The organism is Sphaerotilus sp. (assembly GCF_031429695.1).
In the GTDB taxonomy this organism is placed as follows: Bacteria; Pseudomonadota; Gammaproteobacteria; order Burkholderiales; family Burkholderiaceae_C; genus Sphaerotilus.
The window spans coordinates 1-48527 of record NZ_JANPAB010000031.1 but is presented as its reverse complement, the minus strand read 5'-3'; the positions used below and the strand labels follow the sequence as shown (position 1 = coordinate 48527).

At 69.5% G+C, this 48527-nt stretch carries 33 protein-coding genes; 15 read left to right on the top strand and 18 right to left on the bottom strand.

Annotated features, from left to right (window positions below):
* Window positions 1-320 precede the first annotated feature (320 nt).
* Window positions 321-632 (top strand): hypothetical protein, encoded by a 312-nt coding sequence (locus RMP06_RS06265; RefSeq protein ID WP_310460920.1) that lies wholly within the window; start codon window positions 321-323, stop codon window positions 630-632.
* Between the two features lie 3 nt (window positions 633-635).
* On the opposite strand, the gene RMP06_RS06260 is transcribed toward RMP06_RS06265, so the two are convergent.
* The 4 genes from RMP06_RS06260 to RMP06_RS06245 form a co-directional block, all read right to left on the bottom strand.
* The gene (locus tag RMP06_RS06260; protein WP_310460919.1) at window positions 636-1991 is read right to left on the bottom strand and encodes a GGDEF domain-containing protein; all 1356 of its coding nucleotides are present in this window, start codon (window positions 1989-1991) and stop codon (window positions 636-638) included.
* Between the two features lie 120 nt (window positions 1992-2111).
* On the bottom strand, window positions 2112-3188 hold the full coding sequence (locus tag RMP06_RS06255; protein ID WP_310460918.1) for an OmpA family protein: 1077 nt from the start codon (window positions 3186-3188) through the stop codon (window positions 2112-2114).
* The gene (locus RMP06_RS06250; RefSeq protein ID WP_310460917.1) at window positions 3185-6466 is read right to left on the bottom strand and encodes a hypothetical protein; all 3282 of its coding nucleotides are present in this window, start codon (window positions 6464-6466) and stop codon (window positions 3185-3187) included. Before RMP06_RS06250 ends, RMP06_RS06255 begins: the two co-directional genes overlap by 4 nt.
* Window positions 6463-13578, bottom strand: a complete 7116-nt coding sequence (locus RMP06_RS06245; protein ID WP_310460916.1) for an SdrD B-like domain-containing protein — start codon at window positions 13576-13578, stop codon at window positions 6463-6465. The genes RMP06_RS06250 and RMP06_RS06245 overlap by 4 nt, the downstream gene beginning before the upstream one ends.
* Before the next feature lie 452 nt (window positions 13579-14030).
* On the opposite strand from RMP06_RS06245, the gene RMP06_RS06240 reads away from it, so the two are divergent.
* Window positions 14031-16406 (top strand): UvrD-helicase domain-containing protein, encoded by a 2376-nt coding sequence (locus RMP06_RS06240; protein ID WP_310460915.1) that lies wholly within the window; start codon window positions 14031-14033, stop codon window positions 16404-16406.
* A gap of 18 nt (window positions 16407-16424) precedes the next feature.
* Here RMP06_RS06240 and RMP06_RS06235 read toward each other — a convergent pair whose 3' ends face one another.
* Complete coding sequence (locus RMP06_RS06235; protein WP_310460914.1) at window positions 16425-16667, bottom strand: hypothetical protein; 243 nt, start codon at window positions 16665-16667, stop codon at window positions 16425-16427.
* Window positions 16668-16822: 155 nt separating this feature from the next.
* On the opposite strand from RMP06_RS06235, the gene RMP06_RS06230 reads away from it, so the two are divergent.
* The 7 genes from RMP06_RS06230 (at window position 16823) to RMP06_RS06200 (ending at window position 29818) form a co-directional block, all read left to right on the top strand.
* Window positions 16823-19018, top strand: a complete 2196-nt coding sequence (locus RMP06_RS06230; RefSeq protein WP_310460913.1) for a PhoX family protein — start codon at window positions 16823-16825, stop codon at window positions 19016-19018.
* A gap of 150 nt (window positions 19019-19168) precedes the next feature.
* On the top strand, window positions 19169-20614 hold the full coding sequence (locus tag RMP06_RS06225) for an efflux RND transporter periplasmic adaptor subunit (RefSeq protein WP_310460912.1): 1446 nt from the start codon (window positions 19169-19171) through the stop codon (window positions 20612-20614).
* Between the two features lie 14 nt (window positions 20615-20628).
* Window positions 20629-22803, top strand: a complete 2175-nt coding sequence (locus RMP06_RS06220) for a PqqD family peptide modification chaperone (protein WP_310460911.1) — start codon at window positions 20629-20631, stop codon at window positions 22801-22803.
* Window positions 22803-24524, top strand: coding sequence for a preprotein translocase subunit SecA (locus RMP06_RS06215; protein ID WP_310460910.1), 1722 nt, complete (start codon window positions 22803-22805; stop codon window positions 24522-24524). Before RMP06_RS06220 ends, RMP06_RS06215 begins: the two co-directional genes overlap by 1 nt.
* A 37-nt stretch (window positions 24525-24561) precedes the next feature.
* Window positions 24562-25407, top strand: coding sequence for an efflux RND transporter periplasmic adaptor subunit (locus RMP06_RS06210; protein WP_310460909.1), 846 nt, complete (start codon window positions 24562-24564; stop codon window positions 25405-25407).
* On the top strand, window positions 25404-28280 hold the full coding sequence (locus RMP06_RS06205) for a cadherin-like domain-containing protein (protein WP_310460908.1): 2877 nt from the start codon (window positions 25404-25406) through the stop codon (window positions 28278-28280). Before RMP06_RS06210 ends, RMP06_RS06205 begins: the two co-directional genes overlap by 4 nt.
* A complete protein-coding gene (locus RMP06_RS06200; protein WP_310460907.1) occupies window positions 28277-29818 on the top strand; it encodes a GGDEF domain-containing protein in 1542 nt (513 codons plus the stop codon). The genes RMP06_RS06205 and RMP06_RS06200 overlap by 4 nt, the downstream gene beginning before the upstream one ends.
* On the opposite strand, the gene RMP06_RS06195 is transcribed toward RMP06_RS06200, so the two are convergent.
* Together RMP06_RS06195 and RMP06_RS06190 are read right to left on the bottom strand one after the other, a co-directional pair.
* Window positions 29798-30412 (bottom strand): glutaredoxin family protein, encoded by a 615-nt coding sequence (locus tag RMP06_RS06195; RefSeq protein WP_310460906.1) that lies wholly within the window; start codon window positions 30410-30412, stop codon window positions 29798-29800. The genes RMP06_RS06200 and RMP06_RS06195 overlap by 21 nt on opposite strands.
* Before the next feature lie 50 nt (window positions 30413-30462).
* Window positions 30463-31155, bottom strand: coding sequence for a retropepsin-like aspartic protease family protein (locus RMP06_RS06190; protein ID WP_310460905.1), 693 nt, complete (start codon window positions 31153-31155; stop codon window positions 30463-30465).
* 113 nt (window positions 31156-31268) lie between these two features.
* Here RMP06_RS06190 and RMP06_RS06185 point away from each other — a divergent pair, with 113 nt between their 5' ends.
* Entirely contained in the window at window positions 31269-32246 is a 978-nt protein-coding gene (locus tag RMP06_RS06185) for an MBL fold metallo-hydrolase (RefSeq protein WP_310460904.1), read from the top strand.
* Window positions 32247-32343: 97 nt separating this feature from the next.
* A complete protein-coding gene (locus tag RMP06_RS06180) occupies window positions 32344-32712 on the top strand; it encodes a tetratricopeptide repeat protein (protein WP_310460903.1) in 369 nt (122 codons plus the stop codon).
* 6 nt (window positions 32713-32718) lie between these two features.
* Here RMP06_RS06180 and RMP06_RS06175 read toward each other — a convergent pair whose 3' ends face one another.
* The 11 genes from RMP06_RS06175 to RMP06_RS06125 all read right to left on the bottom strand — a co-directional run bounded on the left by RMP06_RS06175 (window position 32719) and on the right by RMP06_RS06125 (window position 45647).
* Window positions 32719-33933 carry a toxic anion resistance protein gene (locus RMP06_RS06175; protein WP_310460902.1) on the bottom strand — a complete coding sequence of 405 codons (1215 nt, stop codon included), beginning with the start codon at window positions 33931-33933 and terminating at the stop codon, window positions 32719-32721.
* Window positions 33930-34631, bottom strand: a complete 702-nt coding sequence (locus RMP06_RS06170) for a hypothetical protein (RefSeq protein ID WP_310460901.1) — start codon at window positions 34629-34631, stop codon at window positions 33930-33932. The genes RMP06_RS06175 and RMP06_RS06170 overlap by 4 nt, the downstream gene beginning before the upstream one ends.
* Window positions 34628-36301 carry a VWA domain-containing protein gene (locus RMP06_RS06165; protein WP_310460900.1) on the bottom strand — a complete coding sequence of 558 codons (1674 nt, stop codon included), beginning with the start codon at window positions 36299-36301 and terminating at the stop codon, window positions 34628-34630. Before RMP06_RS06165 ends, RMP06_RS06170 begins: the two co-directional genes overlap by 4 nt.
* Window positions 36298-37437, bottom strand: a complete 1140-nt coding sequence (locus RMP06_RS06160) for a hypothetical protein (RefSeq protein WP_310460899.1) — start codon at window positions 37435-37437, stop codon at window positions 36298-36300. The genes RMP06_RS06165 and RMP06_RS06160 overlap by 4 nt, the downstream gene beginning before the upstream one ends.
* A 90-nt stretch (window positions 37438-37527) precedes the next feature.
* Window positions 37528-38322 carry a LamB/YcsF family protein gene (locus RMP06_RS06155; protein WP_310460898.1) on the bottom strand — a complete coding sequence of 265 codons (795 nt, stop codon included), beginning with the start codon at window positions 38320-38322 and terminating at the stop codon, window positions 37528-37530.
* 16 nt (window positions 38323-38338) lie between these two features.
* Complete coding sequence (locus RMP06_RS06150) at window positions 38339-39379, bottom strand: 5-oxoprolinase subunit C family protein (protein WP_310460897.1); 1041 nt, start codon at window positions 39377-39379, stop codon at window positions 38339-38341.
* On the bottom strand, window positions 39364-40122 hold the full coding sequence (gene pxpB, locus RMP06_RS06145) for a 5-oxoprolinase subunit PxpB (protein WP_310460896.1): 759 nt from the start codon (window positions 40120-40122) through the stop codon (window positions 39364-39366). The genes RMP06_RS06150 and pxpB overlap by 16 nt, the downstream gene beginning before the upstream one ends.
* A 109-nt stretch (window positions 40123-40231) precedes the next feature.
* A complete protein-coding gene (gene acnB / locus RMP06_RS06140) occupies window positions 40232-42823 on the bottom strand; it encodes a bifunctional aconitate hydratase 2/2-methylisocitrate dehydratase (RefSeq protein WP_310460895.1) in 2592 nt (863 codons plus the stop codon).
* A gap of 133 nt (window positions 42824-42956) precedes the next feature.
* On the bottom strand, window positions 42957-43385 hold the full coding sequence (locus RMP06_RS06135) for a hypothetical protein (RefSeq protein ID WP_310460894.1): 429 nt from the start codon (window positions 43383-43385) through the stop codon (window positions 42957-42959).
* Window positions 43386-43554: 169 nt separating this feature from the next.
* Window positions 43555-44577 (bottom strand): HpcH/HpaI aldolase/citrate lyase family protein, encoded by a 1023-nt coding sequence (locus RMP06_RS06130; RefSeq protein WP_310460893.1) that lies wholly within the window; start codon window positions 44575-44577, stop codon window positions 43555-43557.
* 83 nt (window positions 44578-44660) lie between these two features.
* A complete protein-coding gene (locus RMP06_RS06125) occupies window positions 44661-45647 on the bottom strand; it encodes a malate dehydrogenase (protein WP_310460892.1) in 987 nt (328 codons plus the stop codon).
* 182 nt (window positions 45648-45829) lie between these two features.
* Between RMP06_RS06125 and RMP06_RS06120 the strand changes: the two genes are divergently transcribed.
* From RMP06_RS06120 to RMP06_RS06105, 4 genes are all read left to right on the top strand, one after another.
* The gene (locus RMP06_RS06120) at window positions 45830-46609 is read left to right on the top strand and encodes a GntR family transcriptional regulator (protein WP_310460891.1); all 780 of its coding nucleotides are present in this window, start codon (window positions 45830-45832) and stop codon (window positions 46607-46609) included.
* A gap of 99 nt (window positions 46610-46708) precedes the next feature.
* Window positions 46709-47131, top strand: a complete 423-nt coding sequence (gene sdhC, locus RMP06_RS06115; RefSeq protein WP_310460890.1) for a succinate dehydrogenase, cytochrome b556 subunit — start codon at window positions 46709-46711, stop codon at window positions 47129-47131.
* A gap of 33 nt (window positions 47132-47164) precedes the next feature.
* The gene (sdhD, locus tag RMP06_RS06110; RefSeq protein WP_310460889.1) at window positions 47165-47530 is read left to right on the top strand and encodes a succinate dehydrogenase, hydrophobic membrane anchor protein; all 366 of its coding nucleotides are present in this window, start codon (window positions 47165-47167) and stop codon (window positions 47528-47530) included.
* A partial coding sequence (locus RMP06_RS06105) for an FAD-dependent oxidoreductase (RefSeq protein ID WP_310460888.1) occupies window positions 47530-48527 on the top strand: 998 nt, incomplete at its 3' end. The genes sdhD and RMP06_RS06105, both read left to right, overlap by 1 nt.

The window sequence follows — 48527 nt, the reverse complement described above, 5'->3', positions numbered from 1 at the left end:
AGGATTGGAAGTCCGCCATGAACCAGTTCGCGATACTCTACGGCGAGCGGTTCACCCACGCCGCCTACGGCGGCTTTCGATAACCCGGCCAACTGGCCAGTTCAACCAACCGCCTCACACACAGAAATCCGGACACTCTCCGCTACACCTCCACCACCACGTTCCGCACCTTCCCGTTCCCACCCGGCCTGACCCCCGCCGACACCGCCCACCAGCGCACCGAGCCACTCGCCGACGGTGCGCTGATCCCGGCCGACCTGGACGCCACGACACGCGCCCATGCAGAGGCCATCGCCCGCGCCGCCAAGCGCCTGAACGAGTTGCGCGAACGCTGGCTGAACCCGCCCGAGTGGTGCGACCGCGTGCCCGAGGTGGTGCCGCTGGGCATGGACCACTCGCCCTACCCGGATCGCCTCGTTGCCAAGCCCGGCCACGAAAAGGAACTCGCCAAGCGCACGCTGACCAACCTCTACAACGAGCGCCCGACCTGGCTCGCCAAGGCCCACACGGCGCTGGATGCCACCGTCGCCGCCGCCTATGGCTGGAAGGACGACGCGGCGCTCACCGAGGAAGAGATCCTGCGGCGCCTGCTGGCGCTGAACCAGGCGCGGGCGGCCACCCGCCAGCCGTGACGCTCAGCGCGCCCGGCACACCCGGTTGCGCCCGGTCTGCTTGGCCTCATACAAGGCCGCATCGGCGCGGCGCAGCAGGCGGATCTCATCGTCTTCCCCTTGCCCGAGGAAGGCCGCCACGCCGAAACTGGCCGTCACGATCCCGGCCACCGGCGACGCCGGATGCGGCAGGGCCTCGCGCGCCAGCCGCAGCAGCAGCCGCTCGGTGAGGTTCAGCGCCCCCTCCACCCCCGTGCCCGGCAGCAGCATGGCGAACTCCTCGCCGCCGTAGCGGGCGACCACGTCCAGCTCGCGGGCAAAGATCGACTTCAGGATCAGCGCGAACTGGCGCAGGCAGTCGTCCCCGGCTGCATGGCCGCAGTGGTCGTTGTAGGCCTTGAAGGCGTCGATGTCGGCCATCACCAGCGTCAGCGGCTCGCCGGAGCGGCGGGCGCGCTGGGCCTCCAGGTGAAGCTGGTCGTCGAACTCGCGCCGGTTGGCCAGCCCGGTGAGCGCGTCGGTCGTCGCGAGGTGGCTCAGGCGTTTCTGGGCCTCGTGCAGGTCGGTGGCGTCGGTCAGGCTGATGACGACGCCATCCTTCAGCGGTCGGATCTGGATGTCCAGATAGCGCAGCTGGTTCTGGCTGGTCAGCAGCACCCGGGTCACCGCCCGGTGTCCGTGCGCCTGCATGGTCAGCAGGCACTCGGCCTCGATGTTGAGCGCCACCCAGTCCACCAGCGCGTCATGCACCAGAAATCCGATCACTTCCCGCGCCTCCACGCCGAACATCTCCGTGAATACCGGGTTGACCACCAGCACCATCCAGCCCAGGTCGGCGCCCTGCGCATCGCGCACCCGGCGCAGCGCCAGCAAGGCGTCGCTGGTGGCGTCGAGCACCGATTCGAGCAACTGGTGGCGCATCTGCAGCGGATGCCCGTAGACCAGCAGCCAGTCATCGCCATCCTGGTTGTCCAGCGGCAGGATCAGGCGCTCCCAGGTGAACACGGCCAGCGAGCGGTCCGAAACGTGCACGGTATAGAGCGGCTGGTCGTGCGCCAGTGCGTCGAGGTAACACGTCTGGAAGAACGCGGAGAGCCGGCCACCGAAATCCGAGACGCGCCGGCCGGTCATGTCGCCCTGCGAGTAGCGGGCAATTTCAGCGCCGTAGTGGCCGTAGACGAACTCGTCACCCTCGCGCCGCAGCAGCATCATCCGCGGATACAGCTCCGGCCAGCGTCCGGCATGGAACATCGCCATCGAGGCCCGCGCGCGTCCCTGGCGGGTGAGCTGCCAATGGCGCAGCAGCTCACTGACATGCGGGTTGTCCACCACGTCGTCGATGCCCTGTCGAATCACCTGATGCCAAATCTGGGTCGTCATATGCCGCTGTTTCAGCGCGTCGAAAATGGTGCTCGATCGTTTTGAAGCATAACGGCATTCACGGCGCCACCGACACCCGAATCCAGGGCGCCTTCAGGAAAACCGGATTCGGAGATCGCCTCAGCGTGGCACGCCAGTGATGGTGATCTCGACGCGGCGGTTCGGCTGCAGGCACTTCGCCAGCGCTGCCTGGGTGCGCTGCGCGCACGTGACGTGCGACAGCGGTTCGGTCGCCCCACGGCCGATCGCCACGATGTCGGCTTTCACACCCTGCTGCTGCAGGTACGCCTTGATCGTTTCGGTGCGGTCGGTGGACAGCCTGGCGTTGTAGGCGTCGGTGCCGAGGCGGTCGGTGTGACCGACCAGTTCCAGCCGGTCCACCCGGGCGTAGACGCGGTCCAGCTGCGCCGCGAGCTGGTCAAGCTCGCCGCGGCCTTCGGGCAGGAGATCCTGGAGACCGCGTCGGTCGAACGCGAACAGCACGTGGGCGCTGAGTGTGGTCTTGTGAATGACCACTGGCGGTGGAGACGGCGAAGCAACCGGGGCCACAGGCGGAGGCGCCACAGGCTTTTCGGGTGGCACCACCACGGGCATGGGCTTCGCCGGGCAGGCATCAGTGGCCAGACGGGCATCGCCGATCAGGTCTTCGGCGATCTGCACATAAGGCTTGGCGTGGCGCCAGCCCTGCTGGCGGTGCTCGTTGCCGGCGTGCACGAGTTCGACTTCACCGCAGGCGACGAGCTGTTCGACGCAGCCCCAGCCGGGATGCAGCTTGAGCGCCGCGGCCTGCGCCCACAGGTCATCGCGCAGCTTCAGCGCATCATTGACCAGCGGTGTCTGCTGCGCGGGATTCTCGGCGGCACCGGGTGCACCGCCGCGGGCAAGGTAGTCCGTGATCTGGCGCGAGGCGTCGAGCGCGCCCTGCGGGAAGGCCGAGCGGTCGTTGCGCGTGTACTCATGGAAGCCCACGTCCAGCCAGCACTGCGCCTTGGCCAGCGGATAGCTGGCCAGGCGGTGGCGGCCGGTGTCGTTGAGGGCCTGGATCGCGTCCTGCTGGACCTTGTAGCCGCGGTGGTCGGCAGCGAGTGCGCCGTCGGTCACCGCGTCAGCGTGCACCAGCGGTGCAGCCGCCAGCAGGCCAAGGGCGAGCACAAGAGGGCGCAGTGCCATGCGCTGGGGAGAGGTGTTGTGGTTCATCGCGGCAGGCTGCGGTTGATGTCGGGGTTGCTGCCGGCCCAGAGGTCGGCATCGAACTTGTAGCGCAGGCGCAAGTAGACGCCTCGGGCGGTGTAGTCGCTCGACAGGTCACGGTCGCTGAAACCGGCCCAGTTGAAGCCGGCAGACAGCCACAGGTTGGTGCTGACGAGGTAGCCGGCCTCGACGCCGATCGACTTCTGCAGCGACGCGCCATTCTGGCCATCGGCCTTGCCACGCATCACGCTGGCCTGCAGGCCCAGGTCCCAGTCCTCGGTGAGGTCGTAGATCAGCCGGCCGCCGAGCAGCCACGCTTGGTAGCGGTCGTCGCCGCCGCCCTGCGTGTTCGGGAAGCGCTCGCGCACGTCCTTGGCCGCGACGCGGGCCGAGGTCCACCAGACCCGGCTCGGGTGGAAATTCGCCTGCAGCGCGCCGACATGGACGCGCCGCGCCTCGTCGGTGGCGTTGATGTTGTCCTCGGTCTTGTATTCATACTTGCCGAGCACATCGAGCCGGTTGTGGTCCACCGGCCGGTAGGCGAAGCCGATCTGGAAGCGGTCCTGCCAGCCGTCCGGGCGGGCACCGTGGTTGTCGGTGGCGAGGTAGTAGTTGCGGGCCAGCGCGGTCCAGTCGCGGTCGAGCTTGCGCACCACGGTCAGCGTGGAGAGCCAGCTGTCCTGCGTCACGTTGGTCGACACGGCATCCAGCCGGCGCCATTCCAGCCGGCCCGAGGCCTTCCACCACTCGCTGGCGGTGTAGTCGGCGCCCAGCGCGGCGGCGGTGGCGTTCTGGCCGGTGCCATCGAGGATCTTCAGCCGCTCCAGCCCGGTGGTCAGCGCCAGGCCTTCGGCGACGTGCCAGACATTGCGCACGCCGGTGGCGACCTGCGAGGCGCGGCCGTCGCTGGCGTCGCGCAGCCGGTATTCGCTGAAGACGTTGCCGCCTTCCATGTAGCTGCCGTCGATGCCGAGCGCGATGGCGTTGCTGTGCGCGGCGCTGTCGAGCGCGTACTGCGAGGACAGGCCGGTCTGCGACTCGCCGCGCAGATAGAGCCGCGTGCGCTCGGCGAGCTGGTAGCTGGCGCCGAGTTCCACGCGGTGGCGGTCGTCGCCGGTCACGTCGGCTTCGGCAAGCGCACGCAGCGTGAGCCGGTCGGTGGCCTTGAACGCGGCGGTGACAAACGCAGTGGTGGCCTCCAGATCGGGCACGGTGCCGGGCGCGGCCCCGGTGGTCGCCAGCGCGTTGTTGACGTTGAACAGCGTGCTGCTGCCCGCGCCGCTGAAGCCGCCTTCCGCGCCGGGCGTGAAGTAGCTGCCCGCGCTCGGGTTGGCGCCGAGCGTGGCGAGTGCGCCGCTGATCCGGCCGCGCTCTTCGATGCGGCGCAGGCCGCCGCCGAGCGTCAGCGCCGGTGTCACCGCCACCTCGGCGCCGACGGTCAGGCCGGTGCGGCGGGCGTCGTTGCCGGTGTCCTCGGTGCGCTGGGCATCGGCCTTGAGCGTGACGGTGTCGGTGGTCTTGAGCGCCGCCGAAGCGCCGACCTGCTGGCTGCCGGGCTGCACACCCGCAGCGGTGTTGGCGAAGCCGGCACCCGTGCGGCTGGCGTAGACCTTGGCGGTGAGCGTGTCGCTGCGGTGGGCCAGCTCGATGCGGCCAGCGCGGCCGATCGTCGTGTCACCGCCGGGCAGCGGGGTGTTGCCGACGCCGGTCAGCGTCGGGCGCAGCGCGGCGAGGTCCGCGTCGGTGAACGCGAGTTCGGCGATCAGGCTGGTCTGCGCGCTCAGCTTGACGCCGGTGTTGACGCTGGCCAGGCGGAAGCGTGCGTTCGGGTTGCGGTCTTCCACGGCACTGCCGCCGACGGTGAGCCGCTCGCCAAGGTTGACCTGCGCATCGGCGCCAGCCAGCCAGAAGGCCGCGCCGCCCTGGTCGATCTCGTAGCTGATGCGCAGGGAGACAGGGTTGCCGTCGGCGTCCTGGCTAGGCACCGGGCGGGTCAGCAGGATGCGGCCGCTGAAGGGCTCGAAGCTGTAGTCGTTGAGCCGAACCAGCGTCGTCACCGAGAGCACGGTGTCGCGGTTGTTGCGGTCGCGCACGACGAGCTGCACCTGCTCGCTGTTCTCCAGCGCCTGCGTGCCGCTGACGGCAAAGGGGCCGCTGGTGCCGTTGGCCTGGACCTCCTCGACGACGTGGCGCAGCGTGTCGCGACTGGCGTAGGCATTGGCCACGCCGGTCGGCGTTTCCCAGTGGCCGCGCACGCCGGTCATCACCCGGTTGTAGGCGCCGAGCTGGCGCATCCGGGTACCGGCCACGACGCCGCCACCAGCCGCAGCCGTGTAGGCGTCACCGGTCGAGAAGTCGCCGTAGAGCAGGAAATGGCGGTCCTTGTCGAGCCGCACGAAGAGCTTGGACGAGCTTTTCGCCTCGAAGCCCTTGACGCTGGCGTCGCCGTAGACCGGGTAGAACTCTTCCGGCTTGATGTCGTTGAGCAGGCGGGCGCGGGTGTCCTTGTCGCTGTCGTAGGCCATGGTCAGCAGCATGTCGCCGCGGATCTTGCCCTTCAGGAACAGCGCGGCCCGCGCCGCCGCCAGACCACGGCCGTTGTCGAAGCTGCGGCTCCACTGGCGCAGTTCGGTCTCGAAGCCGTCGTCCACGCGGGCGGGCGTGATGGCGCTGTCGTAGCGGCGGCGGGTGCTGCCGATCACGCCCTCGACCAGACCGGCGGCGATCATCTCGCGCAGGTCCGGCGAGAAGCCGATCAGGCCGGACACCTCGGCCTCGCCCGCCGTGAGCCGCAGCAGCACGTCCTCGGGCTGGCTCGGGGCAATCAGGCTGAAGGTGGCGGTGCCGCCGACGACCTTCAGCTGCGTGCCAGGCACGCGGCGGTCGGCGTCCTTGCGGCTCGGGCCGAACTCGTCGGTGGCCGTGCCCTGCATCTGCAGGCGGGCGGTGCCGCTGTGCTCGATGGTGACGAGCACGGGCTCCTTGAGCAGCGCGCCATCGCGGTCGTGCACCGTCACGGTGAGGGTGACCGGCGTGACGCCGTCGGCCGTGGCACCGGCACCGCGCACCTCGACCTTGAGCTGCCCGACCCGGGCATTGGCGGCGTACTGGCCGTCGAGCACGATCGCCGGGGCGGTCGTGCTGGTGACCGGGGTGAACAGCGGCTGGTAGCGGGAGGTGGTGTCGCCCGGCTCGGCGCGTGCCGCGCCGGCACCAAGCAACACCACCACCGCCGCAACGGCGTGGAGGGCACGGGTCTGAACTGGCATCGTGGTCTGTCTCATTGCGCAGCTCCGGTGGCGGAGCCGCTGTCTGGCTGGCGCGGTCTGACCGTGCCGCCACGCTGTCGGGCGCTGTCGGTGGCCTGGGCCGGGGCGGTGACCGGCTTGCCATCGAAACGCAGCACCTGGCCGCGCTTCTCGGTGTCCGCGGCCTGCGTCTCGCCGCGGGCGCGGCGGGCCTTGACCTGCTCCAGCACACGGTTCGAGCAGCTGCCCTCGACCACATCGGCACGGTGCAGCTCGCCGTTCTTCAGGTCGAGGAACAGGCTGCCGGCGTCGCCCGCATTGCGGCTGGACGTCGTGGTCAGGCGGCTGCCGCGCGGCAGGGTCGTCTGGTCGACCACCATCACCTGCGTGCGCGGCGCCAGACCGCAGACGCTGTACTTGCCCTCCACATCGCTGATGAGGCTGGTGCCGTCGGTGAGGTACAGGCGCACCCCCGGAATGCCCAGTTCCTCGTCGTCCTGCACGTGGTTGTTGTTGCAGTCGACGAACACCTTGCCGACCACGCAGGCCTCGGCCGCGAACACGCCCCCGGTGACCCGGACGCGGAACTGGCTGACGTTGGAGCAGAGCGCGTTCGGCGTGGTGCCGCAGGTGGCGCCCGGGTTGCCGGTGGCCTGCGCGCTGTTGATGCCAGTGCCCTGCAATGCGCCAACGCCGACGCGGACACGGTAGGTCAGCGTGACCGTGCTGCCCGAGGCCATTGCGCCCAGCGAGAAGCGCAGCACAGGGCCGGGCTTGCCGATCGGGTCGGCGACGCTGACGCCATTCACCTGCGCCGTGCCATCGATGTAGCGGAAGCCGGCCGGCAGCGTGTCCACCACGTCCAGCGCCGGCAACAGCGCGCGGCCGCTGTCCGAGCGTTTGACCACCACGGTGTAACGCACCGAATCACCGAGTTCTACCTGCGCACGGTCGCCGGTCTTGATGACCAGCAGCGCCGGGACGACGGACGGGTCGAGCGGAATGTGGTTGTTCACCACGTCCGGACCAGCGGCCGGATCGAGCCGCAGCGACGTGTACCACGCCGTGGACTCGGTGCCGGTGGGTGCGGCGTTCTGCGTCTGCACGGTGCAGATGCCCCCCGCCGCACCATTGGTGCAGCCGACCGGCGGGGTCAGCGTGCCGGCTTGCGCGGTCAGCGTGCGGCTGACCACGTAGTCGCTCGTCGGCGTGATGCGCAGCTGGTAGGTCGCCGCGCCCGGGCAGCCCGTCGGCACCGGGTTGTGCAGCAGGAAGCTGTACGCCCCCGCCAGCGGGCCGGCCGCCGAGGTGACGACGCTGGTCGCGCCGCCGACCAGGCAGCTCGCCGGCACAGCCGCGCCAGCCGCGTCCAGCAACTCGACGCGCACACCGCCCACGGGCACGCGGGTGTCCGTGCCGTAGACGATCCCGCTCGGGTCCAGCGGCAGGCTCTGGTTGATGCGGGCGCGCTGGCCGGCCGGCACGGTGAGGTTGCGGATCGTGCCGCTGGTCACCACACCGGTGCCGGTGGCGGCGGTCGGGTCGTTGCCACCTGCCGGGTCGTTGGAGACCGGGCGGCCGTAGTAGGCACCGCTGACCTTGTCGAGGAAACGCACCAGGTAGCCACTGCCCGGCACCAGGCCGTCCACGCGGTAGTCGCCCAGCGCGTCCGTGACCGCCGAGCCTTGCAGCACCTCCAGGCCCCCGATGACGAGATAGACCTCGGCCTGCATGCCCGACACGCCCGACTCCCCCCCGTTCTGCGCACGGTCATGGTTCACGTCCAGCCAGACCCGGCCGGTGACGGCACCGGCCTGCTGGACCGGGGTCGGGTCGGTGCCGGTGTTGTTGTCCGCCGTACCGCCGGCGCCAGACTCGCCACCGCCGCTGACACGGACCTGGTTGACCAGCGCCGTGCCGGCCGCCACCGAGCACAGCCCGCCGGCATCCGGCGTCGCGCAGGCACCGGCGGCGACGTTCACGACCAGCGTGATCGGCGCGGCGCTGGCGCCAGCGGCGACCACCACGCCCGACGTGCAGGTGGCACTCGTCGCGCCGACCACGGTCGGGCTGCAGTCCCAGCCGATACCCGTGGGAACGGCCGCGACCGCCATGCCGGCCGGCAACGTGTCCACCACCGTGTACGGCAGGCTGGTCGCGAAACCACCCGTGTTGCGCGCGGTGATGGTGTAGGTACCGGTGTGGCGCTCGGTGAAGGTCGCCGGGCTGTGGGTCTTGCTGACCTGCAGGTCCGGCTGGCCGAGCACGTTGACCGTGACCGTGGCCGTGTCGCAGGCCACCGGGGTGGTGGCCGGGTTGACACAGATCTGGTAGGTCAGCGTGTAGGCGCCGGGCGCCGTGTTGGCCGGCACGGTGAGACGACCTTGTGCATCGACCGCGGCGCCCGTCAGGCCGCCCGGGTTCGTCAGCGTGACCGTGAGCCGGGCGGGCGTGACCGGGGCGCCACCGAGGGTGTCGTTGACGAGCAGGTCAAGGGTGCTGCCCGTGGCGGGCACGGTCGCCGGCCCGTCGTTGACGGCGTCGATCACCGGCAGTGAAGCCGAGGTGCTGTTGTTGCCACCGGGGCCGGTGCCGCCCTGGGTGTCGTTGGTGGCACCGGTCAGGCCAGTCAGGGCGACCACGCCACTGGCGGGCACCGTGGCCGTGAGAGCGCAGACGATGGCGCTGCCCGCCGGCAGGCTGGCCACCGGCAAGGTCACGGCCACGCCGCCGACCGTGCAGGCGCCGACACTGGCCCCCGTGGCGGCGCAGGTGGCCTGCGTCGCCGCGGTCGGGCCGCTGTTGCTGCAGGTCAGCGTACCGGTGACGGTGCTGCCGGGTGACGCTGCGCCAGGCAGGCCCGCGAAGGACGGGACCATGTCGGCACCCTGCACGGTGACCAGCACGGTCGCCTGGTCGCACACGGCAGACGAACTGGCCGCGCAAATCTGGTAGGTCAGCGCATAGCTGCCCGGAGCGGTGCCAGCCGGGACAACGAGTTCGCCGGTCGCGGCGTCCAGGGTCGCGCCGATCAGGCTGCTGGTGTCGACCAGCGTCGGCACGACCTGTGCCACGCCGACGGCGCTGCCGCCGAGCGTGTCATTGCCGTACAGCGGCACACGCGCGCCGGTGCTCGGCACGGTGGCCGGGCCGTCGCTGACGGCGTCGATCATCGCGGCAGTGCTGCTGACGCTGTTGTTGCCGCCAGTGGTCAGACCGCCGTTGCTGTCGTTGGTCGCGCCGGTCGTGCCGGTGAAGACCACCGACGTGGCCGTTTCACGGCTGCCACCCGGAGCGCCAGGGGCTGTGTAGCCGAAGGTGCAGACGGTGGCGGTGCCCGCAGCGACGGTGCCGCCGGTGGCCGGTGCGCACTGCAGGTTGGTGACGGTGCCGACCGAGGCGCTCGGCTGACACAGCGCACCGGTGGCAGCCGACAAGCCGACCGCATTGCGGCAGGTCAGGCTCAGGCCCGACAGCGATTGACCCGGGCGCACAACCGTCGGCAGGCCCGAGAAGGTCGGTGTCATGTCGGACGAGTTCACCGTGACGGTGAGCGTCGCGGTGTCACAGGACGCGGCGTCCGGCGCCGGTGCGCAGACCTGGTAGACGACGGTGCAGGCGCCGCTGGCGGGCATGTCGTAGGTGGCGAGGCCGGTCGGGCCCATGCTGGCGAAGGCGCAGGTGCCGCCGGTGCGGGTGAAGGTGCTGCCGGTGGGGAACTGGTCGTTGTCGGCGACGTTGGTGGTCTGGCCGGTCAGGCTGGCGGGATGGGCGTCGGCGTCGTCGACCGCATCGATCAGGGTGGCGGAGGCCAGCGTCAGGTTGTTGCCGTTGGCGCTGGTGCCACCGTTGCTGTCGTTGACTGCGCCGGTCTGGCCGCGGAAGACGACGGCAGTGGCCGGTTCATCGGCACCACCACGGCTGCCGGGCGCCGTGTACGCAAAGGTGCAGGCGATGGCCGCACCGGCCGCGAGTTCGGCGCCGGGTGCAGGCGTGCAGACCAGATCGCCGATGGTGCCGACCGAGGCGTCGGGCGCGCAGGTCGGCGAGGTCGCCACCGCGCCACCCGCCGCGTTGGTGCAGGTCAGCGTCAGGCCGGTGTAGCGCTGGCCGGGACCGACCACACGCGGCAGGCTGCCGAAGGTCGGCGACAGATCGGCTGCGCCAGCCGTGACAGTGAGGGTCGCGAAGTCGCAGGTGGTCTGGGCCGGTGCCGGGGCACAGAGCTGGTAGGTGACGGTGCAATTGCCGCTGGCCGGCACGTCGTAGGTGGCCAGACCGGCCAGGCCCACGCTGGCGTTGGCGCAGGTGCCGCCGGTGCCGGCGAAGGTGCTGCCGGTGGGGTACTGGTCGTTCGGTGCCAGCGGTGTGGTGCGGCCGGTGGTGCCCCCGGGCTGGCCGACGTTGTCGTCCACCGCGTCGATCACCGTCGCGGGCGACTGGACGACGTTGTTGGCGGCGTTGGTGTCGTTGGCGGCACCGGTCGTGCCCGTGAAGAGGACGGAAAGCACGGGTTCGTCCACCCCGCCCTGCACGCCGGGGGCCGTGTAGCTGAAGGTGCAGGCGATCGCGGCGCCGACGGCGACCGAGCCCCCCGCCGCCGGGCTGCAGACCACGGCGGAGACCGTGCCGGCGCTGACCGTCGGTGCGCAACTGGCGGCCGTGGCGGCGCCGGTGGTGGCGATGTTGGTGCAGGTCAGGCCCAGGCCGGTGAGGGCCTGACCGGGGCGGACGACGGTTGGCAGGCCGCTGAAGGTCGCGGACATGTCGGCGCCAGTGGCCGTCACGGTGAGTGTGGCGGTGTCGCAGGCGGTCGAGTTCGGTGCCGGCGCACAGACCTGGTAGGCCACGGTGCAGGAACCGCTGGCCGGCACGTCGTAGGTGGCGAGGCCGGACGCGGACACGCTGGCGTTGGCGCAGGTGCCGCCGACGCGCGGGGTGTAGACGCTGCCGAGGGGGATCTGGTCGTTGGCGTCGAGCGCGGTGGTCTGGCCGGTCGCCCCGCCGGGGCGGGTGGTCGATTCGTCCAGCGCATCGATGACAACGGCAGCGGCCGTGACGAGGTTATTGCCACCGGTGGTCACACCGCCGTTGAGGTCGTTGGCTGCACCGGTCGTGCCGGTGAAGGTCACGGCGGTGGTCGGCTCGTCGGCGCCGCCCTGGGTGCCGGGGGCCTGGTACGAGAAGCTGCAGGCCTGCACGGCCCCGCTGGCGACATCGGCACCGACCAGCGGTGCGCAGACCACGTTGCCGACGGTGCCGACGCTGGCCTGCGGCTGGCAGAGTGTGCCGCGCGCGGTGGCCGCACTGGTGCCGCCGGCGACGTTGGTGCAGTTGAGGGTCAGACCGGTGTAGAGCTGCCCCGGGTGCACGGCGCCGGGCAACGCGCCGAAGGTCGGCACCATGTCGGCGCCAGGGCCGACCACGATGGTGGCGGTGGCGGTGTCGCAGACCGCGGGCGTCAGCGCCGGACTGGCGCAGAGCTGGTAGGTCACCGTGTAGGTGCCGGGCAGCGTCGTGGCGGTGGTGCTGAACGCACCACTGGACGGGTCGATCGACGATCCGGGCGTCGGTCCGGCGAGCACGGTCAACGACACGCTGCCGAAGGTCACGGCGGCCACGCCGCGGGTGTCGTTGGCCAGCACGGCCAGCGAGACCGCGGTGCCGTACGGCGTGGTCGTGGTCTCGTCCAGGGCATCGATCAGCGGGACCGAGGCGGTGGTGGTGTTGTTCGCGGCGGTGGCGTCGTTGGTGGCACCGGTGGTGCCGGTGAACAGCACGGCCGTGTCCACCGTGTCGCTGCCACCCGCCGTGCCAGGCGCGGTGTAGCTGAAGGTGCAGGCAATGCTGGCACCCGCCACCACGGTGCTGCCGGAGGCCGGCGCGCAGTTCACGGCGCTGACGACACCCGCCGAGGCGGTCGGCACACAGGTCGCGGCCAGCGCGGCGGCACCGACGGCGGCGTTCGAACAGGTCAAGGTCAGGCCGGACGTGGTCACGCCCGGACTGAGCAGTGCAGGCAGGTTGCTGAACACCGGGCTCATGTCCGCCGTCGTCGGGACGGTCACGTTCACCGACCCGGCGCTCGGGTTGTTGCCGGCGGTCGGCACGGCGCCGCCATTGGTGTCATTGAGTGCGCCGGTGCCGCCGGTCAGGTTGAGAAGCCCGCTGACCGTGGGCGTGAAGGTGATGCTGCAGGCACGGCTGCTGCCGCTGGCGAGCAGACCGGTCAGCGTGCCGCAGCCGGCGCTGCGCACGGCGCCGACGGGCAGCGTGCCGGTGAAATCGCAGGACGGGTTGATCGCCACGTCCGGGCCGTTGTTGGTGCAGGTCAGCGCGCAGCTCGTCGGCGCTCCGGCCGCCACCGTTCCGGGCGTGCACACGATGGGTGTCGGCACCATGTCCGCATCCGGCACACCGCCGGCAATGCCGTACTGGCGGAACGCTTCACGCACCGAGCCCGGGCCCACGGCGGCCACTTCGAGACCGAAGGCGAAGTCGATGTTGCCGACCATGCCGGTGTAGACCGCCGTCGCGGCCACGTTGGGCGTGGTGCTCAGCAGCGGATAGAAGACGTAGTTGCCCGTGCCGCCATAGTTCGAATCATTGCAGCCGACCGCTGTGCCGTTTGCGCAGACCACGGGCGAATAGGCCACGCCCCCTGCGTTCAGCGCGGTGGTGCTTTCCAGTTGCGGCCCGATCACGACGTTGACCGTGGGGGTGATGATCTCGAACCGCTCCCGATAGCCGCCCGAAACGGTACTCTGCATGCCATCGGTGTCCAGGCTGGTGAAGTACACCGGCCCCGGCAGCGGGTTGTCGGTGGTGGTGCCCGGGTTGACGAACCGCAGGCGGAACCGCACCTGCGACACCGCACCCGGTGCCAGGTTCGTGCCGACCTTGCCGTCGATGTAGGACGCGCCAGCACCCACCGTACCGACGGCAGCTTCATAGACGGTCGCGCCATTGGTGGTCGAGATCACCTCCAGCAGGATGTCGCGCGGATTCGCGCCAGCCACCGCGTTGCTGAAACGGGTGATGCTGCCCACCGTGTTGCAGCTGCCACCGCCGACGCAGCTGGCCGATGCCCAGTTGAATGACGATGCCTGCGCCACCGGGGCCAGCAGACCGCCCAGCAGCAGCAGCACAGCCCATCGAGCCAGCGCCCGGAGGACGGAAACCGGAACCGTGAGAAAACGACGAGCACCTGCGGTGTACGAGGACATATCCAGCCTTGATTTTCTTGTTGGTGAGCGAGCGTACGGACCATGCGCCACAGCGGCCGGCGCACGCACCAATGCCGCTGAAATCCATTCGGGAGCCTCACAGGGCGAGCCACCCAGCCGCTTTTTCAGTGGTTCAAAGGCTAACCGGATGTGGTAACACTTCGCACCTTCGCGTGAACTTTAGCGAAGATTTCGTCTAGAAAATCACGGCGACAAACGGAGATTTGGCGACAAACTGTGACAACAGATTCGTTTTTATCACTTGCATTCAGGTAATTTGCAAAGAAATTCTTCCCGATATCGTAAAACTGAAAGTTTTTCCCGTCACAGGCGCAGGGCATGAGCCAGTACCGGGCGGCACGTAGAATTTCCCCATGCTCGATACCCCGACTCCCCACGATCCCTCCGCGCCGGTGTCGTCGCGCCTGCTGGCGAACCTCAACCCGGAGCAGCTCGCCGCGGTGACGCTGCCGCCCGAGCCGGGGCTCATCCTGGCGGGCGCTGGCTCGGGCAAGACCCGCGTGCTGACCACCCGCATCGCCTGGCTGCTGCAGACCGGGCAGGTCTCGCCGGCCGGGCTGCTGGCGGTGACCTTCACGAACAAGGCCGCCAAGGAGATGCTGACCCGCCTCGGCGCGATGCTGCCGTTCAATGTGCGCGGCATGTGGATCGGCACCTTCCACGGCCTGTGCAACCGCTTCCTGCGCGCGCACTGGAAACAGGCCGCCCTGCCGCAGTCGTTCCAGATCCTCGACAGCGGCGATTCGCTCAGTGCCGTCAAGCGGGTCATCAAGGCGATGAAGCTCGACGAGGAACGCTTTGTTCCGAAGCAAGTGGCGTGGTTCATCGCCGGCGCCAAGGAAGAAGGCAAGCGCCCGAAGGACGTGGACATCCACGACCCGCACAGCCAGAAGCTCGCCGAGGTCTACCAGGCGTATGAAGACCAGTGCCAGCGCGAGGGTGTGGTCGATTTTGCCGAGCTGATGCTGCGCAGTTACGAGCTGATGCGCGACGATGCCGCCCTGCGCCAGCACTACCGCCAGCGCTTCCAGCACATCCTCGTCGACGAGTTCCAGGACACCAACCGGCTCCAGTACGCCTGGCTGAAGATGTTCGCCGGCGATCCGGCCAAGGGCGACGTGCCGTGTGCGGTGTTCGCGGTGGGCGACGACGACCAGAGCATCTACGCCTTCCGCGGCGCCCGTGTGGGCAACATGGCCGACTTCGAGCGCGAATTCCGGGTCGCGAAACTCATCAAGCTGGAGCGCAACTACCGCAGCTTCGGCAACATCCTCGACTCGGCCAATGCGCTGATCTCGCGCAACACCGGGCGTCTGGGCAAGAACCTGCGCACCGAGGCAGGGCCGGGCGAGCCGGTGCGCGTCTACGAAGCCACCAGCGATTTCGCCGAGGCAGCGTGGCTGCTGGAAGAGCTGCAGCAGTTGCACCGCGGTGGCATGGCGCGCTCGGAATGCGCTTTGCTCTACCGCAGCAATGCGCAGTCGCGGGTGCTGGAGTCCGCGCTGTTCAATGCAGGCGTGCCCTACCGGGTCTATGGCGGCTTGCGCTTCTTCGAGCGGGCCGAGGTCAAGCACGCACTGGCCTACCTGCGCCTGATCGAGAACCCGAACGACGACACGAGCTTCCTGCGCGTCGTCAACTTCCCCGCCCGCGGCATCGGCACGCGCTCGGTGGAGCAGCTGCAGGAGGTCGCGCGCAGCAGCGGACGCAGCCTCTACCAAGGAGTCAGCGGCCTGAGCGGCACGGCGGGCGCAAAGGTGGCCGGCTTCAACCGCCTGATCGACGGCCTGCGCGCAAGCACCCAGGGCCACACGCTGCGGGTCATCATCGAACAGGTGCTGGCCACCAGCGGACTGGTGGACTTCTACCGCACGGAGAAGGAAGGCCAGGACCGCATCGAGAACCTGGAGGAACTCGTCAATGCGGCGGAAGCGTTCGTGACGATCGAGGGCTTCGGCAAGGATGCGGTGGCGCTGCCGGTGGACGAGATGGGGCAGACCGCGAACGCGTTGCTGCCGGACGCGGAGACCGGCGAGATCCTGTCACCGCTGGCCGCCTTCCTGACGCACGCGGCGCTGGAAGCCGGCGACAACCAGGCGCAAGCCGGGCAGGACGCCGTGCAGATGATGACCGTCCACGCCGCCAAGGGGCTGGAGTTCGACGCCGTCTTCATCACCGGGCTGGAGGAAGGGCTGTTCCCGCACGAGAACGCGGCGACAGAAGCGGACGGGCTGGAGGAAGAGCGCCGGCTGATGTACGTCGCCATCACCCGGGCGCGCCAGCGGCTCTACATCAGCCACAGCCAGACGCGGATGCTGCACGGGCAGACGCGCTACAACGTCAAGAGCCGCTTCCTGGACGAGTTGCCCGAGGAGTCGCTGAAGTGGCTCACGCCGAAGCGGCAAAGCTTCGGGTCGGGTTCAGGCAGCGGGTTCGGCAGTGGGTTTGGCAGCAGCTACGGCAGCACACCCAAACCCGCGTGGACACCCGCCTCAGCGCCGCCTCCGTCCTGGGCCGCTCCGGTGCCGGCCGCGATGGTGCGCAGTGCGGCCGACTCCGCCGGACATGGCCTGCGGGTGAGACAAGCGGTGTTCCACAACAAGTTCGGCGAGGGGGTGGTGCTCGCGCTCGAAGGCAAGGGGCAGGACGCCCGTGCCCAGGTCAGCTTCGGCCGCCACGGCACCAAGTGGCTGGCGCTCAGTGTGGCGAAGCTGACGCCGATCGACTGACGGGCGCTGCCGGTGCGCTTACTGCGCAGGCGCGGTGCTGGACGGGGTCACCACGTCGATCGTCTTCTCGATCACCTTGCCGGTGACCTTGACGCCGGTGGAGACCACGGCGCCGGCCACCGAGATCGCAGCACCAGCCGTGGCGCCGGCCACCGCCATCACGCCGCAACCGCTCAGCGCCCAGGCGACGGTCAGCAGCGTGGCCCCCGCCAGATGGCGGCCGGTGATGGGAAAGGAAAGGGCGCGGACTTTGGCGGTCATGGACGGGACTCCGGACAGAGGTTGCAGTGGCACAAGCACGGTATTGTCCAGTGGGCCGCGCGTCACCGATCTGCCTTGATGCTGTCACGGAGTTTTCACAGTCCGCGCAGACGATGCGGAAAGTCACAACTTCTGCCCTCCGCACTGGATCTGCCATGAACAAGCCCGTCGATCACCACGAAGAAGACAACAGCAACACGAGCGGCAATCCGACCTTCGAGTCGGTTCTGTCCGCGCGATTGAGCCGCCGGGGGGTGCTGCGCGGCAGCGTCAGCACGGCAGCCACCGCCGTGTTCGGCAGCTTTGCCACCGCCGCCTGCGGTGGCGGCGATGACGCAGTGGTCACCCCCGCGGTGACCGCGCTCTCCTCGCTCGGCTACGCTGCTGTCGGCAAGTCGCTGGCCGACACGGTCACCGTGCCCGCCGGCTACACGGCCACCGTGCTCTACCGCTGCGGCGACCCGATCGCGGCCGGCGTCACCGCCGCGAAGAACGACGGCACCGATGCCAGCTTCGACAAGCGCGCCGGCGACTGCCACGACGGCATCGAGTACTTCGGCCTGAACGCCGCCGGCACCGGCCCGGACGCCAGCAGCAGCACGCGCGGCCTGCTGGGCATGAACCACGAGTACCAGAACAACCTCTTCCTGTTCCCGAACGGCCCGACCGCCAACCCGCGCCCGGCCGCCGAAGTGGACAAGGAAGTCGCCGTCCACGGTCTGTCGATCGTCGAAGTCAAGCGCACGGGCACGGTGGTCAGCTATGTGCAGGATTCGGCCTTGAACCGCCGCATCACCGCCGCGACCACGATGATGCTGTCCGGCCCGGCTGCCGGTGACGCGCTGATGAAGACGAAGTACTCGATCGATGGCTCCACCACCCGCGGCACGCAGAACAACTGCGGCACCGGCACGACCCCGTGGGGCACGCTGATCACCTGCGAAGAAAACTGGATCGGCTACTTCACCCGCGCCGCCACCGACGACACCGCCCGCGGTGGTGCCACCGCTCGCAGCGTGGTTTCGCTCAAGCGCTACGGTCTGGCAGCGGGTGCCGCCAGCCGCTACGGCTGGGAAACCGGCGGCACCGCCGACCTCTACGCCCGCTGGAACGCCAGCCAGTCCGGCACCGCCACCGACGGCACTGACGACTACCGCAACATCACGAACAACTTCGGCTGGAACGTCGAGATCGACCCCTACCTGCCCGCCTCGGCCCCGAAGAAACGCACCGCGATGGGCCGCTTCGCCCACGAGGCCGCCGCCTACCTGACCCCGGTGGCCGGCAAGCCGCTGGCGTTCTACATGGGCGACGACTCGCGCGGCGAGTACATCTACAAGTTCGTGTCGGAAGCCAGCTGGTCGGCCGCCGACGCAGCGCCGGCCGATCGCACCGCCACGGGGGACAAATACCTCGACAAAGGCAAGCTCTACGTCGCCAAGTTCAACGCCGACGGCTCGGGTGAATGGCTGCTGCTGGACATCGGCATCGGTGCGATCAAGGGATACGCCACCTACACCTTTGCCAACCAGGCCGACGTGATGGTCAATGCCCGCCTGGCGGCCGATGCCGTCGGCGCAACCAAAATGGACCGTCCGGAGTGGAGCACCGTCAACCCGTCCACCGACGACATCTACTTCACGCTGACCAACAACTCGAACCGCGTGCTCGGCACCCCGACGGGTTCGCAGGCCAAGGTCGATGCGGCAAACCCACGCGCCTACAACGACACCAAGGGCGCCGCCACCGCCCAGAAGGGCAACGTCAACGGCCACATCATCCGCATGTCCGAAAACGGCCGCGACCCAGCCGCCGTGGCCTTCCAGTGGGACGTGTACCTCTTCGGCGCCGAATCGACCGCTGCCGCGGCGATCAACCTGTCCGGCCTGACCGCCGATCAGGACTTCTCCAGCCCGGACGGCATGCGTTTCATGCCCAGCACGGGCCTGGCCTGGATCGAGACGGACGATGGTGCCTACACCGACGTCACCAATTGCATGCTGCTGGGCGCCGTCGCCGGCACACGCGGCGACGGCGGCAGGGTCACGGTGAACAACACGCTCGACACCACCACGCTGGCCGTGGACACCTACCTGGGCAAGAAACCCACGGCCGACACGCTCAAACGCTTCCTGGTCGGCCCGGCGCAAGCGGAAATCACAGGCATCTGCGAGACGCCGGACGGCAAGGCGCTGTTCATCAACATCCAGCACCCGGGTGAAGAAACGCTCACCACCGCCATCGCCGACCCAAGCAAGTACGGCAGCCATTGGCCGGACGGCGGCGCGGCCCGCCCGCGCTCGGCCACCGTCGTGATCACGAAGAACGACGGCGGGCGCATCGGCACCTGAGCACGGAACATTCGGGCGGTTGACTGGCGAGCTGGTCCGGTGCCGTTACGCAAGGCAGCGCAAAGGTTGTGACGGAATTCGCACCTTTACAATGGAGTCGCCCGATTTTTCGCATTTTTCAACCGCCGGGCACTGACCCGGCGGTTTGCCATGACGAGTTCCCTGCCCGCCCCCAGAACGACAACGGCACAAGACACAGCGAAATCCGACAGCCTGCCCGCGCTGACCCAACTGGTTGGCTGGCAGGCTGCGCTGATGTCGCAGGACACACTCGGCCCGGCGGCCATGCAACTCGTTTCAGACCTGGCGGCCAGCTTCGGCTGCAACCAGGTCGCGCTCGGCTGGTGGCACCGGCAGCGCAGCCATCTGCTGGCCGTGTCGGCCCCCACGGCGCTGGGTGACGAAGCCGGTGCGGTCCGCGCCGCGCGGGCCTTCGAGGCGGCGATGGATGAATGTGTCGACCAGGGCGGCGTGGTGCGTTTTCCCGAACCCGCCGACAGCACGCTCCGCGTCACGCTGACCCACGCCGCGCTGGTGCAGTCGCCGGGTGGTGACACGGTCGCCGTGGCCAGCCTGCCGCTGCACGCCTGCGGCCGCGTGGTGGGCGCGCTCACGCTGTGCTGGAACGATCCGCAGGCGCTCGCCCGATTCGAGCCGGACACCTTGCGCCACCAGCTCGCGCTGATGGCGCCTTGGCTGGACCTGCTGCACCGCCACGAACAGCCGCTGTGGCAACGCGCGGCCGGGAACGTGTCGCGCCGCTGGCGCCAGTCGTCCTGGCTGCGCCGAGGGCTGGGCGCAGGTCTGGCCGTGCTGGCGGCTGGGTGGCTGCTGTGGCCGGTGCCGCACGCACTGGGTGGACGGGCCCGGCTTGAGGGCAGGCAGGAGCGCAGCCTCACCGCGCCGACGGACGGTTTCCTGCAAGCGGTCCACGCCCGGCCGGGCGACCGCGTCCGCGCCGGCCAGCCGCTGCTGGAGCTGGCGCCGCAGGATCTGGAGGTCGATGCCCGCCGCCTGGAGAGCGAAATCGCCCAGCACCAGAACGCCTACATGGCCGCACTCGCCCGCTCGGACCGGGCGCAGATGGGGCTGCACCTCGCCCGCAGCGACGAGGTCGGCGCGCAGTTGCAACTCGTGCGGCGCGAATTGGGCCGCACGCACATCGAAGCGCCGATGGACGCCTTGGTGCTCGACGGCGACCTGACCCGCTCGGTGGGCATGCCGGTGCGGCGCGGCGACACGCTGATGCGCCTGACACCGGACCAGGCGCCGCGGGTGGTGATCGAGATCGACGAGCGCGACATCGACGCGGTGCGCCCCGGTCAGCCCGCGCGGCTTGCACTGTCGGCGCTGCCCTGGGACACGCTGGCGCTGCAGGTGGAGCGGGTGCAGCCAGCGGCGCGCTCGGTGGAGGGCGCGAACGTGTTCGAGGTCGAGGCCCGCCTGGAGCCCGGCGGCGAGACCGGGGGGTCCGCACTGCGCCCGGGGCTCACAGGGGTGGCGCGCATCGAGGTCGGCCGGCAAAGCCGGCTGCTGACGCTGGGCACGCGGGTGGCGGACTGGCTGCGCCTGCAGTGGTGGCGCTGGAATGGCTGACCGGAAGCGATGCCATGACGCCCCTCTCCCCCGACGCCCTGCTGCACGCCCACTGGTACCGTGTCGCGCCGCTGAAACCTCGCTTGCGCGGCCACATCCGGCTGCAACGCCAGATCACGCGCGGCGAACGCTGGATGCTGCTCACCGACGGCCTGTCGCAGCGCACCCACCGGCTGGACGCCGCAGCCTGGGCGCTGATCGGGCGCTGCAACGGGGAACGCACGGTCCAGCGGCTCTGGGAGGCCCTGCTCGATGAACAGGGCGACGACGCGCCGACCCAGGGCGAGGTGATCGAGCTGCTCACGCACCTGCAGCAGGCTGGCCTGCTGCAGGCGCCGATCGACGCGGAGACCGGCGCCCCGTCCCGCCCCGACCACGACTGGCAGCCGCCGCGGCCGCGCCCGATGGTCAATGCCGCCAACCCCTTGTATTTCCAGGTCACGCTGGGCGATCCGTCTGCGCTGGTGCGGCGGCTGGAGCGCTGGCTGCACCCGGTGCTGCAACCGGCGCTGCTGGTGCTGTGGGCGCTGGCCGTGGCCGCGGCCGGGCTGGCGGCGCTGACCGACTGGCCCGCGCTGTCCGCCCACGCCAGCCACTGGCTGAGCAGCCCGCACCACCTCGGGCTGCTCTGGGCGGCCTACCCGGTGATGAAGCTGCTGCACGAGACCGCCCACGCACTGGCGCTCCACCGCTTCGGGGGCGAGGTGCGGGCCTTCGGGCTGACGGTGATGCTGTTCACCCCGGTGCCGCATGTGGATGCCCGCGCCGCCAGTGCGCTGGTTGGCCGCGGTCAGCGGCTGCTGGTGAGTCTGGCGGGGATCATGGCCGAGCTGGCCATGGCCGCGGGGGCGCTGGTGGTCTGGCAGCACACCCAGAACGGCTGGCTGCACGACCTCGCTTTTGTCGTGATGTGCATCGGCGCCGTGTCAAGCCTGCTGGTCAACGGCAACCCGCTGCTGCGCATGGACGGCTACCACGCGCTGTGCGATGCACTCGACCTGCCGAATCTGGCGGCGCGCTCGCGGCGCTGGTGGCTGCGCGTGGGCAGCCGGCTGGTCAACGGTCCGGGCCGGGCGGCGGCGCCCCCCGCCTGCGCGCCGGGCGAACGCGGCTGGCTGATCGCCTATGCACCGCTGTCGTGGAGCTACCGCGCCGTGCTCAGTCTGGTGATCGTGCGCTGGCTGGGCGGCGTACACGCGGGGTTGGGGCTGGCCGCAGCCGCCGTGCTGGGCGGGTTGGTGCTGGGCCTGCCGCTCGTGGCGCTGTGGCGGCAGTTGAACGCGCCGATGCTGGCCGCGTCGGTGCGCCGGGTCGCGCTGGGGCGGGTGGCGCTGATCGCTTCAGCGCTGCTGGGGCTGTTCTTCTTCTGGCCGCTGCCACACGCGACCACGGCGCAAGGCGTGGTCTGGTTGCCCGAATCGGCCTGGATACGGCCACAGACCGAGGGCTTCGTGACCGCCGCACCCGCGCCGGCCGACCGCCGCATGGCCGCAGGCGACGTGGTGCTGCAACTCCGCAATGACCGCCTGACCACCCGCCGTGACACGCTGAGCGAGCAGCTCGCCGGACTGGACGCCCGGCGCTTCGAGGCGCTCGCCCGCGATCCGGGTCAGGCCGCGGCGCTGCAGCAGCAGGCCGCCGCCCTGCGCGCCCAGCGCCAGCAGATCGACACGGAGATCGCCGGACTGGCCGTGCGCGCGCCGCTGACCGGCGCGCTGGTGCTGGACGAGGCCACGCGGCTCGGCGGGCGCTGGTTGCGCCGCGGCGACACGCTCGGCCATGTCCGCCCGGACGACAACCGCACGGTGCGGGTCGTGCTGCCGCACGAGGACGCGCTGCTGGTGCAGGACGCGCTGCAAGGCATCACGCTGCGGCGCAGCGACCGCCCGGCCGAGCCGCTGACCGCCCGGCTGCGCACGACCACCCTGCCCGCCGCCACCCGGCGCCTGCCGACGCGCAGCCTGGGCGACACGGGCGGTGGCGCAGTCATCACCGATCCAGCCGACACGCAGGGACTCACGAGCCGCGACCCGGTGTCCGTGCTCGAACTGGCGAGCGAGCAGCCGCTGGGCGAGCGGGTCGGCAGCCGCCTGTGGGTGCGCTTCGAATTCGCGCCACGTTCCGCCGCATGGCAGGTCGGGCGCTGGCTGCGGCAGACCTTCCTCGGCCAGTTCCGGGCGCGCGACTGATGGGCGCGGACACGCCTCCCCCGCTGAAGGCACGGCTGGACGCCACCTGCCGCGACACGCTCGGTCTGCTGCCGCGTCCCAACCAGTGGCAGGCGGCGCTGGCGCTGGTCGATGGCCGCCTCGCCGAACTCGCCACCGGCGAAGGCAAGACGCTGGCGCTCGCGCTGGCCGCCGCGCTGCTGGCCTTGCGCGGACGCACTGTCCACCTGCTCACCGCCAACGACTACCTCGCCGCGCGGGACGCGCGGCAATTGCACCCCTGGTACGCCCAGCTCGGCCTGCGCGTGGCCGCGGTCGGCGCCGACAGCACCGCCGCCGAACGCGCCGCCGCCTACCGCGCCGACGTGGTGTACGTCAGCGCGCGGGAACTGGTCTTCGACAGCCTGCGCGACCAGGTCGCCGGCCGTTCGGCGTGGTCGACCTCGGCGCGGGACGCCCGCCTGAGCGAACACGCCCGCGCGCTGACCCAGACACCGCCGGACGACGACACGGCGACCGTGCCCGCGTTCGACGTGGCGCTGATCGACGAGGCCGACAGCATCCTGCTGGACGAGGCCGTGATGCCACTGGTACTGGCCCGCCCCGGCGAGGCCGGCGAGCGCCTGTCGCAGCTCGGCACGGCGCTCGATCTGGCGGCGCAACTGCAGCCCGGCCGTGACTTCGAGCTGCTGCCTGTCGCCCGCGACGCGGTGCTGACGCCCGCCGGCGCGCTGCGGCTGGACACCCTCTGCGCCCATCGGTCACGGCTCTGGCGCCACCGCCTGCACCGGGAGGAACTGGTGCGGCTGGCGCTGGTGTCGGCGCATCTGCTGCAACCGCAGCGCGACTACCTGGTCCGGCAATCCCAGGTCCGGCTGATCGATCCGGTGACCGGCCGCATCGCGGCGGGGCGGGTGTGGTCGAACGGGCTGCACGAGCTGGTCTGCCTCAAGGAAGGCTGCCCGCCGCCGCCGCCGACCGAAACCGCCGCCCGCACCACCTACGGCCACTTCCTGCGCCGCTACCGCCTGATCGGCGGCACCAGCGCCACCCTGCACGACCAGCGCCGCGAGTTGCACCGCCTCTACGGGCTGCAGGTCACCCGCGTGCCGCCCCATGCCCCGCCGCAGCGTGCGCGCGGCCCGAATCGCTGGTTCACCAACGAGGCCACGCGCGACCACGCCGTGGTCGCGCGGGCACTCGCGCTGGCCGGTGCCGGGCGCCCGGTGCTGATCGGCACCGATGGCGTGCCGCAGTCGCTGCGGCTGGTTGCAGCGTTTGAAGCCACGTTTGCGGCAGGGGCGACACCTCGGCCGCTCCAGTGCCTCGATGCCCGCCAGGATGCCTGTGAAGCCGCGCGCATCGCCGAGGCCGGTCAGCCCGGCTGCATCACGGTGTCCACCCGCATGGCCGGCCGCGGCGTGGACATCCGCCTGCATCCGAACGCAGCGCGGGCCGGTGGGCTGCATGTGCTGAACTGCCAGGACAACCCGGCGCGCCGCCTCGACGAGCAGCTCTTCGGCCGCAGCGCCCGCCAGGGCGACCCCGGCAGCGTCGAACACTGGCGGATCGGCCCGATGCGCATGCTCTACGCCGTCGGCGCACTCGGCGCCTGGCGCGACCTGGTCTGGCGCCTGCGCCAGCGGGCCCGCGAAGCCCGTGCTGCGGACGAGCGCCGCCGGCTCCGCCTCGGCGACGACCTGGTGCGCCAGCGCCTCGACCGGCTCGCCACGGGCAACTGAGCCCCGGCCCCTCCAACGCCCCATGACACGCTGCCCCATGCAACGACTCCGACTTGCCCCTCCCGCTGCCGCCGGTTGGCACGCACGGCCGCTCCTGGCACTGCTGCTCTGGCTGGTGCTCCCCGCCCAGGTGTCCGCGCTCACCCTGGGCTGCCTCATCACGCCCGCCCGCGTCGCCGAAATCGGCACGCCGCAGGCCGGCGTGGTCGATCAGATGCTGGTGGACCGCGGCGACTCCGTGCGCCAGGGGCAGCCGCTGGCACTGCTGCAGGCCGCGGGCGAGCGCGCCTCCGTGCGCACCGCCGACGCCCGCGCCAAGGCACAGGCCGCCGTCAGCGCCGCGCAGGCCACGCTGGCCCTGGCACGGCAGAAGGCGCAGCGCGCCGAATCGCTGCACACGGAGCAGTTCATCTCCGACATCGCGCTCGACCAGGCCCGCACCGAACTGAGCGTGGCCGGGCAGGCGCTGAAGCAGGCCGAGGACCAGCGCGCGGTCTACCAGGCCGAATCCGCGCAGGCGCTGGCCCAGCTGAACCAGCGCGCGCTGCGCAGCCCCTTCGACGGCGTGGTCATCGACCGGATGGCACAGCCCGGCGAGCGGGTGGAGCTGCAGCCGCTGCTGCGTATCGCCGACGTGGCGCGGCTGCGGGTGGAGGTGGTCGTGCCGGCCAGCCAGTTCGGCCAGGTCCGCACCGGCGCCCGCCACGCCGTGAAGGCCGAAGTGCCCGGCGTGCCGGCGCGCGAGGCCACGGTCACGCAGGTGGATCAGGTGATCGACGCCGCCAGCAACACCTTCCGTGTCCGGCTGGCGCTGGACAACGCCGACCGCGCCGTGCCGGCCGGTGCGCGCTGCCAGATCGATCTGGGGCTGAAGTCGCCATGACCCGCCCGCCCCGCCGCCGCTGGCAGTGCGAGGAGCTGGAGCCGCGCATCCTCTACGCCGCCGACACCGCCGCCCTCGCCAGTCTCGGCGACATCGGCAGCACCTTCGTCGTCAGCACCACCGCCGACAGCGGCGCCGGCTCGCTGCGCGACGCGATCACGCAGGCCAATCTGCACCCCGGCGCCGACACGATCCGCTTCGACATCAGCGCTCCGCTGGTCAACGGCGCGCACACCATCACCCCACGCTCGGCGCTGCCCGTCATCACCGACACCGTCTGGCTCGACGCCAGCCGCGAGCCGGACGCGCTGGCGCTGGGCCGGCCCGTGGTGGAGCTGGTCGGCGCCGATGCGGGCGGCAGCGCCTCGGCGCTGGTGCTGGCCGATGGCAGCGACGACAGTCTCGTGCGCGGCCTGGTGATCCACCAGTTCGGCGGCATCGGCATCCAGATCCGTGCGGGCGCGGACGGCGTGACGCTGGCCGGCCTGCGCATCGGCACCGACGTCACCGGGCTGCTCGCGCCGGGCAACGGCGGCAACGCGATCGAGATCAACGCCGCGCAGGCGCTGGTCGGTGGTCCGACACAGGCCGACCGCAACCTGCTCTCCGGCAACAACGCCGGCGTGTCGGTCAGCGGCGCAGCGGCCACCGGCGCTCGCATCGAAGGCAACTACATCGGCACCGACGCGCGCGGGGAATCCGCGCTGGGCAACCGCACGGTGGGCGTCTACCTCGACGCGCCCGCGGCCACGGTCGTCGGCAATCTGGTCAGCGGCAACGGCTACGAGGGTGTCTACCTGCTGGCAGGCGCCAGCGGGGCCAGCGTGCAGGGCAACCTGATCGGCACCGACCTGAGCGGCACCCGCGCCGTGGGCAACGGCGCGTACGGCGTGTACGTGGAGAACACCCGCGCCGTGCTGATCGGCGGCACCACACCCGGCGCAGGCAACCTGATCGCCTGGCAGAAATCCGGCGCCGGCATCTCCATCGTCGGCACGGCCAGCGGTGTGTCGGTGCTCGGCAATGCGCTCCACGACAACGCGGGGCTGGGCATCGACCTCGGCGCCGAGGGCGTGAACGGCAACCGCGAGGCCGACACCGACGGCGGCCCCAACAACCTGCTGAACTACCCCGTGCTCGGCAGCGCGACCACCGTGGCCGGCGCCACCCGCCTCGTCGGCGAACTGCGCACCACCGCAGGCACGGCGCTGCGCATCGAGTTTTTCGTGAGCGCACAGGCCGATCCGCTCGGCTACGGCGAGGGCCGGACCTTCCTCGGCAGCACGCAGGTGACCACCGACGCCAGCGGACTGGCGCGCATCGACACCACGCTGGCGGGTGTGCGGCTGCAGGCCGGACACGTGGTCACGGCGACCGCCACCGTGCAGCTTTCTGGCGCCGACACGCCCAGACCCTGGGGCGACAGCTCCGAGTTCGGCAACGCGGTGGCGGTGCAGGCCATGCCCAGCGCGCCGGTGGTCGACGCGGCCCAGACGCTGCACATCGCCGAGAACAGCGCCGCCGGTACCGTGGTCGGCACCCTGCGTGCCAGCGATCCCGACCCCGGCAGCACCTTGTCCGGCTGGACACTCAGCGGCAGCAGCGCGCTGGCGGTCGATGCCACGACTGGCACCATCCGCGTGGTCGATCCCGCGGCGCTCGACCACGAACGACAGGCAGTGGTCACCCTCACGGCCACCGTCGGCGACGGCGGCCTGACCAGCGCGCCGCAGACCCTCACCGTCTTCATCGACGATGTCAACGAGCCGCCCGCGCTCACCCTGTCGCCCTGGAAGATCCAGACCGGCGCGCCGCTGACACTCGGCCCCGAGGTGCTGGGCGCGCAGGATCCTGACGGCACCACCACCGCGCTGCAAGTCGAGGTCGGCCCCGTCACCGGCGGGCGCTTCGAGGCGGTGGACGCGCCCGGCGTGGCGATCGACCATTTCAGCGTGGCGGCACTCCAGTCGGGCCAGATCCGCTTCGTGGCGACCGCGCTGAGCCAGGCGCCCACCGTCACCCTGCGCGTGAGCGACGGCAGCGCCAGCAGCGCGTGGACCACGGTCGGCGTGGAATGGACACCCGCAGCGCCTGCGCCCGCCGCTTCTCCGCAGCCGGAGCTGGAACCGCCCCCGCTGCTCACCATCCCCGCGCCGATCCCGGGCGACCCACGCGCCGCCGAGCGCCTGGCGACGGCCATGCCTACGCTGTCCGGCGACCGCCTGACCCTGTCGCGCGAGGTGCGCGCCGTCGCGGCGGAGGAGTGGCTGGCGCAGGTTCGGGCGGCCAGCTCGGCCGACATCGCCGCACTGAGCGCACAGGCCCGCCCGGGCGCGGCCGGAGCAGCCAGCACGCCGCACGCCAGCGACGCCACCCCGCCGCCCGACCCGCTGTCGCTGGTGATGCCCGACACCGCGCTGGCCGCGCTGCAAGCGGGCTACGACCTGCCCGCAGCGCTCGGGCGTGGCACCGGGTTGCCGACCATCGTCAGCGACGGTCTTGGCCTGCTGCGCGCCGATCTGGCCGACGAGGCTGGCCGGCTGCAGTCGGCAATCGACCCGATCGAGGCCTCCGGGCTCGCGTTGACGGTCGGCCTGGTGTGGTGGACGGTGCGGCTGGGCGGGGTGGCAGGATCGCTGCTGGTGTCGGTGCCGACATGGCAGTTCTTCGATCCGCTGCCCGTGCTGACGCGGCCGCCACCTGTGCGTGCCCCTCGGCGTGACACCGACCCGGCCGGGCCGGATCCGCAGAACGAAGAAGCCTCCGCGGCCGAAGTGCTCGGACGCGACTCGACACCCGCCACCGGCGAGGCGTCCGAAGCCGACGACAGCATCGACACCCCCGCCGCCGCGGGCAAGGGAGCCCGCCGATGAGCCGCCGCGCCCTGCCCGGCTGGTGGCCACGTGCGGGGGTCGAGCTGCGCCTGACGCTGGGGCTGGTGGCGATCTTTCTGGCGGTCATCTTCCTGCTCGATGTGCTGTTCGGCCTGATCCCGGACCGCGCACGCACCGAACTCATCGCCCGACAGACCACCAGCACGGCGCTGGCGCTGCTGGTGACGCAAGGCATCGAGCAGGGAGGCGGTCGCCTGCCGCACGGTGCCGTCCGGCAATTGGTCGCGCAGGATCCGGAGCTGCTGTCGGTCGCGCTGCAGCAGCAGGGCCGTGCCCGCCTCACGCTGGTCGGTGACCACGCCGCGCACTGGCTACTGCCACCCGGCGAACGCTCGACGCTGACCCAGGTGCGCGTGGCCATCCACGACGCCCGGCAGCAGCCCTGGGGCACGCTGGAAATCGCCTTCCGGCCGATCTATCCGACCACGCTGGCGGGTGTGCTGGCCGCCCCGACGGTGCGGGCCTTGCTGGCCATCGCGGTGTTGAGCGGGCTGGCGATCTGGCTCTACCTGCGCCGGGTGCTGCAACACCTCGACCCGGGCCAGGTGATCCCGGAGCGGGTGCGCGACGCCTTCGACGTGCTCGACGAGGGCATCGTGATCCTCGATCCGCAGGCCCGCGTCATGATGGCCAACGAGGCGTTTCGGCGCCTCGCGCCGCTGCGCCCGCAGCGGCAAGCCGTGAACATCGGCCAGCCGGTCACACAATTCGACTGGCTGTGCAATGCATTCGCCGCCGACGGCACCGAAGCCCCGTGGACCACCGCCACCCGCACGGCAACGCCGTCCGACGAACGCGAGGTGCGCATCGCGCAGATTCCTGATCCGGCGCATCCGCGCGAGGTGCTCGTCAAATGCACACCCGTGCTTGATCCGGGCGGACAGGTGCGCGGCAGCATGCTGCGGCTGCGTGACGTCAGCGCCCTGCACCAGCTCAACCGCGCGCTGCAGACCTCGCAGCAGGCACTGCGCGAACGCAACGAGGAACTCAGCCGGCTGGCCACCCGCGACCCGATGACCGGCTGCCTGAACCGGCGCGCCTTCTTCGAGCAGGCAACCCGGCTGTTCGAGCTGGCCCGCCAGCGCGGCGAGGGTCTCGTCTGCGTGATGGCCGACATCGACCACTTCAAGCAGTTCAACGACCGCCACGGCCACGCCACCGGCGACCAGGTGATCAAGGCGGTGGCGGAGATCCTGGGCAGCGGCGTGCGGGGCACGGATCTGGTGTGTCGCTATGGCGGCGAGGAGTTCTGCCTGCTGCTGCCGCAGCGTGAAGCGGCCGATGTGCAGTCGCTGGCCGAGCGGCTGCGCCGCGACATCGAGGACACGGCCGGCAGCCAGGTCGAGTCGGTGGCGGGCCTGCGGGTCACGTCCAGCTTCGGCATGGCGCTGTTCGAGCCGGGCCTGGTCGGTCTGGCCGAGCTGGTCGACCGGGCCGACCAGGCGCTCTACGACGCCAAGCGCACCGGGCGCAACCGCGTCAGCCGCTGGCCGGTATCAGAAGCGAAAACTGCCTGAGGCGGCCGGCAGCACCGGTGCCGGCACGATCGGACGCTGCGGGGCGGCGTCGGTGTCATGCGGCGTGGCCTCTGTCTCGGGCGGGACAAGGGGCTGCGCGGGGGTGGCACGCCAGTGCGGCGGCAGCTGCGACGTGCGCGGATAACCGGCAGCGTCAAGCGTGGCCTGCCAGTCGCCCGCCTCGAAACCCTGCAGCCGCTGAGCGCCCAGGCGCAGGATGGGCAGCTCGATACGGCCCTCGCGGCGCTGCAGTTCAGCGACATCCTCGGCCCGGTCGATGGTCCATTCACGCAAGGGGATGCCGCGTTGCTGCAGCAGCGCCCGCGCACTGTCGCAGGGGCTGCAGTGGGGCGCCGTGTAGAGCGTGGCCGGGTAGCGCCCGGCGGCCTGGCGCAGCGCGTAGGGCAGCTCGGCAATCGGAGTCGGACGGTTCACGGCGCCGAGGGGACGGGCCACCGCGCCCGCTGCCGGACGGTCGGTGTAGGTGACATGGCCGTCCGGGCCGATCACCTTGTACTGCGCCGATGCGGCACCGACCAATCCCGCCACCAGCAAGCCGGCCAGCCCGCTGCGTCTCGTCGCCTGGGATGTCATCGCTGCGCTCCTCATGGTCTGCATGTCGGCGATGGTAGTACGCAGCCGGTTCAGGGCGTCAACGAGAGCCGGCCCTGCTCCCACTGGAGCCGGAAGCCCTGCAGGAAGCTGTTGCCGTACAGCACGAAGGGCATGTCGCTGTCGATGACCACCGCCTCGACATCGCGCGCCTGCAGCGGCCCGAGGCTGACCTGCGCCAGCCGCACGCGCCGGCCCGCACTGCGCCCGGAGGCGGTCTGCACCTGGGCGGCCGTGCCGGCCTGCCAGTCCACGCCCAGACGGCGTGCGGCCTGTGTGGACAACACCACCACCGAGGCCCCGGTATCGACGACGCCCTGCACCGTCTGGCCGTTGATTTCGCCACCGGAGTGGAAGAGCTGGTCGCTGCCCGCCTGCAGCACCAGCGTGCGTCCGGCGCCGCTGCGCCCGCCCGACAGGCCAACCGTCACCGGCGCAGCGCCGACGACCAGTTCCTGCCGTGCGCCGCCCGCGTCGATCACCACCGACTGCCCGGCACCACCGCGCTGCACACGCAGTCCGTCCACCGTCTCGCCCACCGTCATCACGCGGGTGCGGCCATCGATCACCAGCACCACCTTGTCGCCCATGGTGCCGGCCAGTGCCACAGCGGGAGCGCCAGTCGCCCTCACCAGACCCGTGGCCCCGAGCAGCAGCACCGCGGCCACGGCGCTGCCCCGCAGACAGCGCCGCGGATCTGGACCGAATGACCTGGAGACCCACATGCAAACACTCCGTTACAAACTGCTTCGCAGACTACGGCCCACACCACCCGTGCAGGACCGGAATAAGCGCGCCATTCGACAGGCTCATCGCGCCGGCATGGCATGCTGACGGCATGACGCTGCCCGCCTACGCCGACGATCTCGGCCACCAGATCTACGCCATCGACACCGGTTTCGAACGCGCCCGCTTCGACGCCGCCTACCTGGTCATCGACAACGACCGGGCGGCCTTTATCGACACGGGCCACAACGCCGCGGTGCCGCGGCTACTGGGCACGCTTTCGGCGCTGGGTCTGCCACCCGATGCAGTGGACTGGGTGATCCCGACCCATGTCCACCTCGACCACGCGGGTGGCGCCGGCCTGCTGATGCAGCACTTGCCGCAGGCCCGCGCGCTGATCCACCCGCATGGCGCCCGGCACCTCGTCAACCCGCTGGCGCTGGTCGAGGGCGCACGCGCCGTCTACGGCGCCGAGGTGGTTCGCCAGACCTACGGCACCATCGAGCCGATTCCGCAGGAGCGGGTGGTGCAGAGCCACGACAGGATGGAGATCCTCGTCGGCCAGCGACCGCTGCGCCTGATCGACACCCCCGGCCATGCCCGCCACCACCACTGCGTGTGGGACGCCCGCAGCCGCGGCTGGTTCACCGGCGACACCTTCGGCATCAGCTACCGCGAGTTCGACACCGCGGCGGGGCCGTGGATGTTTCCGAGCACCACGCCGGTGCAGTTCGACCCCGAGGCACTGCGCCAGTCGATCGACCGGCTGATGGCGGCCGATCCGCAGCGGCTGTATCCGACCCACTTCAGCCGGGTGGACGACGTGCCGCGTGTCGCGGCCCAGTTCCGCGCCTTGCTCGACGTCTGGGTGCCGGGTGCGCTCGCCGTGTACGGCGAAGTCCCTGCGGATCAAGCGGAGCGCCTGCGGCGCCTGGAGGCGCTGATCACCTCCACCCTGCTCGCCTCGGCCCGCCAAGCCGGCGTCACGCTACCGGAGGACACCATCCGCACCCTGCTGCAGATGGACGTGACGCTGAACGCGCAGGGCATCGCGGTGTGGCTATCCAAACAAGCGATGCGGAAAAACTGAAACAAGCGGTGAATGTGACCCCATGTTTCCGGCATGTGTCCATCGGTTGTGCATTGCGACCTTGAAGCTCGGGATAGTACCAATCAGGATCGCAGCCATGCGTACCCTCTACACCCCCTCCTTGCGCCGAAGTCTCAGCGTGCTTGTGCTGGCCGGCATCCCCTTGACCTCTGCCTGGGCCGGCTATGACGAAGGTGTGTCGGCGTACCAGCGTGGCCGACATGACGTGGCGCTCAAGGAATTTGGCGATGCCGCCGCCCGCGGCGATGCCCGCGCCCAGCGCAGTCTGGGCCTGATGCACGAACGCGGCGAAGGCGTTCCCCGTGACCCAGCCGTGGCCGCCGACTGGTACCGCAAGGCCATTGCACAAGGTCTGACCAGCGCGCAGTACAACCTCGCGTTCGTCACCCAGGCGCCCCCGGCTGGTGCATCAGCGACCACCCAGCTCGCGACCTCGCGCCCCTGACCCCCGTCAGAGCTTCACCGGCCCGCCGGTGACCACCACAGCGGAAGCCGCCTCGCGCGCCTGCTGCTGGCGGGTGCGGTCCACATACCCGTCCGCCCGGGCCAGTTGATCGCGGACCATCGCGTTGTTCTGGCCCATCACCTCGATGGCCTTGGTGCGGAAGCTGTCCATCGTGTCCATGGCCTGGAAGGTCTGGTCGAACATCTCCTGCATCTTCTCGATGCCCAGCATCGGGTTCTGCGCGAACTGGGTGGTCTGGTCGACGTGCTGGTTGAGCTGGCGGCCGGTTTCGCTGATCAGGTTGCCGATCGTGGCGTTCACCCCCTGCAGCATCTCCATCACCCGGATCTGGTTGCCCGTCGCGCGCGCCACGGTCTGCGCCACCGCCAGCGCGCTCATGCCGGTGGTGGCCACGCGGGTACAGCCGTTGATCATCTCGCGGCCTGTCTTCTTGAGCACGTCGAGCGCGAGGTAGCCATTGACGCACACCGCCTGCTGGGTCTGGATGTCCTGCAGGTTCTGGCGGGCGTAGAACAGCACCTCCTGCCGCAGCGCCTGCGCCCGCTGCGGGTCGGTCGGCTCCAGCGTGCGCACGCGCTCGTCGAGTTGGGCGTCCAACTGCGTCGCAAAGCGTGACGCGGCGGCCAGCTTGGTCATCGCCTCCCACAGCTTGCCGCGGGTGGACTCGATGGCGATCACATCCTTCTGCATGTCGTCGCGGGCGGCGTAGAGCTGGCCCATCGCGGTCTTGAGCTGCTCGGCCGCACTCTGGTACTTGCGGAAATACGCTTCGAGCTTGTTGCCGAAGGGGATCAGGCCCAGCAGCTTGCGCGGCTGCATCAGGTCGCCGTCGTTGCCGGGATTGAGGTCATCGAGCTGGGCGCGGATGTCCTGCAGCGCCTTGAACGCCGGGCTGCTTTCGACGCCGACGAAGTTGGTCTGCATGAACCGGCCTTGCATCAGGCTGGAGGCGTTCGAGATCTCTTCCTTGCCGAGCGCAAAGGCACTGTCGAGCCGCGCCTTGAAGGTGTCGGAGTGGATGTCCTCGGTCGCCAGCGCGTCGATGAAGCGCAGCACCTGGTCATCGACCTGCTTGCGCAGCTCGGGTTGCAGCGGCACGGCCTCGCGGGCGGCTTCAACCGGCACCGGGGCGAGCACCTCGGGCGGGGTCAGCGTGAAGGCCGGGGCCACGGTGGTCGTGGTGGGAACGGGTTGGCTCATGTCGAAGCGTCCTTGCGAGAGGTCGATGGAAGATTGAGCGCAGGGGCGTCCAGCCCCTGAGGGGCGAACTTCTGGTTCAGGAAGCGGGAGTGTTCGAGGAAGGCCTGCGCGTCCTGTCCGGCCAGGTCGCTGCGCAGCTGACGGACCTTGCCTTCCAGCTCGGCCAGCGTGCCCTGGAAAGTCTCGACCGCCGTCTTGCCGTTGTCCAGCTGCTGCGTGGCGGCGAACTCGGCCGGGATCGACAGGTAGGTGTTGAGCATCTCGGGCAGGTAGCGGATGGCGATGTGGCGGGCGTGGAAACTGTCCTGCAGCGACAGCGTGCCCTTGGAGCCTTCCCACTGCGTCAGCAGCGTGTCCAGCGACTGGCACAGCGCCAGCACCCGCGTCTTCAGCGCGGCCGGGATGCGCTGGCCGGGGTTCTGCTCGACCAGCCGACGCACGCCCGTCAGCGCACGCTCCATCGCCTCGCGGGTGTCGCCCTCGTCGCTGAACTCCAGCGCGTCCCACGCCGGCTCCCGGTTCGACGGGAATCCGAACCACAGCCCGCCGACCACGAACCCGGCGCCGTAGCCCAGCACCGCCATGCCCAGCCCGAGCGAACCCAGCAGCCCGGCGCCCTTCAGCCCGAGCACGACACTCGCCAGCCCGAGGCCGCACCAGTTCGCCGGCGAGGCCAGCCACCGCATCAGCCCCTTCATTGGTAAGCCCGGATGTCCTTGAACACGCTGTACAACGGCGTCTTGCGCGCATCGAACACGCGCCCGCCGGTGAGCTTGGCCAGCTCTTTCAACGCCGCCTCGTTGGCCTCGCCGAACAGCACCCAGAACACCGGGATGCCGCGCACGTCCTCCGGCAAGGCCGCGTAGTCGCGCTTGAAGTCCTCCAGAGTCCGGCCCTTGTTGTTCTCGCCGTCGGTGAGTGCGACGACCGAATACTGGAACTTCGGGTTCTTCTGCCGCTCGGCCAGCATGTGCGTCAGCGCCTCGTACACGGCGTCGTACACGGCGGTGCCGCCCTTCATCTGCAACTGGTCGGCCGCGTTGCGCACGTCGGCGAGCACCTGGCGCTTGGCGTCGCTGTCGGCCTGCTCCGCCACACCCTGGGCTGCGGCGGCTCCGGCCGGTACCTCGAAGCCCTGCAGCCCGTAGGGTGCTTCGGCAAACGGTTGCAGCCAGATCCGCTCCCGGTTGGTCAGCTTGGCGATGCGGCCGGTCAGCGAGCTGTCGGCACCAGCGATGTAGTCGATCGCCTGGAGGAGCTGGCGGCGGCGCTCGCCCTGCATGCTGCCGCTGGTGTCGAGCACGAAGGTGCTGGCGATCGGCGTGCGGAATTCGTTCAGGTAGGCGGCGATCAGGCCGTCCGCCAGCGCCCGGTCTGGCGAGAACGGCAGCTCCACCTGCAAGCCCTGCTTCGGGAGCAGATCCTCCACCCGCGCCGCCACGTCCTGCCGGATCGGCCGGCGCAGCGTCTGGCGCGCGAGCCAGGTCTGGGCTTCGTCGCCCTTGAGGTACTCGACCACCTTCAGGTAGTCGGCGCGCTTGCCCTCGTCGAGCAGCATGAACGGATAGTCCGCCGTGCTCACGCCTTCGTGGGGGTAGATCAGCCGGAGCTTCTCGCGCAGCTTGCCGCTGGCGTTCAGGCTCAGCAGCCAGCTTTCGTAGTTGATGAAGGCGTTGACCCGCGTGCCCTGCTGCAGGAGGAACTGCTCGGACAAGTAGGTCGAGTTGTCGCCCGGCAGCTTGTAGCCCTTGAGGAAATCGGCGATCGCGCCGCGGTCCACGTCCGCCGCGGACAGCGCCTCGGCCTTGCCGCTGGCAGCGGCCACCACGCCCATCAGCGCCATGAAGCCCTGGTTCGAGGTGGCCAGGTTCGACAATGCGTACTGCAGCTTACCGGCCTTGGCTGCCATCGCGATGTCTTTCCAGGTGAGTTTCAGGTCCGGCTTGTCCCAGCCGTATCGCTTCGCGTCCGATTCGCTCACGCCCACCGCGATCGGCGACAGCATGATCTTCTCCTGCAGCTTCACGCGGGACTGGCCCTGCGGGTTCGACAGCAGGTAGCGTGCGTTCGCGAACCACGCCGCGTCCGCCTTCGCCTCGCCGTTCAGCACCGCCTCCGTGCTCTCCATCGTGCCGCCGAAGCGGAACCGCAGCTTCACGCCGGTGGCCTTGTCCACCATCTGCTCCAGCGGCTGGATGTCGCGCAGGTCGCTGGTGGCGAGCACGGTGAATTCGGATGCGGCCACAACCTGCGCGGCAGGCGCCGGGGCGGCGACAGGCGCGGGAGCCTCCGGCTTCTTGCCGCAGGCAGCGGCCAGCAGCACCAGCACGGTGGCGGCCAAGCGCCTCAGGATCATTGGGGTGTTCATTGCGTCATCTCCCTGGCGACGGTGTCGATCATCTCGGCCATGACCTCGGCGGACGGCGGATCGACCAGTTGCGTGACCCGCGGCTCCACCGCCAGCCCGGTCGGTTTCACCGCCGCGACGAAGCGCTCGGTGTCGGCGATGCGGAAGCCGTATTCGACCGCGATGCCCTGCAATTCTGGATCGCTGGCCAGCAGTTCGCCCAGCGCCTTCGCCCGCTCGTTGAGCGAGACGAAGACTTCCTTGTTGACGATGGTCGGCTGCGGGTACATCAGGACCATGTCGGCACCGATGCCCTTGTCCTTCTTCTGCAGGGCGTGGCGCACCATCTGGTACTCGTAGAGGAAGGCCATCGGCGTCTTGCCCAGGCCGATGGACACGTAGTCGTCGAAGTTGCCGTCCACGTAGTTTTCCTGGTAGCCCTGGCGCTTGAACAGCTCGGTGAGCTGCAGCGCGAGCTTCTGGCCGGTGGCGCGGTCGGTGACGACCTCGCCGTTCAGTGCCGCGCTGGTCAGCGCCAGATACAGCGCACCGGAGTTGCTGCGCCGCAGGTCGGTGGTCGAGACCAGCACGCTGCGCGAAACGTCGTAACCGGCGCTGTCCTTCAGCTCCTTCCACTTCTTGCGCGCCAGCATCAGCCGGGTGAGCCGCTCGGTGTCGATGCTGTAGACCTTGGGTGACACCGCCTTGGCCAGCCCGTTGGCCACCAGGATCTTCGCGATCGGCTCCCACGAGGCGATGACCAGCGGCGAGTGGAACGGCGCCACCTGAACGGCAGGCAGATTCGCCTTGCGCGCCGCCTCGACGATCTGGTTGGCGGCGACCACGCCCGAGGAGAACAGGAAATCCGGCGCCGATCCGGCCACGACCTTGCCCGCCATCTCGCGGCTGCCCACGCGCACCACCTCGACCGGCAGCCGCCGGGCCGCGAGCACCTTCAGCACGCGGGGATCCTTGAAGTAACCCTCGACATCCAGCGAAATCACACCGCGCAGCACGACCGCCGCAGCCGCCTCCTGCTGCTCGATCTGCACGGCCTTGTCCTGCTGCTGCCCGCGCAGGGCAAAAAACAAGGCGCCGCCGAATGCCGCGGTGACCAGCACGGTGATCGCGGCACGCCTGCCGGAAGAAAGGGCCATCAAGGTGCTCCAGGGTAAGTCGACTGCCAAGGGCGGGAGTCTGCTGCGACAAGATAGCGCCGATCGGTGGAATTCTCTACCGAGGGTGTCCTATAGGCGTTGGCGTTGGAGCCGCAGTTGCGGCAGCGGCACCACCGCGATCCCCGCCTCGGCCAGCCCGGCGCGGATCGCCCGCGCCGTCGCCACCGCATCGGCGCCGTCGCCATGCACACAGACGCTGTCGATCGCCGTCGGCAGGTGCCGGCCGTTGACACTCACCAGCGCCTGCGCGTCCAGCATGCGCCGCACATGCTGCCAGCAGGCGTCGGCACCGTGGACCACCGCACCAGGCTGCTGGCGCGGCACGAGCTGCCCGTCGTCCTGGTAGGCCCTGTCCGCGAACACCTCCAGCGCCACCCGCAGACCGGTGCGCTCGCCCGCCTTGGCCAGCTCGGAATGAGCAGGGGCCAGCAGGATCAGCGCCCGGTCCACCGCCCGCACGGCACGCGCCACGCCCTCGGCCAGCACCGCGTCCGCACAGGCCATGTTGCTCAGCGCCCCGTGCGGCTTCACATGCGTGACCCGGCCGCCCTCGGCCGCAGCCAGCCCTTGCAGCGCACCGATCTGGTAGACCAGCACCGCCTCCAGCTCCTGCGGCGACAGGTCCATGCGGCGCCGGCCAAAGCCCTGCAGGTCGGGAAACGACGGGTGCGCACCCAGACTGACCCCGCGCGCCAGCGCCGCACGCACCGTCTGGCGCATCACCAGTGGGTCGCCCGCATGGAAACCGCAGGCAATGTTGGCGCTCGCCACCACGTCGAGCATGGCGGTGTCGTCACCCATCGACCAGGCGCCGAAGCTTTCTCCCAGGTCGGCATTGAGATTGATGGCATCGCGTGGTTCCACGGGGGTTCTCGCAAGTTCAAGGTTCGGCACGCACCAGGCCGCTCACCAGATTCTCGGTGTAGAGCGCCGCTTCATCCAGCCAGCCCTGCGGTGTACACGGCACCAGCGCGGCGGCCCACGCGGTCCAGTCGGCGTGGGCCGCCAGCAGCGCGCGCCGGGCGGTCGCGGCGTCCACCGCCGCGAAGCGCAGCGTGCTGCCCGGCGGCGCCAGCGCCAGGCGGGGCAGATCCGCCCGGATGACCGTGGCGATCTTCGGGTAGCCGCCCACCGTCTGCCCGTCGGCCAGCAGCACGATGGGCTGTCCGTTGGCCGGCACCTGGACCGCGCCGGGCACGACGCCGTCCGAGACGATGTCGGCCGCCGCCGCGCTGCGGTGTGCCAGCGGCGGACCGGCCAGGCGCATGCCCATGCGGTCCTGCTCGGCGGTGACGCGCCATTCGGTGGCGAGGAATTGCCCCAGCGCCTGCGCCGTGAAGTGGTCGTCCTGCGGCCCCCAGAGCACGCGGATCGGGCCGTCCGCCAGCACATGCGGCACGCGGGCCATGCGTTCACCGGTCTGGCCGTCCGGGCGCCGGTCACACGGCAGCCGGTCACCGGGCTGCAGCATCCGGCCCTCCAGCCCGCCGAGGCGCGTACGGACATGCGTGGACCGGCTGCCCAGCACCAGCGGCACCTGCACACCACCGCCCAGCGCGAGGTAGGCGCAGCCACCCACCGCCGCGCCGAGCTGCAGCCGGTCGCCCGCGGCAAGCGTGGCGCTGTGCCAGGCGGCCATCGGGCGCCATGGTCCTTCGCTGCGTGACACGGCCGCCGTGACTGGCCCGGCGATGGCCACCTGCACCGGGCCGCGATCGACCCGCAGCACCAGACCCGGACCGCGCCACTCCAGACACGCCACACCCGCCGGATTGCCCACCAGCGCATTGGCCGCCTCTGCCAGCGGTGGCGCCAGGAACCCTGCCTGCGCAAGGCCGCCATGTCGGTGGCCGACACGTCCGGCGTCCTGCACCGTGCAGCCCGGCCCACCCGACACGACCTCGATCAGACCGCCGGACACGCAGGGGCCTCGGGATCGAGAAAGTCCTGCCGCGTCAGCGCACCGCGCGCCCAATCGGCCGTCAGGCGATCGTGTCCGGTGCGGTCGATCGCCACCCAGCGCACCGTGTCGCCGGCCGCGAGCCACGCCGGCGCTTCGCTGTGCTGCACGTCGAACAAGGGCAGCGGCATGCGTCCCAGCAAACGCCAGCCGCCCGGGCTCTCCCACGGATACACGCAGCACATCCTCCCGGCCACCGCCAGCGATCCCGCCGGCACCGCCTTGCGCGGGGTGGCCAGTCGCGGCATGGCGAGCGCGGAGGGCAAGCCGCTCAGGTAGGGAAAGCCGGGCATGAAGCCGATCATGCCGACCTGGAACCGCGTGGTGGTGAGCAACTGCACCACCGCGTGGTCGGGCAACCCGGTGGCGGCGCACACCTCACCGAGGTCCGGGGCCAGCGCCGGGTCGAAACACACCGGCAAGCGCCAGCGGCGCCCGGCTGGCACGGGGGTGTCGTCCGCCTCGCACAGCGCCAGCAGACGGGCACCGAGCACGTCGGCCTCGGTGCGCAGCGGGTCGAACAGCACCGTGAGGGAGCGGAAGGTCGGCACCACGTCCTGCACACCGGCGAAGGCGGCTTGCGTGCCCTGCGCTGCGCGCACCCGCTCGGCCAATTGCAGAACCCGGGCGTGGGTCACCGGGTCGATCTCGCGCCCGAATTCGAGCGTCCAGGCGGCGTCGCCGAGCAGCAGCAGCCGAGGCATCGGCGCATCCAGTCCACGTCCGTGCGGCTTCACCATAGCCCCTATTCAGCCAGAAAAAAGCCCGCCGGGTGACCCCGGCGGGCTTGTCACCTCACTTCGGAGCGGAACCTCAGGCGGTCACGCCCTTGGCCACGTCCGCATACTCCTCGATCTGGTCGAAGTTCAGGTACGTGTAGATCTTGCTGCTGTCCTTGTTGATCACGCCCATGTCGGCGGCGTATTCGGCCACCGTCGGGATGCGGCCCAGCTTGGACGCAATCGCGGCGAGTTCGGCCGAGGCCAGGTACACGAAGGTGTTCTTGCCCAGGCGGTTCGGGAAGTTGCGGGTCGAGGTCGAGACCACGGTCGCGCCTTCACGCACCTGCGCCTGGTTGCCCATGCACAGCGAGCAGCCCGGCATTTCGGTGCGGGCACCGGCCGCGCCGAACACGCCGTAGTGGCCTTCCTTGGTCAGTTCCTGCGCATCCATCTTGGTCGGCGGGGCAATCCACAGCTTCACAGGGATGTCGCGCTTGCCTTCGAGCAGCTTGGAGGCTGCACGGAAGTGCCCGATGTTGGTCATGCAGGAACCGATGAAGACTTCGTCGATCTTGGCACCGGCCACCGCGGACAGCAGCTTGGCGTCGTCCGGGTCGTTCGGGCAGCAGAGCACCGGCTCGGTCAGCTCGTTCAGGTCGATCTCGATCACGGCCGCGTATTCGGCGTCCGCGTCGGCTTCGAGCAGGTTCGGGTTGGCGAGCCAGGCTTCGACCTTCTCGATGCGGCGGGCCAGCGTGCGGGCGTCGGCGTAACCGTCGGCGATCATGTTCTTCATCAGCACGGTGTTGCTGGTGAGGTATTCCTTGATCGGCGCCGGGTTCAGCTTGACCGTGCAGCCCGCGGCCGAGCGTTCAGCAGAAGCGTCGCTCAGCTCGAAGGCTTGTTCGACCTTCAGGTCCGGCAGGCCTTCGATTTCGAGGACGCGGCCCGAGAACACGTTGATCTTGCCGGCCTTGGCGACCGTCAACAGACCGGCCTTGATGGCGTACAGCGGGATCGCATGCACCAGATCGCGCAGCGTGATGCCCGGCTGCATCTGGCCCTTGAAGCGCACCAGCACCGATTCCGGCATGTCCAGCGGCATCACGCCGGTGGCCGCGCCGAAGGCGACCAGACCGGAGCCAGCGGGGAAGCTGATGCCGATCGGGAAGCGGGTGTGCGAGTCGCCACCGGTGCCGACGGTATCGGGCAGCAGCAGGCGGTTCAGCCATGAGTGGATCACGCCGTCGCCCGGACGCAGCGAGACACCGCCACGGCTGGAGATGAACTTGGGCAGCTCGCGGTGCGTCTTGACGTCGACCGGCTTCGGGTAGGCCGCGGTGTGGCAGAACGACTGCATCACCAGATCGGCCGAGAAGCCCAGGCAAGCCAGGTCCTTCAGCTCGTCGCGGGTCATCGGGCCGGTGGTGTCCTGCGAACCCACGGTCGTCATCTTCGGCTCGCAGTAGGTGCCTGGGCGCACGCCCTGGCCTTCCGGCAGACCGACGGCACGGCCGACCATCTTCTGAGCCAGCGTGAAGCCGGCCTTGGTGGCGGTGGGCGTCGAGGGCAGGCGGAACAGCGTCGAGGCGGGCAGACCCAGGAACTCGCGGGCCTTGGCGGTCAGCGAGCGGCCGATGATCAGGTTGATGCGGCCGCCGGCGCGCACTTCGTCGAACAGCACGTCGCTCTTGAGCTTGAACTCGACGACCGTCTCGCCGTTGCGCACGATCTTGCCGTCATAGGGACGCACATCGACCACGTCGCCCATTTCGAGCTTGGTGACATCGACTTCGATGGGCAGCGAGCCGGAGTCTTCCTGCGTGTTGAAGAAGATCGGGGCGATCTTGCCGCCGAGCGTGACGCCGCCGAAGCGCTTGTTCGGCACGAACGGGATGTCCTGGCCCGTGGCCCAGATCACCGAGTTGGTGGCCGACTTGCGCGAAGAACCCGTGCCGACCACGTCGCCGACGTAGGCCACGAGGTTGCCCTTTTTCTTCAGGTCTTCGATGAACTGCATCGGGCCGCGCTTGCCGTCGTCCTCGGGCACGAACGCCGCGCCTTCGCGGGTGTTCTTCAGCATCGCGAGGTAGTGCAGCGGGATGTCGGGGCGGCTCCACGCATCCGGAGCGGGCGACAGGTCATCGGTGTTGGTCTCGCCAGGCACCTTGAACACGGTCACGGTGATCGACCGCGGCACTTCGGGGCGCGTCGTGAACCACTCGGCGTCGGCCCACGACTGCATGACTTCCTGCGCCTTGGCGTTGCCGGCCTTGGCCTTCTCGGCGACGTCGTTGAAGAAGTCGAACATCAGCAGGGTCTTCTTCAACCCTTCGGCCGCGACGCCCGCGACTTCCGCGTCGTCGAGCAGCTCAATCAGCGGATGCACGTTGTAGCCGCCCACCATGGTGCCGAGCAGCTCGGTGGCCTTGGCCTTGGAGACCAGCGCGACGGCGATGTCGCCGTGCGCGACAGCGGCCAGGAACGACGCCTTGACCTTGGCCGCATCGTCCACACCGGGGGGAACACGGTGCGTCAGCAGGTCCAGCAGGAACGCGTCCTCGCCAGCCGGCGGGTTCTTGATCAGCTCGATCAGGTCGGCGACCTGCTTGGCTTCCAGCGGCAGCGGGGGGATGCCGAGGGCGGCGCGTTCGGCGGCGTGTTCACGATAGGCTTGCAGCATGAGGGGGCTCCGTGCGGGGTGGCTGGGCTTGGGGTAAGTCCGGTATTTTATGTCTTATATAAGACTTGCCAAGGGAAAGTACGCACTGTCCGTGGTGATCTCGCCATGCCAGCGGCCGTGCGACTGTCCTGCATCAGATCTTCTGTGTCGGATGAACGCAGTCATCGACCATGCGCTGACCGATCCTGGAATTCATCAGCATGGATTTGTTGGCAATTTGCAGCCAGACCACACCGGCCTTCTTGTCTTCCAGACGGACAGCGCCGGTCGTGGTCGGCTCGGGCGCGAGCAGGTACTTCTTGCCCTTGTGCTGGATGCGGAAGTAGCCTGCCTTTTCTGGCGCGCCTTCGACGGCAATGGTCTGGTTGAACTCGCACTCCTGGGCGCCGGTCAGCACCCGTTCGGCATTGGCGAGTTGTTCTTCGGTGAGGTCAGCGAGCGGCGCCGGCTGGACAGGCGCGGGCTTGGCCTTTTTCGTGACGGCGAGCGCTGGGCCGGCGGTCAGCGCGCAGGTGGCAGCAATCAGGGCGGCGATCAAAGGACGAACAGCAGCGTGGAACATCAAGGACTCCGAAGACGGACGGGCGGGAGCGAACCATATCGGAGCACCCACGGGACAGGGTGACCGCGGAACACGGGGACGTGCAGTTTGCCGCACCGCATGTCCCCGCCTGTAGCAGGGCGTAGCCGCGGGTTCCCGTTTGAAACCAATAAGTACCGTCTCGGTACCGTCACTCCAGGTCAAAAAAGGCCAGGCGCACCTCGCCCGGCATCTGCCCTGCACCGTGAATCGAGGTACGGTGCGCCCGTTCGAGCACATGCCAGAAATAGCGGTAGCTGGCCCGGTCGTGCAGCGTGTCCTGCCCATGGTGGCGGTGGCGGATCGGGCCCCAGCCGTTGGCCTGGGCGTCCAGCAGGATCTCGGCGGCCTGATCGACTTCGGCCGTGGTGGGCGAGAAGGCATCGACGATCGCGCGGATCTGGTCGGGGTGGATGCTCCACATCCGGGTGTAGCCGAGTTGCCGGCACGCCATGGTTGCCGCTTCTTGCAACGCTGACATGTGCTTGAACTCGGTCACCACGCAGTGCGAGGGCACCTTGCGCCAGGCGTGGCACGCCGCGGCGATCTCCAGCTTGGCCCGCATCACCAACGGATGCTCGAACTGGCCCTTGACCGTCATGCCGCTTTGCGGAATCGCGCCGCGGTGGTCCGACACGAAGTCCATCAGCCCGAACGACAGCGATTCGATGCGCGGATGCGCCGCCAGCGCCTGCACCTCGCGCAAGGCGCCGTGGGTCTCGACCAGGGCATGCACCGGGATCTGGCGCGACACGCCGTGGCGTGCGATCGCCTCGTCGATCACGCCGATCGCCCGCGCCAGATCAGCGATGCCACGCGGTTTGGGCACCATCAGGTAGGCCAGCCGCTCGCCCGCCCGCCCGACCACGACATCCACCATGCGCTCGAACGCCGGGTGATCGACGGCCTGCACCCGGGCACCTACCCGGCCGAAGTGGTTCTGGGGCGACTGGACCAGCTCGGCGATCAGGTGGGCGTGCTCGATTTCACCGCCCACGGGAGCACCATCCTCGCCGTCCAGCGTGATGTCAAAGACCGGACCAAGCTCCGCCTGCAATTCCAGGCTCTTGCGCATGCGCAGTTCGACGCCAGCGTAGTGGTCGCAGACGGGCAGCTCGGGCACGGCGGCCTCGCTTGCGTCAAACAGGGCATCGCGGGGATGGACTTTGTGCATCTCACACCTCAAAGCTCAGAGCGCAAAGAAAAAGGCCGGCGCCCGAAGCGACCGGCCTTCCATTGTGGACCTGTGGCGCAGGATCAGAGCAGATGCTTGACGCCGTCCTTCTCGCCTTCCAGCTCGGCCAGGGTCTTGTTGATGCACTCCTGCGAGAACGCATCGATGGCCAGACCTTCGACGATCTTGTACTCGCCACCTGCGCAGGTGACCGGGTAGCCGAACATCGTCTCGGCCGGGATGCCGTATTCGCCACCGGACGGAATGCCCATCGTGACCCAGGCGCCATTGGTGCCCAGGGCCCAGTCGCGCATGTGGTCGATGGCGGCGTTGGCGGCCGAAGCGGCCGACGACAGGCCACGGGCGGCGATGATCGCGGCACCGCGCTTGCCGACGGTCGGCAGGAACACGTCGCGGTTCCAGGCTTCGTCGTTGATCATGTCCTTCACCGACTCGCCGCCGATGGTGGCGAAGCGGTAGTCGGCGTACATCGTCGGCGAGTGGTTGCCCCACACGGCCAGCTTCTCGATCGACGCGACCGGCTTGCCGGTCTTGGCGGCGAGCTGGCTGGCGGCGCGGTTGTGGTCCAGGCGCAGCATGGCGGTGAAGTTCTTGGCCGGCAGATCCGGGGCCGACTTCATCGCGATGTAGGCGTTGGTGTTGGCTGGGTTGCCGACCACCAGCACGCGCACGTCACGGGAGGCGACGGCGTTCAGCGCCTTGCCCTGCGCGGTGAAGATGGCGCCGTTGATCGACAGCAGCTCGGCACGCTCCATGCCCGGACCACGCGGACGCGAGCCGACCAGCAGCGCGTAGTCGGTGTCCTTGAAGGCGGTCATCGGGTCGCTGTGGGCTTCGATGCCGGCCAGCAGCGGGAACGCGCAGTCTTCCAGCTCCATGATCACGCCCTTGAGCGCTTCCTGGGCCTTTTCCATCGGCACTTCGAGCAATTGCAGGATGACCGGCTGGTCCTTGCCGAGCATCTCGCCCGAGGCAATGCGGAACAGCAGGGCGTAACCGATCTGACCAGCAGCGCCGGTAACGGCAACACGGACGGGCTTCTTGCTCATGGGCGAGGCTCCTGAAATGGAAGAGTGCAGAGACGCGGGGTCAACGAAAAGACAGAAAACATCCGAAATCGGCGATCAGTCTAGGGATCGACCCCAATGCTGTCAATCATCTTATGTCTTATATAAGACATCTTGTAGAACTGCGTTGCAGGCCGACACACCGGTGTGCTGCAATCTCGCCCATGCCCCCTCCCGCGTCCACGTCAGCGCAGTTCCAGCCCTCCGATCCGGCGGGTGACCACACGCCGGCCTTCAGCCCGCTCTACCAGCAGATCAAGACCTTGATCATGCGCGGCCTGCAGTCCGGCGAATGGAAACCGGGCGAGGCGATCCCGAGCGAACTCGAACTCGCGGCGCGTTTTCGGGTCAGCCAGGGCACCGTGCGTAAGGCTATCGACGAGTTGGCCGCCGAGAATCTGCTGGTTCGCCGCCAAGGCAAAGGCACCTTCGTGGCCACCCACAGCGAAGAGAAGATCCAGTATCGATTTCTGCGGCTGCAGCCGGAAGGCGGCGCTGACCCGGTGCCCATGCAGCGCCAGTTTCTGGACTGCCGACGCATTCCGGCGCCGGCCGACGTGGCGAAAGCCCTGTCGCTGCGGCCTGGCGAGATGGCGGTGGAAATCCGCCGCACGCTCTCGCAGCACGGCCGCCCCATCGTGCTGGACGACATCTGGCTGCCGGCCCAGCTCTTCACCGGGCTGACCGTGCAGCGCATGGGTGACTACAAGGGGCCCTTGTACGGCCTGTTCGAATCCGAATTCGGGGTCCGCATGATCCGGGCCGAGGAAAAGATCAGGGCGGTGGCGGCGGACCAGGACGTCGCGGGTGTGCTGGGCATCGAGGCAGGCAGCCCGCTGCTGAGCGTCGAGCGCCTGTCGTTCACCTACGGCGACAAGCCGGTGGAGTTGCGCCGAGGCTTCTACAACACCTCGACACACCACTACCGCAATGAACTGAGTTGAAAAGATGTGGATCGGCACCCCCTGTACGGGTGTACGGCCTGCTGCATTGCAATAAAATTCGGCGGTTTCTTCGTCATTACACAAGACAAAAGGCATCTCATGGCAGACACCATCAAGCAGCGACCAGGCCCGATGCGTCTGATCGACGCGACCCAGTACCGGCTCCCCGTGGCCGCGCAGTTGTCCATCCTGCACCGCGCCAGCGGCATCGTGATGTTCCTGCTGCTGCCGTTCATCGTCTGGATGTTCGACACCAGCGTGAGTTCGGAAGTTTCGTACGACACCTTCACTTCGGTCTTCACGGCTGGCTGGGGGTTCCTGCCGGGCTGGTGCGTGAAGCTGGTGGTGCTGGCGCTGATCTGGTCGTACCTGCACCACTTCTGCGCCGGTGTGCGCCACCTGTGGATGGACGCCACCCACAGCGTGTCCAAGGAACAGGGCCGGTCTTCGGCCATCGTCAGCTTCGCGCTGAGCCTGGCGCTGACGGTGGCACTCGGTGCCAAGCTGTTCGGCCTGTTCTGATTCATCGAGATCATCGGAAGACGACTCCCCACCATGTCCCAAAATTACGGTTCCAAGCGCGTCGTCACCGGCGCGCATTACGGTTTGCGCGACTGGCTCGCGCAGCGCATCACCGCGGTGCTGATGGCGCTGTTCACCGTCGCCCTGCTCGCGCAGGTGCTGTTTGGCGGCCCGCTGGGCTATGACCGCTGGTCGGCGATCTTCTCGTCGCAGTGGATGAAGACGCTGACCTTCGTGCTGATCGTCTCGCTGGCGTGGCACGCCTGGGTCGGCATGCGCGACATCTTCATGGACTACGTGACCCGCTCGCTCGGGCTGCGGCTGACGCTGCAGGTGTTCACGCTGGTCTGGCTCGTCGGCTGTGCCGGCTGGGCGGTGCAAGTTCTCTGGAGACTCTGATGGCGTCCATCGCTACTGCTGCCGGTTACACCGGCTCCCTGCCGCGTCGCAAGTTCGACGTGGTCATCGTCGGTGCAGGTGGTTCGGGCATGCGTGCCTCGCTGCAGCTGGCGCGCGCCGGCCTGAACGTGGCCGTGCTGTCCAAGGTCTTCCCGACCCGCTCGCACACGGTCGCGGCCCAGGGTGGCATCGGCGCCTCGCTGGGCAACATGTCGGAAGACAACTGGCACTACCACTTCTACGACACCATCAAGGGCTCCGACTGGCTCGGCGACCAGGATGCGATCGAATTCATGTGCCGTGAAGCACCGAAGGTGGTGTACGAGCTGGAACACTTCGGCATGCCGTTCGACCGCAACGCCGACGGCACCATCTACCAGCGCCCCTTCGGCGGCCACACCGCGAACTATGGCGAGAAGCCGGTCCAGCGCGCCTGCGCCGCGGCCGACCGCACCGGCCACGCGATGCTGCACACGCTCTACCAGCAGAACGTCAAGTCGCGCACCCAGTTCTTCGTCGAATGGATGGCGCTCGACGTCATCCGCGACAGCGAAGGCGACGTGCTCGGCGTGACCGCGCTGGAGATGGAGACCGGCGAGGTCTACCTCCTCGAAGGCAAGACCACGCTGTTCGCCACGGGCGGCGCCGGGCGCATCTACGCGGCCTCGACCAACGCCTTCATCAACACTGGTGACGGCCTGGGCATGGCCGCACGCGCCGGCCTGCCGCTCGAAGACATGGAGTTCTGGCAGTTCCACCCCACCGGCGTGGCCGGCGCGGGCGTGCTGCTGACCGAAGGCTGCCGGGGCGAAGGCGCGATTTTGCGCAACAGCGACGGCGAGCGTTTCATGGAGCGTTATGCGCCGGCTTACAAAGATTTGGCGCCGCGCGACTATGTTTCGCGCTGCATGGATCAGGAAATCAAGGAAGGGCGCGGTTGCGGCCCCAACAAGGACTACATCAACCTCGACATGACACACCTGGGAAGCGACACCAT

What these genes read in the sequence shown, in the direction of transcription:
- RMP06_RS06120 (WP_310460891.1), top strand. Translation starts at nt 45,830, where the DNA reads ATGCCCCCTCCCGCGTCCACGTCAGCGCAGTTCCAGCCCTCCGATCCG.
- RMP06_RS06260 (WP_310460919.1), bottom strand. Translation starts at nt 1,991, where the DNA reads ATGACGACCCAGATTTGGCATCAGGTGATTCGACAGGGCATCGACGAC.
- RMP06_RS06165 (WP_310460900.1), bottom strand. Translation starts at nt 36,301, where the DNA reads ATGAACACCCCAATGATCCTGAGGCGCTTGGCCGCCACCGTGCTGGTG.
- RMP06_RS06170 (WP_310460901.1), bottom strand. Translation starts at nt 34,631, where the DNA reads ATGAAGGGGCTGATGCGGTGGCTGGCCTCGCCGGCGAACTGGTGCGGC.
- RMP06_RS06180 (WP_310460903.1), top strand. Translation starts at nt 32,344, where the DNA reads ATGCGTACCCTCTACACCCCCTCCTTGCGCCGAAGTCTCAGCGTGCTT.
- RMP06_RS06185 (WP_310460904.1), top strand. Translation starts at nt 31,269, where the DNA reads ATGACGCTGCCCGCCTACGCCGACGATCTCGGCCACCAGATCTACGCC.
- RMP06_RS06230 (WP_310460913.1), top strand. Translation starts at nt 16,823, where the DNA reads ATGAACAAGCCCGTCGATCACCACGAAGAAGACAACAGCAACACGAGC.
- RMP06_RS06215 (WP_310460910.1), top strand. Translation starts at nt 22,803, where the DNA reads ATGGGCGCGGACACGCCTCCCCCGCTGAAGGCACGGCTGGACGCCACC.
- RMP06_RS06175 (WP_310460902.1), bottom strand. Translation starts at nt 33,933, where the DNA reads ATGAGCCAACCCGTTCCCACCACGACCACCGTGGCCCCGGCCTTCACG.
- sdhD (WP_310460889.1), top strand. Translation starts at nt 47,165, where the DNA reads ATGTCCCAAAATTACGGTTCCAAGCGCGTCGTCACCGGCGCGCATTAC.
- RMP06_RS06190 (WP_310460905.1), bottom strand. Translation starts at nt 31,155, where the DNA reads ATGTGGGTCTCCAGGTCATTCGGTCCAGATCCGCGGCGCTGTCTGCGG.
- RMP06_RS06225 (WP_310460912.1), top strand. Translation starts at nt 19,169, where the DNA reads ATGACGAGTTCCCTGCCCGCCCCCAGAACGACAACGGCACAAGACACA.
- RMP06_RS06250 (WP_310460917.1), bottom strand. Translation starts at nt 6,466, where the DNA reads ATGAGACAGACCACGATGCCAGTTCAGACCCGTGCCCTCCACGCCGTT.
- sdhC (WP_310460890.1), top strand. Translation starts at nt 46,709, where the DNA reads ATGGCAGACACCATCAAGCAGCGACCAGGCCCGATGCGTCTGATCGAC.
- RMP06_RS06200 (WP_310460907.1), top strand. Translation starts at nt 28,277, where the DNA reads ATGAGCCGCCGCGCCCTGCCCGGCTGGTGGCCACGTGCGGGGGTCGAG.
- acnB (WP_310460895.1), bottom strand. Translation starts at nt 42,823, where the DNA reads ATGCTGCAAGCCTATCGTGAACACGCCGCCGAACGCGCCGCCCTCGGC.
- RMP06_RS06205 (WP_310460908.1), top strand. Translation starts at nt 25,404, where the DNA reads ATGACCCGCCCGCCCCGCCGCCGCTGGCAGTGCGAGGAGCTGGAGCCG.
- RMP06_RS06240 (WP_310460915.1), top strand. Translation starts at nt 14,031, where the DNA reads ATGCTCGATACCCCGACTCCCCACGATCCCTCCGCGCCGGTGTCGTCG.
- RMP06_RS06210 (WP_310460909.1), top strand. Translation starts at nt 24,562, where the DNA reads ATGCAACGACTCCGACTTGCCCCTCCCGCTGCCGCCGGTTGGCACGCA.
- RMP06_RS06125 (WP_310460892.1), bottom strand. Translation starts at nt 45,647, where the DNA reads ATGAGCAAGAAGCCCGTCCGTGTTGCCGTTACCGGCGCTGCTGGTCAG.
- RMP06_RS06160 (WP_310460899.1), bottom strand. Translation starts at nt 37,437, where the DNA reads ATGGCCCTTTCTTCCGGCAGGCGTGCCGCGATCACCGTGCTGGTCACC.
- RMP06_RS06135 (WP_310460894.1), bottom strand. Translation starts at nt 43,385, where the DNA reads ATGTTCCACGCTGCTGTTCGTCCTTTGATCGCCGCCCTGATTGCTGCC.
- RMP06_RS06130 (WP_310460893.1), bottom strand. Translation starts at nt 44,577, where the DNA reads ATGCACAAAGTCCATCCCCGCGATGCCCTGTTTGACGCAAGCGAGGCC.
- pxpB (WP_310460896.1), bottom strand. Translation starts at nt 40,122, where the DNA reads ATGCCTCGGCTGCTGCTGCTCGGCGACGCCGCCTGGACGCTCGAATTC.
- RMP06_RS06255 (WP_310460918.1), bottom strand. Translation starts at nt 3,188, where the DNA reads ATGAACCACAACACCTCTCCCCAGCGCATGGCACTGCGCCCTCTTGTG.
- RMP06_RS06235 (WP_310460914.1), bottom strand. Translation starts at nt 16,667, where the DNA reads ATGACCGCCAAAGTCCGCGCCCTTTCCTTTCCCATCACCGGCCGCCAT.
- RMP06_RS06220 (WP_310460911.1), top strand. Translation starts at nt 20,629, where the DNA reads ATGACGCCCCTCTCCCCCGACGCCCTGCTGCACGCCCACTGGTACCGT.
- RMP06_RS06195 (WP_310460906.1), bottom strand. Translation starts at nt 30,412, where the DNA reads ATGACATCCCAGGCGACGAGACGCAGCGGGCTGGCCGGCTTGCTGGTG.